52 protein-coding genes and 1 riboswitch (1 of these 53 running past the window's edge) are annotated in these 56,998 nt (G+C 69.6%); of the genes, 30 read left to right on the top strand and 22 right to left on the bottom strand.

Annotation, left to right across the window (positions count from 1 at the left end):
* Both ACFVH5_RS03335 and ACFVH5_RS03330 read right to left on the bottom strand, forming a co-directional pair.
* Positions 1–506 carry the 5' portion of an intradiol ring-cleavage dioxygenase gene (locus ACFVH5_RS03335; RefSeq protein WP_385831668.1) on the bottom strand. Its footprint begins 454 nt before the window's first position, so 506 of the gene's 960 nt are visible here — the first part of the coding sequence; it begins with the start codon at positions 504–506; its stop codon lies beyond the left edge, outside the window.
* A gap of 122 nt (positions 507–628) precedes the next feature.
* Positions 629–1,081: an ATP-binding protein gene (locus ACFVH5_RS03330; protein WP_385831665.1), complete on the bottom strand. Its 453-nt coding sequence runs from the start codon at positions 1,079–1,081 to the stop codon at positions 629–631.
* A gap of 321 nt (positions 1,082–1,402) precedes the next feature.
* Here ACFVH5_RS03330 and ACFVH5_RS03325 point away from each other — a divergent pair, with 321 nt between their 5' ends.
* The 9 genes from ACFVH5_RS03325 to ACFVH5_RS03285 all read left to right on the top strand — a co-directional run bounded on the left by ACFVH5_RS03325 (position 1,403) and on the right by ACFVH5_RS03285 (position 11,616).
* Complete coding sequence (locus ACFVH5_RS03325) at positions 1,403–2,278, top strand: hypothetical protein (RefSeq protein WP_385831663.1); 876 nt, start codon at positions 1,403–1,405, stop codon at positions 2,276–2,278.
* A 143-nt stretch (positions 2,279–2,421) separates the two neighbouring features.
* Positions 2,422–3,159: a YcnI family protein gene (locus tag ACFVH5_RS03320; RefSeq protein ID WP_385831661.1), complete on the top strand. Its 738-nt coding sequence runs from the start codon at positions 2,422–2,424 to the stop codon at positions 3,157–3,159.
* Positions 3,160–3,340: 181 nt separating this feature from the next.
* Positions 3,341–4,012 (top strand): SCO family protein, encoded by a 672-nt coding sequence (locus ACFVH5_RS03315; protein ID WP_385831659.1) that lies wholly within the window; start codon positions 3,341–3,343, stop codon positions 4,010–4,012.
* Positions 4,009–4,584, top strand: a complete 576-nt coding sequence (locus tag ACFVH5_RS03310; RefSeq protein ID WP_385831657.1) for a copper chaperone PCu(A)C — start codon at positions 4,009–4,011, stop codon at positions 4,582–4,584. The genes ACFVH5_RS03315 and ACFVH5_RS03310 overlap by 4 nt, the downstream gene beginning before the upstream one ends.
* 14 nt (positions 4,585–4,598) lie before the next feature.
* Positions 4,599–6,578, top strand: a complete 1,980-nt coding sequence (locus ACFVH5_RS03305; RefSeq protein ID WP_385831655.1) for a copper resistance CopC/CopD family protein — start codon at positions 4,599–4,601, stop codon at positions 6,576–6,578.
* An 8-nt stretch (positions 6,579–6,586) separates the two neighbouring features.
* Complete coding sequence (gene efeB / locus ACFVH5_RS03300) at positions 6,587–7,894, top strand: iron uptake transporter deferrochelatase/peroxidase subunit (RefSeq protein WP_385831653.1); 1,308 nt, start codon at positions 6,587–6,589, stop codon at positions 7,892–7,894.
* Positions 7,895–7,962: 68 nt separating this feature from the next.
* The gene (gene pheA / locus ACFVH5_RS03295; RefSeq protein WP_384807737.1) at positions 7,963–8,895 is read left to right on the top strand and encodes a prephenate dehydratase; all 933 of its coding nucleotides are present in this window, start codon (positions 7,963–7,965) and stop codon (positions 8,893–8,895) included.
* 598 nt (positions 8,896–9,493) lie between these two features.
* On the top strand, positions 9,494–10,771 hold the full coding sequence (serS, locus tag ACFVH5_RS03290; RefSeq protein WP_384807739.1) for a serine--tRNA ligase: 1,278 nt from the start codon (positions 9,494–9,496) through the stop codon (positions 10,769–10,771).
* Complete coding sequence (locus ACFVH5_RS03285) at positions 10,768–11,616, top strand: HAD family hydrolase (protein ID WP_385831651.1); 849 nt, start codon at positions 10,768–10,770, stop codon at positions 11,614–11,616. The genes serS and ACFVH5_RS03285 overlap by 4 nt, the downstream gene beginning before the upstream one ends.
* 303 nt (positions 11,617–11,919) lie before the next feature.
* Here the strand turns inward: ACFVH5_RS03285 and ACFVH5_RS03280 are convergent, their stop codons facing one another.
* The 5 genes from ACFVH5_RS03280 to ACFVH5_RS03260 all read right to left on the bottom strand — a co-directional run bounded on the left by ACFVH5_RS03280 (position 11,920) and on the right by ACFVH5_RS03260 (position 15,988).
* Complete coding sequence (locus ACFVH5_RS03280; RefSeq protein WP_385831649.1) at positions 11,920–12,204, bottom strand: hypothetical protein; 285 nt, start codon at positions 12,202–12,204, stop codon at positions 11,920–11,922.
* 165 nt (positions 12,205–12,369) lie between these two features.
* Entirely contained in the window at positions 12,370–13,089 is a 720-nt protein-coding gene (locus ACFVH5_RS03275; RefSeq protein WP_384807744.1) for an ABC transporter permease, read from the bottom strand.
* 11 nt (positions 13,090–13,100) lie between these two features.
* Positions 13,101–14,012: an ABC transporter ATP-binding protein gene (locus ACFVH5_RS03270; RefSeq protein WP_385831647.1), complete on the bottom strand. Its 912-nt coding sequence runs from the start codon at positions 14,010–14,012 to the stop codon at positions 13,101–13,103.
* 49 nt (positions 14,013–14,061) lie between these two features.
* On the bottom strand, positions 14,062–14,985 hold the full coding sequence (locus ACFVH5_RS03265) for an ABC transporter permease (protein ID WP_384807746.1): 924 nt from the start codon (positions 14,983–14,985) through the stop codon (positions 14,062–14,064).
* On the bottom strand, positions 14,975–15,988 hold the full coding sequence (locus ACFVH5_RS03260; protein ID WP_385831832.1) for an ABC transporter ATP-binding protein: 1,014 nt from the start codon (positions 15,986–15,988) through the stop codon (positions 14,975–14,977). The genes ACFVH5_RS03265 and ACFVH5_RS03260 overlap by 11 nt, the downstream gene beginning before the upstream one ends.
* Before the next feature lie 282 nt (positions 15,989–16,270).
* Between ACFVH5_RS03260 and ACFVH5_RS03255 the strand changes: the two genes are divergently transcribed.
* The 7 genes from ACFVH5_RS03255 (at position 16,271) to ACFVH5_RS03225 (ending at position 23,627) form a co-directional block, all read left to right on the top strand.
* A complete protein-coding gene (locus ACFVH5_RS03255) occupies positions 16,271–17,131 on the top strand; it encodes a M24 family metallopeptidase (protein ID WP_385831645.1) in 861 nt (286 codons plus the stop codon).
* A gap of 35 nt (positions 17,132–17,166) precedes the next feature.
* Positions 17,167–18,924, top strand: a complete 1,758-nt coding sequence (locus ACFVH5_RS03250; protein ID WP_385831830.1) for an SDR family oxidoreductase — start codon at positions 17,167–17,169, stop codon at positions 18,922–18,924.
* On the top strand, positions 18,921–19,820 hold the full coding sequence (locus ACFVH5_RS03245; RefSeq protein ID WP_385831643.1) for a metal-dependent hydrolase: 900 nt from the start codon (positions 18,921–18,923) through the stop codon (positions 19,818–19,820). Before ACFVH5_RS03250 ends, ACFVH5_RS03245 begins: the two co-directional genes overlap by 4 nt.
* 41 nt (positions 19,821–19,861) lie before the next feature.
* Positions 19,862–20,818, top strand: coding sequence for a MerR family transcriptional regulator (locus ACFVH5_RS03240; protein WP_385831641.1), 957 nt, complete (start codon positions 19,862–19,864; stop codon positions 20,816–20,818).
* A gap of 122 nt (positions 20,819–20,940) precedes the next feature.
* Complete coding sequence (locus ACFVH5_RS03235; protein ID WP_385831639.1) at positions 20,941–21,540, top strand: RNA 2'-phosphotransferase; 600 nt, start codon at positions 20,941–20,943, stop codon at positions 21,538–21,540.
* Positions 21,541–21,612: 72 nt separating this feature from the next.
* The gene (locus ACFVH5_RS03230; protein WP_385831637.1) at positions 21,613–22,524 is read left to right on the top strand and encodes an LLM class flavin-dependent oxidoreductase; all 912 of its coding nucleotides are present in this window, start codon (positions 21,613–21,615) and stop codon (positions 22,522–22,524) included.
* A 215-nt stretch (positions 22,525–22,739) separates the two neighbouring features.
* Positions 22,740–23,627 carry a Cof-type HAD-IIB family hydrolase gene (locus tag ACFVH5_RS03225; protein ID WP_385831636.1) on the top strand — a complete coding sequence of 296 codons (888 nt, stop codon included), beginning with the start codon at positions 22,740–22,742 and terminating at the stop codon, positions 23,625–23,627.
* A gap of 96 nt (positions 23,628–23,723) precedes the next feature.
* Here the strand turns inward: ACFVH5_RS03225 and ACFVH5_RS03220 are convergent, their stop codons facing one another.
* The 6 genes from ACFVH5_RS03220 to hisC all read right to left on the bottom strand — a co-directional run bounded on the left by ACFVH5_RS03220 (position 23,724) and on the right by hisC (position 34,219).
* Positions 23,724–24,800 carry a peptidoglycan DD-metalloendopeptidase family protein gene (locus tag ACFVH5_RS03220; RefSeq protein ID WP_385831634.1) on the bottom strand — a complete coding sequence of 359 codons (1,077 nt, stop codon included), beginning with the start codon at positions 24,798–24,800 and terminating at the stop codon, positions 23,724–23,726.
* Positions 24,801–24,941: 141 nt separating this feature from the next.
* Positions 24,942–26,567 carry a GAF domain-containing protein gene (locus ACFVH5_RS03215; RefSeq protein WP_385831632.1) on the bottom strand — a complete coding sequence of 542 codons (1,626 nt, stop codon included), beginning with the start codon at positions 26,565–26,567 and terminating at the stop codon, positions 24,942–24,944.
* 132 nt (positions 26,568–26,699) lie between these two features.
* On the bottom strand, positions 26,700–30,197 hold the full coding sequence (gene cydD, locus ACFVH5_RS03210) for a thiol reductant ABC exporter subunit CydD (RefSeq protein WP_385831630.1): 3,498 nt from the start codon (positions 30,195–30,197) through the stop codon (positions 26,700–26,702).
* A 101-nt stretch (positions 30,198–30,298) separates the two neighbouring features.
* On the bottom strand, positions 30,299–31,303 hold the full coding sequence (gene cydB / locus ACFVH5_RS03205) for a cytochrome d ubiquinol oxidase subunit II (RefSeq protein WP_385831629.1): 1,005 nt from the start codon (positions 31,301–31,303) through the stop codon (positions 30,299–30,301).
* 20 nt (positions 31,304–31,323) lie between these two features.
* Complete coding sequence (locus ACFVH5_RS03200; RefSeq protein WP_384807768.1) at positions 31,324–32,829, bottom strand: cytochrome ubiquinol oxidase subunit I; 1,506 nt, start codon at positions 32,827–32,829, stop codon at positions 31,324–31,326.
* A 310-nt stretch (positions 32,830–33,139) separates the two neighbouring features.
* Positions 33,140–34,219: a histidinol-phosphate transaminase gene (gene hisC, locus ACFVH5_RS03195; RefSeq protein ID WP_385831627.1), complete on the bottom strand. Its 1,080-nt coding sequence runs from the start codon at positions 34,217–34,219 to the stop codon at positions 33,140–33,142.
* Positions 34,220–34,651: 432 nt separating this feature from the next.
* Here hisC and ACFVH5_RS03190 point away from each other — a divergent pair, with 432 nt between their 5' ends.
* The 4 genes from ACFVH5_RS03190 (at position 34,652) to ACFVH5_RS03175 (ending at position 39,585) form a co-directional block, all read left to right on the top strand.
* Positions 34,652–35,764, top strand: coding sequence for a LacI family DNA-binding transcriptional regulator (locus ACFVH5_RS03190; protein WP_107020452.1), 1,113 nt, complete (start codon positions 34,652–34,654; stop codon positions 35,762–35,764).
* A gap of 191 nt (positions 35,765–35,955) precedes the next feature.
* Positions 35,956–37,182 (top strand): metallophosphoesterase, encoded by a 1,227-nt coding sequence (locus tag ACFVH5_RS03185; protein WP_385831625.1) that lies wholly within the window; start codon positions 35,956–35,958, stop codon positions 37,180–37,182.
* 184 nt (positions 37,183–37,366) lie between these two features.
* Entirely contained in the window at positions 37,367–38,239 is an 873-nt protein-coding gene (locus ACFVH5_RS03180) for a hypothetical protein (protein ID WP_385831624.1), read from the top strand.
* A 488-nt stretch (positions 38,240–38,727) separates the two neighbouring features.
* Positions 38,728–39,585, top strand: a complete 858-nt coding sequence (locus tag ACFVH5_RS03175) for a Scr1 family TA system antitoxin-like transcriptional regulator (RefSeq protein ID WP_385831622.1) — start codon at positions 38,728–38,730, stop codon at positions 39,583–39,585.
* 73 nt (positions 39,586–39,658) lie between these two features.
* Here ACFVH5_RS03175 and ACFVH5_RS03170 read toward each other — a convergent pair whose 3' ends face one another.
* Together ACFVH5_RS03170 and thiC are read right to left on the bottom strand one after the other, a co-directional pair.
* Entirely contained in the window at positions 39,659–39,865 is a 207-nt protein-coding gene (locus tag ACFVH5_RS03170) for a DUF397 domain-containing protein (RefSeq protein ID WP_385831620.1), read from the bottom strand.
* 607 nt (positions 39,866–40,472) lie between these two features.
* Positions 40,473–42,368 carry a phosphomethylpyrimidine synthase ThiC gene (gene thiC / locus ACFVH5_RS03165; RefSeq protein ID WP_385831619.1) on the bottom strand — a complete coding sequence of 632 codons (1,896 nt, stop codon included), beginning with the start codon at positions 42,366–42,368 and terminating at the stop codon, positions 40,473–40,475.
* Positions 42,361–42,517, bottom strand: a riboswitch (TPP riboswitch). Its footprint overlaps the gene before it by 8 nt.
* 71 nt (positions 42,518–42,588) lie before the next feature.
* Here thiC and ACFVH5_RS03160 point away from each other — a divergent pair.
* Positions 42,589–44,073 (top strand): YibE/F family protein, encoded by a 1,485-nt coding sequence (locus tag ACFVH5_RS03160; protein ID WP_385831618.1) that lies wholly within the window; start codon positions 42,589–42,591, stop codon positions 44,071–44,073.
* A 12-nt stretch (positions 44,074–44,085) separates the two neighbouring features.
* Here ACFVH5_RS03160 and ACFVH5_RS03155 read toward each other — a convergent pair whose 3' ends face one another.
* From ACFVH5_RS03155 to ACFVH5_RS03140, 4 genes are all read right to left on the bottom strand, one after another.
* A complete protein-coding gene (locus tag ACFVH5_RS03155; RefSeq protein WP_385831617.1) occupies positions 44,086–44,526 on the bottom strand; it encodes an SsgA family sporulation/cell division regulator in 441 nt (146 codons plus the stop codon).
* 99 nt (positions 44,527–44,625) lie between these two features.
* On the bottom strand, positions 44,626–45,429 hold the full coding sequence (locus ACFVH5_RS03150) for an IclR family transcriptional regulator (protein WP_385831615.1): 804 nt from the start codon (positions 45,427–45,429) through the stop codon (positions 44,626–44,628).
* 236 nt (positions 45,430–45,665) lie between these two features.
* Positions 45,666–45,878 carry a DUF5326 family protein gene (locus ACFVH5_RS03145; RefSeq protein ID WP_384807787.1) on the bottom strand — a complete coding sequence of 71 codons (213 nt, stop codon included), beginning with the start codon at positions 45,876–45,878 and terminating at the stop codon, positions 45,666–45,668.
* Between the two features lie 174 nt (positions 45,879–46,052).
* Positions 46,053–46,370, bottom strand: coding sequence for a cupin domain-containing protein (locus tag ACFVH5_RS03140; RefSeq protein WP_384807789.1), 318 nt, complete (start codon positions 46,368–46,370; stop codon positions 46,053–46,055).
* 60 nt (positions 46,371–46,430) lie between these two features.
* Between ACFVH5_RS03140 and ACFVH5_RS03135 the strand changes: the two genes are divergently transcribed.
* From ACFVH5_RS03135 to ACFVH5_RS03115, 5 genes are all read left to right on the top strand, one after another.
* The gene (locus ACFVH5_RS03135; RefSeq protein WP_384807791.1) at positions 46,431–46,808 is read left to right on the top strand and encodes a phage holin family protein; all 378 of its coding nucleotides are present in this window, start codon (positions 46,431–46,433) and stop codon (positions 46,806–46,808) included.
* A gap of 9 nt (positions 46,809–46,817) precedes the next feature.
* Complete coding sequence (locus tag ACFVH5_RS03130; protein ID WP_385831613.1) at positions 46,818–47,309, top strand: low molecular weight protein-tyrosine-phosphatase; 492 nt, start codon at positions 46,818–46,820, stop codon at positions 47,307–47,309.
* On the top strand, positions 47,306–48,460 hold the full coding sequence (locus tag ACFVH5_RS03125) for a cystathionine gamma-lyase (RefSeq protein WP_385831611.1): 1,155 nt from the start codon (positions 47,306–47,308) through the stop codon (positions 48,458–48,460). Before ACFVH5_RS03130 ends, ACFVH5_RS03125 begins: the two co-directional genes overlap by 4 nt.
* Before the next feature lie 215 nt (positions 48,461–48,675).
* Positions 48,676–49,581, top strand: a complete 906-nt coding sequence (locus ACFVH5_RS03120; protein ID WP_385831609.1) for a LysR family transcriptional regulator — start codon at positions 48,676–48,678, stop codon at positions 49,579–49,581.
* 66 nt (positions 49,582–49,647) lie between these two features.
* On the top strand, positions 49,648–50,130 hold the full coding sequence (locus ACFVH5_RS03115) for an NUDIX domain-containing protein (protein WP_189771429.1): 483 nt from the start codon (positions 49,648–49,650) through the stop codon (positions 50,128–50,130).
* A 122-nt stretch (positions 50,131–50,252) separates the two neighbouring features.
* On the opposite strand, the gene ACFVH5_RS03110 is transcribed toward ACFVH5_RS03115, so the two are convergent.
* Positions 50,253–52,040: a globin domain-containing protein gene (locus ACFVH5_RS03110; RefSeq protein WP_385831607.1), complete on the bottom strand. Its 1,788-nt coding sequence runs from the start codon at positions 52,038–52,040 to the stop codon at positions 50,253–50,255.
* 502 nt (positions 52,041–52,542) lie between these two features.
* Between ACFVH5_RS03110 and ACFVH5_RS03105 the strand changes: the two genes are divergently transcribed.
* Both ACFVH5_RS03105 and ACFVH5_RS03100 read left to right on the top strand, forming a co-directional pair.
* Positions 52,543–53,079, top strand: coding sequence for a DUF2269 family protein (locus ACFVH5_RS03105; protein ID WP_385831606.1), 537 nt, complete (start codon positions 52,543–52,545; stop codon positions 53,077–53,079).
* A gap of 5 nt (positions 53,080–53,084) precedes the next feature.
* A complete protein-coding gene (locus tag ACFVH5_RS03100) occupies positions 53,085–53,951 on the top strand; it encodes a GNAT family N-acetyltransferase (protein ID WP_385831604.1) in 867 nt (288 codons plus the stop codon).
* 90 nt (positions 53,952–54,041) lie between these two features.
* Here ACFVH5_RS03100 and ACFVH5_RS03095 read toward each other — a convergent pair whose 3' ends face one another.
* Together ACFVH5_RS03095 and ACFVH5_RS03090 are read right to left on the bottom strand one after the other, a co-directional pair.
* Positions 54,042–54,461, bottom strand: coding sequence for a heme-binding protein (locus ACFVH5_RS03095; protein WP_385831602.1), 420 nt, complete (start codon positions 54,459–54,461; stop codon positions 54,042–54,044).
* 54 nt (positions 54,462–54,515) lie between these two features.
* Positions 54,516–55,745, bottom strand: coding sequence for an MFS transporter (locus tag ACFVH5_RS03090; protein WP_385831600.1), 1,230 nt, complete (start codon positions 55,743–55,745; stop codon positions 54,516–54,518).
* Between the two features lie 139 nt (positions 55,746–55,884).
* Between ACFVH5_RS03090 and ACFVH5_RS03085 the strand changes: the two genes are divergently transcribed.
* Both ACFVH5_RS03085 and ACFVH5_RS03080 read left to right on the top strand, forming a co-directional pair.
* Positions 55,885–56,349, top strand: a complete 465-nt coding sequence (locus ACFVH5_RS03085) for a MarR family winged helix-turn-helix transcriptional regulator (protein ID WP_385831599.1) — start codon at positions 55,885–55,887, stop codon at positions 56,347–56,349.
* Between the two features lie 54 nt (positions 56,350–56,403).
* The gene (locus ACFVH5_RS03080; protein ID WP_385831597.1) at positions 56,404–56,856 is read left to right on the top strand and encodes a GNAT family N-acetyltransferase; all 453 of its coding nucleotides are present in this window, start codon (positions 56,404–56,406) and stop codon (positions 56,854–56,856) included.
* Positions 56,857–56,998: the final 142 nt, after the last annotated feature.

The following is a 56,998-nucleotide window of genomic DNA, read 5'->3' as shown; positions in this document are numbered from 1 at the left end:
ACGGCCCCGTTGGCGTCGGCGACCTGGTAGCCCCGCAGATAGGTCTTGTCGTCGGCGGTCGAGCCGTCCTCGCTCTCGGCGGGCGCGGAACCGCCGGGGTTGGCCGTCGTGTAGCCCGAGTAGTAGCCCCAGGCGTCGCAGTGCCAGATCTCCACGGCCGCGCCGGCGACCGGGGCGCAGGACTCCGTGGTGTCCTGCACGGTGATCCGCAGCGTCAGCGGGACACCGCTCTTGCCCTCGGTGATGTCCTTCCGTACGAGGGCGCCGTCCAGGTAGTACGGGCCTTCGGTGACGCTGGACATGAGGACGCAGGTGCCGCTGCCCGAGGTGGCGGACGCACTCGCGGAGGCCGTCTCCGTGGCGGTTCCCACGGCCGTGGCGGTCGTCCCGTCGGCGAAGGCGGACTGGTATCCGGCGATCGCGAGGCCGCCGGCCGCGGCCGTACCGCCGGTGACCGCGAGGGCCCGGCGCCGCGTGATGCTCGTGCCTTTGTGTGTTCCCGTCATGACGGAAAAGCTAGGGAGGCCACCCGTCAGGGACATGGGTGAAAGCTGTGAGCGCCCTGAGAATGCCGGGAAAGCTGAAATCGGCGGGAAAACAGCCCTCTTCGGAGGCCCTGGACGTGCCGTCAGGTGGCCAGCAGCGGTGTGCCCTCGCGCCACTTGAGGATCTTGTCGAAGCTGACCACGGCCCCGCCCCTGACGGAGCTGCCGATGTGGACGTGGTCGGCGAGCTCCTGGATCAGACCCAGGCCCCGGCCGTGCTCCGCGTCGCTGTGGGCGGGCCGCACGGGCGCACGACTCCGGCCCGACGGGAACCCCGGGCCGGAGTCGGTCACTTCGATACGGCACTTCTCGCCGTCCAGATAGGCGGTGACCCGGTAGGCCTCGGTGGGCTTTCCCCGGTCCGTGTCGCCCCCGTGCTCGACGGCGTTGGCGCAGGCTTCGCTCAGCGCGACGGAGATGTCGTAGGAGATGTCAGGATCCACCCCCGCCGACTCCATCGTGCCGATCAGCAGGCGCCGGGCGAGCGGAACACTCGCCGCCTCACGCCGGAGATGGAGGGACCACCAGATGCTCATGCTCCAGCCTCCTGGCCGCGGCTCGACATACCGTTACGTATTGCCGCGGGAACCCGGAACTAAGCGTGCGGTCGACGTGACAACGCCCATACGGGGGATGTACCGACGCCATCTGCCGGTGTATGGCCGGTATGTATCCGACACAATGTCGAACGATGCCGGCGCGTGTACGGGCACACATGTGGGCGCGTGTACGGACGAACAGTCACAGAAACTCACCTTCCGGCATCTTCCTGCACCCTCCGGTACCTTCCGGTCCGCACGTCATCTTGTGGACCTGCCGTATGGGGCGGGTAAGGCCAGTGCGATGATGAGCCCGCCATGACTGCCTCCCACCAGCGCGCGCGTACCGGAGGTGATCTCCGGGTCCTGAGGGCCGCGGTGTTCACCGCGGTCTGTGTCGTGCTGGCCGCGGCCGGCCACTCCATCGCCTCCTGCGCGACGGTTCCTCTGTGGTCGCTCGGGGTGGGGTTCCTCGCCGTCTTCGCCGTCGCGGCGCCGCTCGCCGGGCGGGAGCGTTCGCTGCCGGGCATCACCGTGCTCCTCGCGACCGGCCAGACGGTGCTGCACACGCTCTTCGGACTCGGACAGCACGGCACGGCCGTCACCGCGTCCGCCTCTTCTTCCACGGCTTCCATGGCTTCCACCGGCCTGGACACCTCGCTCGTGGCCCGGGCCGCACGGCTGGTGTGCGGCGCGTCCGTCGCGACGCTCAGCCCCGCCCAGGCCCAGCGGATCCTCGCCGACGCACAACTCGGCACCGGCACCGGCACCGGTACCGGCGGCACGAGTACAGGTACGGGCACAGGCACCTCGCACGCCCTGCACGAGCAGGCGGGCGCCATGTCGGCCGCCGTCGGATCGCCGGCGTCGGTGCTGCCGTCGCTGCCCATGCTCCTCGGTCACGTTCTCGCCGCGGTCGCCGCCGGGTGGCTGCTGCGCCGCGGGGACATCGCCCTGCGGCGCCTCCTGCGGCTCTCGGCGCACGGAGTGGCGGAAGGGCCGCTGGTCTCCCTGCGCGGAGCCCTGGCGCTCGTACGGGCCCTGCTGTCGGGTCTGCCCGGCGTGCTCCCGGCGGTGCCCGGCCCACCGCGCCTCTGGGCGTACGAGCCGGCGGCCCCGCACACGACCGCTCTTCAGCACTCGGTCAGCCGGCGCGGTCCGCCGGCCGGCGAGGCACTCGCCCTCGCCGCCTGACACGACGGACCACTTCGGACGTACTTCTTCGGACGTACCACTCCGGGGACGCCGTCGTGCGGCACGCGCGCGTGCCCGCTCTTCCACGCGCGCAATCCCCAGTTCTTCACCGAACCAGTGCTGAAAGCGAAGTGTTTCCTGCCATGAAGGCTTCTCGTATCGCCGCGACCGGTGTCGTCGCCGCCTCCGCCGTCCTCGTCCTGTCCGGCCCCGCGTTCGCGCACGTCAGCGTGCAGCCCGAGGGCACGGCCGCCAAGGGCGGTTACGCGACGGTCAACTTCAAGGTGCCGAACGAGCGCGACAAGGCCTCGACCACCAAGCTGGAGATCAACTTCCCGGCCGACCACCCGCTCGCCTCGGTCATGCCGCAGCCCGTCGACGGCTGGAACGTCAAGGTCACCAAGTCCAAGCTCGACAAGCCGCTCGAACTGCACGGCGAGAAGATCAACGAGGCCGTCACCAAGGTCACCTGGACCGCGGACGGCAAGGGCATCCAGCCCGGCTTCTTCCAGAAGTTCCCGCTCTCCATCGGCGCGCTGCCCGAGGACGCCGACGAACTGGTGTTCAAGGCGATCCAGACGTACTCCAACGACGAGGTCGTGCGCTGGATCGAGACCCAGGAGAAGGGCGAGGAGGAGCCCGAGACGCCCGCTCCGGTGCTCGCGCTGTCCGCCGCGACCGACGACCACCACGGGTCCGCCGCCTCCGACGACGACGCCGAGAAGGCCGACGACGCGAAGGCCGCCGCCTCGACCACCGAGGCCGCCGCCACCGACAGCAGCGACACCACCGCCCGTGTGCTGGGCGTCGTGGGCATCGTCGTCGGTGTGGCGGGCGTGGCGTTCGGCGTTCTCGCCGGCCGTCGGCGTAGCAACGCTTAAGTCCAGTACGACCTGCGCGCAGGTCCAGGCCGGCCCCCGCCGGTCCGGTACGGCCTCCGCGCAGGTCCGGTCCGACCGATCCGAGGTCGGACGCTCACCGCGATCCCGGCCGGTCCGTATCCGGCCGGGGCCGGGGCCCGTACACCGGAGACCGAGTGCGGCGTCCCCAGGAGAATGCACTATGCGCAAGAAGACGTACGCCGTGGCCGCTCTGTTCGCCGCGGCCGCTCTGACCCTTTCCGCCTGCGGCAGCGGCGACAGCGGTGACAACGCCGTCGCCGAGGTGTCCACCGAGACCGGCTCGGACAAGGCCGCCACGGTCCTCGACAAGCCGTTCGAGAAGCCGGACCTGGTCCTCACCGACACGCACGGCAAGAAGTACGACCTCCGCGAGGCGACCGCGGGCAAGCCGACGCTCGTCTACTTCGGCTACACCAACTGCCCCGACGTCTGCCCGCTGACGATGAACAACATCGCCGTCGCCAAGAAGCAGCTCGCCCAGGACAAGAAGCTGTCCCAGGCCGAGAAGGACTCGCTGCGCATCGTGTTCGTCACCACCGATCCGGAGCGCGACACCCCCGCCGCGCTCGGCAAGTGGCTCAAGGGCATCGACTCGGACGTCGTCGGCCTGACCGGCTCCTTCGACACGATCCAGGCGGGCGCCCGGACGCTGGGCATCTCCATCGAGGCGCCGACGAAGGGCAAGGACGGCAAGGTCACCTCCATGCACGGCACGCAGGTCATCGCCTTCTCTCCGAAGACCGACGGCGGGTACGTGCTGTACGGCGAGGACGCCACCGTCGACGACTACACCAGGGACCTCCCCGCGCTGATCACGGGCGCGAAGCCGTGACCCGTCGTACGGCGTCCGCGGCGGCCCTCGTGGCTGCCGCCGCACTCGTCCTGACGGGCTGCGGGGACTCGGACTCCGACGGCCCGGGCGGCTCCGGGAGCGGGCTCTCGGTGGGCTCCGCCTATATGCCGCAGCCCGTGTCGGACTCCATGGCGGCCGGATTCCTGGTCATCGCCAACGACGGCGGCACGGGCGACCGGCTGTCCTCCGTCACCAGTGACGTGGCCGGCGAGGTCACCATCCACACGACCGTCGGGCAGTCGATGGAGCAGGTGAAGGATCTCGACATCCCCGCCCACGGCAAGCTCGTCCTCGAAAGCGGTGGCGACCACCTCATGTTCGAGAAGCTGAAGCGCAAGCCGAAGGAGGGCGACACGGTGTCCCTGGAGCTGCGTTTCACCGAGTCCGATCCGATCAAGGTCGAGATGCCGGTGAAATCCGCCACCTACCAGCCGTCGGCGGCGACGAAGTCGTCCGCGCGGTCGTCTTCCGCTCCGACCGCCCCGACCGGCCCGTCCACCGTGTCCGCTCTGCCTGCTCTGTCCGTTCCGTTCACGACATCGCACCACTGAGGGAGGGACCACCGTTGAGCCAGACCACCGCTCCCCGTGTGCGGACGCTGTTGCTGCTGCTCCTCGCCGTCACCGGCGCGCTCCTCGCCGGGGCCGTGCCCGTCTCCGCGCACGCCGCCCTGACCGGGAGCGACCCCCAGCAGGGAGCGGTGGTCGCCGAGGCCCCCGCCCAGGTGTCGCTCACCTTCTCCGAGCAGGTCGCGATGTCCGACAGCTCGGTGCGCGTGCTCGACCCCAAGGGCAAGCGCGTCGACACCGGCAAGACGTCCGGGCAGGGCGGCAACACGTACGCCGTGAAGCTGCACTCCGGCCTGCCCGACGGCACGTTCACCGTGACCTACCAGGTGGTGTCGGCGGACAGCCATCCCGTCTCCGGTGCCTTCACCTTCTCCATCGGTGCGCCCTCCACGACCACCGTCGCCGTGTCCGACCAGGAGGCCGGCGGCGGGCTCGTGGGCGGCCTCTACGGCTTCGCACGCTATGTGTCGTACGCGGGATTCATCCTGCTCGTCGGCGGCTCGGCCTTCGTGCTGGCCTGCTGGCAGCGCGGCACCGGTGTACGGGCGGTGCAGCGGCTCGTGGTCTCCGGGTGGCTCGCCCTGACCGGGGCCACGCTCGCCATGCTGATGCTGCGCGGGTCGTACACCGGCTCGGGGAAGTTCGGGGACATCTTCGACCTGAACCTGCTCAGCGAGGTGCTGCAGACCAAGACGGGCGCCGCGCTGGTGTCGAGGCTGCTGCTGCTCGCCGCCGCCGCGCTGTTCATCGCCGTGCTCTTCGGGGCGTACGAGAAGCGCGAGGACGAGGAGGAGAAGGGCGATCTGACCTTCGGGCTCGCCATCGGCGGGTTCGTCGTGGCGGCCGGTCTCGCCGCGACGTGGGCGATGGCCGAGCACGCCTCGACCGGTCTCCAGGCGGGGATCGCGATGCCCGCCGACGTCCTGCATCTGCTCGCCGTCGCGGTCTGGCTGGGCGGGCTGTCGACGTTGCTGGTGGTGCTCTACCGGGCGCCGTCGATCGAACGGTCCGCCGTTCAGCGCTTCTCCCAGGTCGCGTTCGGCAGCGTGGCCGTGCTGGTCGTGACCGGGATCTACCAGTCGTGGCGGCAGGTCGGCTCGTGGTCCGCGCTCACCGGGACCTGGTACGGGCAGCTGCTGATGATCAAGGTCGGCCTGGTGGTCGTCCTCGTCGGCATCGCGTGGATCTCGCGACGCTGGACCACCCGGCTGGCGCAGACACCGACGCCGGCGGCCAAGGAGTCCGTGAAGGCCTCCGCCGGGGTCACGGCATCCAAGAAGTCGAACGGACCGGCCGGGGGCAAGGGGTCCAAGGGCGCCAAGGCGTCCAAGGCGTCCGGCGGGTCCGAGAAGAGTCCCGCCGACAAGGAGACGGTCCCCGCAGGCGGCAGCGGTGGCGGTGGCAAGCGGGCCGCCCAGCTGGCCCGGCAGCGGGCCGCGGTGGCCACCGCGCGCGACAAGCGCCTGCGCGACGCCGACCCGCTCCGCTCGGGCCTGCGCCGCTCGGTGCTCGCCGAGGCGGGCGTCGCGGTCGTCCTGCTGGCCGTCACCACCGTGCTCACGTCCACCGAACCGGGGCGTACGGAGGAGGAGGCGAAGGCCGCCACCGCCGCCGCGTCCGCGGCGCAGACCGGTGAGGCGCTGTCGCTGGACATCCCGTTCGACACGGGCGGCCAGGACGGCAAGGGGATAGCCCGCGTCGAGCTGGACCCGGCCCGCGTCGGCGGCAACGACATGCACGTCTACGTGGAGCGGCCGAACGGCAAGGCCTTCGACATTCCCGAGGTCAAGGTCGCCTTCACCCTCAAGGCGAAGGACATCGGACCGCTGCCCGTGGTCCCCGACCGCATCGCCACCGGACACTGGACGGCGAGCGGGGTGCAGATCCCCATGGCGGGCAGCTGGCAGATCGAGGTGACCGTGCGGACGTCCGACATCGACCAGGTGACCGTGGACAAGAACGCGCAGATCGGCTGAACGACACCATGGCTGAACAGTCCACTCCCAAGACCTATGTTCCGAAAACCCCTGTTCCGAAAACCGCTGCTCCGAAGACCCCCTCCAGGGGTGTCGTCTCGCGGCGGCGCCTGCTCGGCACCGCCGGTGCCACGGGCCTCGCGCTGGGTGCGGCGGGCGGAGCGGCCGGTTACGCCGCCGCGCCCGCCGCCGACCGGACCGCGCTCCTCAACTCGGTGGGCGCGGACAAGGCGATGTTTCACGGGAAACATCAGCCGGGCATCACGAACGCCCTGCAGGCCAAGGGCCATCTCGTCGCCTTCGACCTGGCGGCGGGCGCGGGCCGCAAAGAGGCGGCGGCCCTGCTGCGGCGCTGGTCGACGACCGCCGAGCGGTTGATGGCGGGCGAGGCGTCCGCGAACGACGACACGGACGTGGCACGCGACGCCGGACCGTCCTCCCTCACGGTCACCTTCGGCTTCGGCCACAGCTTCTTCGCCCGTACGGGGCTGGAGAAGCAGCGCCCGATCGCCCTCGACCCCCTGCCGGACTTCTCGTCGGACCATCTCGACAAGGCCCGCAGCAACGGCGACCTGTGGGTCCAGATCGGCGCGAACGACTCCCTCGTCGCCTTCCACGCCCTGCGCGCGATCCAGCAGGACGCGGGCCGGGCGGCCAAGGTGCGCTGGCAGATGAACGGCTTCAACCGCTCGCCCGGCGCCACCACCCGCCCGTTGACGGCCCGCAATCTGATGGGGCAGATCGACGGCACCCGTAATCCCAAGCCCTCGGAGTCCGACTTCGACCGGCGGATCTTCGTGCCCGACGCGAGCGACCCGGCGTGGATGGCGGGCGGTTCCTACGCCGTCGTACGCCGTATCCGGATGCTCCTCGACGACTGGGAGAAGCTTTCGCTCACGGACCAGGAGGACGTGATCGGGCGCCGGAAGTCCGACGGGGCGCCACTGTCCAGCGGCACCGGCGGCACCGAGACGACCGCGATGGATCTGGAGAGGACCGGCGGCGACGGCAAGCTGCTGGTCCCCATCAACGCGCACGCCCGGATCACCCGGCCCGACGAGAACGGCGGCGCGGCGATGCTCCGCCGGCCCTTCTCCTTCCACGACGGCATCGACGCGGACGGTGTGCCGGACGCGGGGCTGCTCTTCGTCTGCTGGCAGGCCGATCCGTTGCGCGGCTTCGTACCGGTGCAGCGCAAGCTCGATCGCGGCGACGCGCTGTCCACCTTCATCCGGCACGAGTCGAGCGGACTGTTCGCGGTGCCCGGCGGGGCGGCGGAGGGGGAGTACGTGGGACAGAAGTTGCTGGAGGGCTGAGATCCACTTGATGGGGCGTGGTTCCGGAAGCGTGAGCCCAGTTCCGCAAGGCCCATTAGGGTGAGGCCATGCCAGCCAGCTACGCGTATCTCGGCCCCGAGGGCACCTTCACCGAAGTCGCCCTGCGGACTCTTCCGGAGTCGGCCACCCGGCAGCTCGTCCCGATGGTGTCCGTTCCGGCAGCGCTCGACGCCGTCCGGGCCGGTGAGGTCGAGGCCGCGTTCGTGCCGATCGAGAACTCGGTGGAGGGCGGCATCACCACGACGATCGACCAGCTGGCCGTCGGCGAGCCGCTGATGATCTACCGCGAGGTGCTCCTCTCGATCACCTTCGCGCTGCTGGTCCGCCCCGGCACGAAGCTGTCCGACATCAAGACGGTCAGCGCGCACCCGGCCGCCCAGCCGCAGGTGCGCAACTGGATGAGGGACAACCTCCCGGACGTCGTCTGGGAGTCGGCGGCCTCCAACGCGGACGGTGCCCGGCTGGTGCAGGAGGGGCGTTACGACGCGGCCTTCGCGGGCGAGTTCGCGGCGGCGCGGTACGGCCTGGAGGCCCTGGAGACCGAGATCCACGACGCGGAGAACGCGCAGACCCGGTTCGTCCTGGTGGGCCGGCCCGCCCGGCCCGCGGCGCCGACCGGTGCGGACAAGACGTCCGTGGTGATCTGGCAGCGCGACGACCATCCCGGCGCGCTGCTCGAACTGCTCCAGGAGTTCGCGGTCCGTGGCGTCAACCTGATGCTGCTGCAGTCCCGGCCGACGGGCGAGGGCATCGGCAACTACTGCTTCGCCATCGACGCGGAGGGGCACATCGCGGACCGGCGGGTGGCCGAGGCGCTGATGGGGCTCAAGAGGGTCTGCCCGAAGGTGCGGTTCATCGGGTCCTATCCGCAGGCCGACGTCGATCCGAAGGACGTACGCGCACCGCGGGCGGGGACCTCGGACGGCGAGTTCGCGGCGGCCTCGGACTGGCTGGCGCGCTGCCAGGACGGCCGCTTCTGACCGGACCTGCCCGTCCGGCCCGACCGCCCTGCCTGCCTGCCCTGCCTGCTGGTCCTACCTGCAGATCTTCTTCATCCACAGAAGTTATCCACAGGCGCGCTTCTCGACCTGGGGACAAGTCGACAACGAAGTGCGACACAGTCGACAAATCGGCCTACAACCCACAACTGCTTCCACAGCCCCGCAGGTCACCCTTCGTCCACCTGTTTTCCCTGACCAATCCCTTAGAGGGAACCATTTCCACCCGAACGTGGGTGTAGAGAGGGTTTGGCTCGGGAATTCCCCGTCCCGGATGCGGCTTTCGGAACGATCACTTCCGATGTCCACAGATCTTTCGCACAGCCTGTGGATAACTTTTCGAAGGTGTGGATTCCTGTGGACAACCCCTGTGCCAAGTCCCTTGCGCCGCAAGGGAATCGGGTCAACACGCAGCACCCACCCTGCCCCGTTCCAGGGAGCCGGGCCCTTTTCGATTGACGCGGATCCGGCGCGGATCGGCACAATTCGATCGAATCCATAATTCGCGCAAAGCGTGACAGAAGCGACAGATCGGAATACCGGGTCGTGCCCCGGAACCCGGCACCGGTAACCTTGTGGGGTGATTGACCTTCGCCTGCTTCGTGAGGACCCCGACCGTGTTCGCGCCTCCCAGCGCGCCCGTGGAGAGGATGTCGCGCTCGTCGACTCCCTGCTCTCCGCCGACGAGCGGCGCAGGTCGTCCGGCGTCCGCTTCGACGAGCTGCGCTCCGAGCAGAAGGCGCTCGGCAAGCTCATCCCCAAGGCCTCGGGCGACGAGAAGGCCGAGCTGCTCCAGAGGACCGGCCGGCTCGCGGCCGACGTCAAGGCGGCCGACGCCGAGCAGCACGAGGCGGACGACGAGACCAAGCGGCTCCTGCAGCAGCTCGGCAACCTCGTGCACCCCGACGTCCCGGTCGGCGGCGAGGAGGACTTCGTCGTCCTGGAGACGCACGGCACGATCCGCGACTTCGGCGCCGAGGGCTTCGAGCCCAAGGACCACCTGGAGCTCGGTGAGGCGCTGGGCGCCATCGACGTCGAGCGCGGCGCCAAGGTGTCCGGCTCGCGCTTCTACTACCTGACGGGCGTCGGCGCGCTCCTGGAGCTGGCCCTCGTCAACGCGGCGATCGCGCAGGCCACGGAGGCCGGCTTCATCCCGATGCTGACCCCGGCGCTGGTCCGCCCGCGCGCCATGGAGGGCACCGGCTTCCTCGGCCAGGCCGCGGAGAACGTGTACCACCTGGAGAAGGACGACTTCTACCTGGTCGGCACCTCCGAGGTCCCGCTCGCGGCGTACCACATGGACGAGATCCTCGACGCGGACAAGCTGCCGCTGCGCTACGCGGGCTTCTCGCCGTGCTTCCGCCGCGAGGCCGGCACGTACGGCAAGGACACCCGGGGCATCTTCCGCGTGCACCAGTTCGACAAGGTCGAGATGTTCTCGTACGTCGATCCGGCGGACGCGGAGAACGAGCACCAGCGGCTCCTCGACTGGGAGAAGCAGTGGCTGACAGGCCTCGGGCTGCCCTTCCAGGTCATCGACGTGGCCTCGGGCGACCTGGGTTCGTCCGCCTCGCGCAAGTTCGACTGCGAGGCGTGGATCCCGACCCAGGGCAAGTACCGCGAGCTGACCTCGGCCTCGAACTGCGACGGCTTCCAGGCCCGCCGGCTGTCGGTGCGCATGCGGGACGGCAAGAAGGTGCAGCCGCTCTCGACACTGAACGGCACGCTGTGCGCCGTTCCGCGCACGATCGTGGCGATCCTGGAGAACCACCAGCTGGCCGACGGTTCCGTACGGGTGCCCGAGGTGCTGCGTCCGTACCTGGGCGGCCGTGAACTGCTGGAGCCGATCTCCAAGTGACCGGCACCACCGAGTCCACCGGGGCTTCCGAAGTGTCAGAGGCGTCCGGGGCGTTCCCGTACAAGCTCGTCGCGACCGATCTCGACGGAACGTTGCTGCGCTCCGACGACACGGTCTCGGAGCGCACCCGTGAGGCACTCGCCGCGGCCACCGCGGCGGGTGCCGCGCACCTCGTCGTCACCGGCCGGGCCGTGCCCTGGACCCGGCACATCCTCGACGACCTCGGGTACGAGGGCCTCGCGGTGTGCGGCCAGGGCGCCCAGCTGTACGACGCCGGGGCGCACCGGCTGCTCACGTCGGTGACCCTCGACCGGCAGCTGGCGGGGCTCGCGCTCGCCAAGATCGAGGCGGAGGTCGGCCCGCTGGCCCTCGCCGCGAGCCGCGACGGACTCGACGGTGACGTCCTGGTCGGCCCCGGTTACCGGGTGCAGGGCCTGCTGAAGTCCGTCCCGTTCACCGACGTGGCCGAGCTGTGGGCCGCGCCCCTGACCAAGATGTACATCCAGCATCCGCGTCTCACCGACGACGAGCTGACGTCCGCGGCGCGGGCTGCGGCGGGCTCCCTGGTGAACATCGTGATGGCGGGCGAGGGCATCGTGGAGATCCTGCCCCTGGGCCTGTCCAAGGCCACGGGGCTGTCCCTGGCGGCCCGCCGCCTGGGTGTGAAGGCCGCCGACACGATCGCCTTCGGCGACATGCCGAACGACATACCGATGTTCGCGTGGTCGGCGCACGGCGTGGCGATGGCCAACGCCCACACCGAACTCAAGGCCGTGGCCGACGAGATGACCCTGTCGAACGACGAGGACGGCATCGCGGTGGTGCTGGAGAGGCTGCTGGGCTAGCCGCTCCGCGGCGCCCTTGAAGCCCCGCCCGGGGAGGGCGGCCCGCGCGGAGGTACGCGCTCGAAGCGGCCGCCCCGGGCAGCTCCCGTACGGGGCGGACTCGACGGAGCTGACTACTCCGGAGCCCGCACGCTGCCCTCTCGGGAGTCCGACGAACTGCCACTGACGGGCATCGTCGTGCTCCTCACCCGGACTGCGGCGCCGGAGGAACCCGGCGGCCTGGACATGACCACTGTGCCCGTGGGACGAGTCGGACGCCACTGATTAAAAGGGCGTCCGGCGCACGGCGGGCGGGCGGGCGGATCAGCCGCGTCGCCATCTGCGCCGCCGCGCCTTGCTGAAGAACCAGCCCGCGGGCGGCTCGTCGGAGCGCCAGGGCTGTGGATCGGGGCCGCCCTCGCGCCAGCGGGCCGCGAGCATACGGGCGCGCGCGGACGGCTCCTCCGTATCGGCGGACCGTATGAAGTCCTCGTCCAGGACGAGTTCGTCCCAGACCTCCCCGGCGGCCTCCCCCTGGCCCTCGCCGGGGCGCTGTCCGTCACCGCGTCCGTCGCCGTGTCCGTCGCCGCGTGGTGCCTGTGCCGTCATCCCCGTTCCTCCTCGTCGCATCCCCTCGGGCCAGTGTGCCGTCACCGGCGTAAAACCCACTTCAAGATCAAAAATCACCGCAAGATCGAAGACAGATGCGGCTCCACGCGCGCGTGGAGCCGCATCGGCCACCCGAAGACCCCGCTTCACGGGGCCCCGGAAGGCCTACTCCTCGCCGGCCAGCGTCAGCGTCCGCAGTTTCTGTCCCGCGAACCAGGTGGCGGCGACGGTCACCACGACCAGCAGCACCGTGCCGGTGGTGAGACCCACGTCCGAGGTGACGAGATCGCCGCCGGACACCTTGTGGGCCACCGCGAGCGACCACTGCTGGACACTGAGCGTCTTCGCCCCGGAGACCAGCGTCCCGAAGAGTGCCTCCCACACGAGGGCGTAGACGAGCCCGAAGACCACCGCGTGCCGCGTGATGGTGCCGAGCAGCAGGAAGAGCGCGGCGTACGCGATCGAGGCGACCAGCGCGGCCACGGTGTAGGCGACGGCGACCTGCTGGCCGTTGCCGTTGAGGATCAGCCCCGCGAGGAACGTCGGGACCGCCGAGAACACCATGGTGACGGCGACGGCGACGATCAGCTTGGTGAAGATGATCGTGGGGCGCTTGACCGGCTTGGCGAGCAGGTAGACGACCGAGCCGTCGTCGATCTCGGGGCCGATCGCGCCGGTGCCCGCGATGACGCCGATGATGGGCACCATCGTGGCGAGCGCGAAGCCGCCGAGGACGTCCGCGGCCACCTGGTCGTCGGCGCCCGTGAAGCCGCGTACGGCCGCGGAGATGACGATCAGCAGGACGGGCAGGGCGCCCAGGATGAGGGCCCGGCGGCGGCCGAGGAGGCCGCGGTAGGTGAGCCGGGCGACTGTGGGGTCGTACATCTTTCGGCCTCCTACGCCGCGACGAGATACGAGAAGACGGACTCGAGGGACTCGTCGGACGGCGAGACCGTGAGCAGTCGGATGCCGTGGTCGCGGGCCACTCGCGGCAGAAGTGCCGTGAAGCGCGGGAAGTCGACGGCCTGGATGCGCAGGGCGCCCTCCTGGAGGTCCACCTCGATGCCGGACGTCGACGGGTCGGCGATGAGCGCCGCCGCGAGTGCGCGGTCGTCGCTGGAGCGGACCAGATAGCGGTGCGGACGGTCGGTCATCAGGCGGCGGATCCGGCGGAAGTCGCCGCTGGCCGCGTGCCGTCCGGCGACGATCACCTCGATGTGCGAGGCGAGCTGCTCGACCTCCTCCAGGATGTGCGACGAGAAGAGGACCGTGCGGCCCTCGTCGCCCATCCGCCGCAGCAGTTCCATCAGCTGCATGCGCTGGCGCGGGTCCATGCCGTTGAAGGGCTCGTCGAGCAGCAGCAGCGAGGGGTTGTGGACGAGCGCGGAGGCCATCTTCACGCGCTGGCGCATGCCCTTGGAGTACGTCGAGATCTTCCGGTCCTGCGCGTACTCCATCTCGACCGTGGCGAGGGCCCGGTGCGCGGCCTTGTCGCCGAGGCCGTGCAACTCGGCGTTGGCGACGACGAACTCACGGCCCGTGAGGAAGTCGTACATCGCCTCGCGCTCGGGGACGATGCCGATCTGCTGGTAGATCTCCTCGTTGCGCCAGGTCGGCCGGCCGTCGAGGGTGACGGAGCCGGTGGAGGGGGCCAGGAAGCCGCCCATCATGTTGATGAGGGTGGACTTTCCGGCGCCGTTCGGGCCGAGCAGGCCGGTGACTCCGGGACCGATGGTCATGGTGATGTCGTTGACGGCCACCACGTTGCCGAACCAGCGCGAGACGTGGTCGATGGTGAGGGTGCTCATGGGCGCGGCCCGTTCCTTGGAAGGGTGGTGGCGGACGACGGGCGGGCGGTCACAGTCCGACCTTTCGGTAGCGGCGCATCAGCAGGCCGTAGCAGCCCGCGACCAGTCCCAGGACGACGAGCAGGAAGACGACGCCTTCTCCGCTCGACGGGCCCTCGCCGCCGGGGAAGGCGGAGGTGGCGCCCAGGAAGGCGGTCTGCACCCCGTCGATCAGCGTGATGGGCGAGAAGAGCCCGAGCCAGGAGACCGCGTCGGTGCTGGACTGGTTGTAGGCGATGGCCTGGACGGTGGACACCGCTCCGTAGGAGATGGTCAGCACGGCGATGACGGCGGCGATACCGAAGCCGCGGCGCGGGGTGACGGCCGAGATGACCAGGCCGATGCCGGCGAAGAGCAGGGAAAGCAGTGCCACGGAGACGAGCCCTTGTCCGAAACCCTTGGTCTGGTCCCAGAAGTCCAGTTTGGCGAGCAGCGCTCCCACGTACAGCACGAGCAGCGGTGCGGCGGTGAGCATGAAGAGCGCCGAGGCCAGCGCCGCGTACTTGGCACGTACGTAGTCGGCGGTCTCGATGGGACGTGAGAAGTACAGCGGGACGGTCTTGAAGCGCAGGTCGCGGGAGACGGACTGCGGTCCCTGGGAGGCGACGTACAGACCGATGACGGCCTGCATGATGATCGCGTAGCGCGTGTAGTCGACGGGCAGGTCCTTCGCCTTGGTGGCGACGGCGACCGCGACCATGATCAGTGCGGGGACGCACATCACCACGAAGAGCAGCATCGGCAGCACTTTGGACTTCACCGAGCGGCCGAGGCCGTACGAGCCGCGCAGGGACATCGAGTAGAGCGAGCGGCGGGCGTACGCGCGGCCCAGGCGGGGGCCGTCGTAGTTGCGGTAGCCGATGTTGTGGATCCGGGTCTGCTCGCCGCCGCGCGCCGGAGCCGGGACCTGTGCCTGGGGCTGCTCAACCGCCATGGCCGACCGCCTCCTTCCGCTGTTCGTCGCCGTCCTTCAGGGCCGACCGTGCTTCTGCGTCCCTGGCTGCCTGCTCGTCGCTGTCCTTGAAGACCTCCGCGATGTGGTGCCTGCGCTGCTCCATGCGCACCAGACCGAGGCCCAGGTCGGCGACGACGTCCCGGACGAGGTCGTACGTCTCCTCGCCCTGCGCGGTGAGCAGGAGGATGTGGCCCGCGCCGGGCAGTCCGCTGCCGTCGTGGGTCTCCACCCCGCGCGCGTGGAGCACGTCGCGCAGTGCGCCGGTGCCGTCCGGGTGTTCGTCCGTGTCGGTGACCTCGACCGCGAGGATCGCCGTGCGCTGCGTGAAGTCCGTGGTGGAGCTGGACCGCAGGAGCTTGCCGCCGTCGATGACGACGACGTGGTCGCAGGTGCGTTCCAGCTCGCCGAGCAGGTGCGAGGTGACCAGGACGGAGATGCCGAAGTCGGTGTGGATGCGGCGGATGAGGCCGAGCATCTCGTCGCGGCCGACCGGGTCGAGGCCGTCCGTCGGCTCGTCGAGGAAGACCAGCTGCGGGTCGTGGACCAGCGCCTGCGCGAGTTTCACGCGCTGCTTCATGCCCGTCGAGTAGCCGCCGATGGGGCGGTACCGCTCCTCGTAGAGGCCGACGTGGCGCAGCGTGTCCGCGGTGCGCTCGCGGGCCGCCGCCGGGGGCAGGCCGGACATGCGCGCCATGTGGACGACGAACTCGGTGGCCGAGACGTCGGGCGGCAGACAGTCGTGCTCGGGCATGTATCCGACGCGCTCCCGGATGTCGCCGCCGTTGGTGGCGACATCGAGTCCGAGGACCGCGGCGCGGCCCTCGGTGGCGGGGGACAGCCCCAGCAGGATCTTGATCAGTGTGGACTTGCCGGCTCCGTTGGCTCCGACGAGTCCGGTCACACCGGGTCCGACGTCCACGGAGAGCCGGTCAAGAGCGGTCACCCTGGGGAACCGCTTGCTCAGGCTTTCGGTCGCGATCACAGTCACATTTCGAAGGTAGTGGCGCAGGCCACATCAGTCGTCAGACCTGGGAGCTGTATCGCTGTCACTCTCCAGGCGTACGGGCCCGTAAGGGTCCCCCTCAGGTCGAACAACCGACGGCCGCCGCTGTGCCCGGGTCGCCCGGGTCGGCCGGGTTGTCCACAACCACACGGTTTTCCACAGGTCTCGCACCCACCCCTTGACTCAGCCGCCAACAATGGTCACATTCATCAGTGTCAAGTTACGGGCGCGTACGGCAGTCGGCTTGGAACGGACGGTGGCATGACCTCAGCAGTGGCCTCGCCAGGGGCCTCATCAGGCCCGCTCGCCGCGGAGCTCGGCGGGTTCAGGCAGGTGCAGCGGCTCGCGTACGCGTGCGCCGAGGCGGTGGCCGCGCGGCTGAAGCCCGGTGTGACCGAGCGCGAGGCGGCGCGGATGCAGCGCGAGTGGCTGCAGGAACGCGGGGTCCGGGACTGGTTCCATCTGCCCTTCGCCTGGTTCGGGGACCGTACGGCGTTCACGGGCTTCCGGATCCCCCTGCAGTTCTTCCCCACCAACAAGCGCCTGGAGCCGGGGATGCCGTTCATCCTCGACATGGCCCCGATCCTCGGGGGCTGCACCGCGGACATCGGCTACTCCGGCTCGCTGGGCCCGAATCCGGTGCAGGACCGGCTGCTCGCCGACCTGGAGGCGCATCGCGAGCTGCTGCTGCGCGAGGTGCGCGAGCGGCGCCCGCTGCGGGAGATCTACGAGGACGTGGACCGGCTCATGGTCCGCCAGGGCTACGCGAACCGGCATCGGGCGTACCCCTTCGGAGTGATCGCCCACAAGGTGGACCGCGTCCGGGAACGGCGCTGGTCACCACGCCTGTTCGGCTTCGGCACGCAGTCGCTGAAAGGTCTGGCGGGCGACGCGCTCCACGGCCACCGCGACGGCTGGTCGCCCCTGTGGTCGCCGTACCGCTTCTCCGACCACCCGCCGCGTCCCGGCCTGTGGGCGGTCGAACCGCACCTCGGATTCCGGGGCACGGGCGCGAAGTTCGAGGAGATCCTCGTGGTCACCGATTCCCGGGACCCCGAGCAGAGCGCGTTCTGGCTGGACGACGATCTGCCGCACGTGCGGCGCTGGGCGGAGGACAAGTGACCCTAGGCGAAGGACGAGTGCCCCTCGCGGGCGGAGTGCCCCTCGCGGGCGCGCGCGAGCGCTGGGTGCGTACGGGCGGAGTCGAGCTGTGTGTCGCCGAGTGGGGCGATCCCGCGACACAGCCCACGGTGGTGCTCGTGCACGGCTACCCGGACTCCAAGGAGGTGTGGTCCGAGGTCGCCGGGCGCCTGGCCGAGCGCTTCCATGTCGTGCTGTACGACGTGCGCGGCCACGGCAGGTCCACCGCGCCCACGCCCCTGCGCGGCGGGTTCACCCTGGAGAAACTGACGGACGACTTCCTGGCGGTCGTGGACGCGGTCAGCCCGGACCGTCCGGTCCATCTGGTCGGCCACGACTGGGGTTCGGTGCAGGCCTGGGAGTTCACCACGGTCACACGCACGGAAGGACGGATCGCGTCCTTCACGTCGATGTCCGGTCCGTCCCTCGACCACTTCGGGCACTGGATCAAGAAGCGCATGTCCCGCCCGACACCCCGCAAGGTCGGTCAACTGCTCGGCCAGGGCGCCAAGTCCTGGTACGTGTACCTGCTGCACACCCCCGCCCTGCCCGAACTGGCCTGGCGCGGCCCCCTCGGCAAGCAGTGGCCGAAGATCCTGCGCCGCCTGGAGAAGGTCCCCGCCGGCGACTACCCGACCTCGTCGCTGCCCAGGGACGCGGCCAACGGCGCATGGCTGTACCGCGACAACATCCGCCCCCGCCTGGGCAGGCCCCGCAGCGACGCGTACGCCCACGCGCCCGTGCAGCTCATCACGCCTCTGGGAGACGCCTACCTCTCGGAGCGGCTCTACGACGAACTGGAGCAGTGGGCACCGCAACTGGTGCGCCGCACCCTCCCGGCGAAGCACTGGGTCCCGCGCACCCGGCCCGACCAGGTGGCGGCCTGGATCACCGAGTTCGTGACCTCGACCGAGAGCGGACGGCCGGCACTCGCGGTGAGCGGCCCGCACGCCGAGCGCTTCGGCGGTCAGCTAGTCCTGGTCACCGGTGCGGGCAGCGGCATCGGACGGGCCACCGCCTTCGCGTTCGCCGAGGCCGGCGCGCGCGTGGTGGCCGTCGACCGGGACGCGGAGAGCGCGGCGCGCACCGCGGAGCTGTCCCGGCTCGTGGGCGCCCCGGAGGCCTGGGCCGAGACGGTCGACGTCTCGGACGAGCAGGCCATGGAACAGCTCGCCGCGAAGGTCGCCGCCGAGTACGGGGTGGTCGACGTCCTGGTGAACAACGCCGGGATCGGACTGTCCGGCTCCTTCCTCGACACCACCGTGGACGACTGGCGGAAGGTCCTCGACGTCAATCTGTGGGGGGTGATCCACGGCTGCCGGCTCTTCGGGAAACAGATGGCGGAACGCGGACAGGGCGGCCACATCGTCAACACCGCGTCGGCTGCCGCGTATCTGCCGTCGAGGGCACTGCCCGCCTACAGCACCTCCAAGGCGGCGGTGCTGATGCTCAGCGAGTGTCTGCGCGCCGAGCTGGCGGGCCAGGGCATCGGCGTCTCGGCGATCTGCCCCGGATTCGTCAACACCGCCATCACCTCGACCGCGCGCTTCACCGGAGTCGACGCCGACGAGGAGAAGCGGCGCCAAAAAAGGTCCGCGCGGCTGTACGGGCTGCGCAACTACCCGCCGGAGAAGGTCGCCGAGGCCGTTCTTCGGGCCGTCGTCCGCAACCAGGCCGTGGTACCCGTGACGGCGGAGGCCCGCGGCGGCCGTCTCATGTCCCGTTTCGCTCCCAGGGCACTGCGCGCGATCGCACGGATGGAGCCACCGCTGTGACAGAGCACCACGCCATCACACCCCGCCGGGTCTCCTTCGACTGGGAGCGGACCCCGCTCCACTGGATACCGGACGAGCCGACCGCCACCCACGTCATCAATGTGCTGCATCTGCTGCTGCCCGCGGGGGAGCGGTGGTTCGTCAAGGTCTTCAAGGAAGGCCTGCCGCTGGTCACCGATCCCGAACTGCTCAAGGACGTCAAGGGGTTCATGGGACAGGAGGCGACGCACAGCGTGCAGCACTCGTACGTGCTGGACCATCTGGCGGCGCAGCGCCTGGACACGGACGCGTACACGAAGCACGTCGAGTTCCTCTTCCGGAGGATCCTGGGCGAGACTCCGCCGCTGGGCCGCATACCGGCCCGGGAGTGGCTGCTCCTCCGGCTCTCGGTCGTCGCGGCCATAGAGCAGTTCACCGCGGTGCTCGGCGACTGGGTGCTGGCCGCCGAGGGACTGGACGAGGCGGGGTGCGACGAGGTCATGCTCGACCTGCTGCGCTGGCACGGCGCGGAGGAGGTCGAGCACCGCGCGGTCGCCTTCGACATGTACCAGCACTGCGCCGGCGAGGGGCTGCCCCGGTATGCGCGCCGGGTCGCGGGCATGGCGGTCACGGCGCCGGTGATGCTGTACATGTGGGCGTGGGGCGCGGGCTATCTGATACGCCACGATCCCCGACTGGCGGGCCGGCTGCGCTATTCGCTCGGGGCGCACAACCGGGCGGTGCGCAAGGGGCTGCTGCCCACGTGGAAGGAGCTCGGCTCGGCCGTACCGCGTTATCTGCGGCGCTCGTACCATCCTTCGCAGGAGGGCTCGATGCGCCGCGCGGTCGAGTATCTGGCGACGTCGCCCGCGGCGCGGGCGGCGGCGGGGGCGATCGGCAGGGCCGCGATCGCGTAGCGACGGGCGCTCGGGGGCAGGGAACCGAAAGGGCAGGGACTGTGATCGACGAGCCGGCCGGCGCCGCGTACCGCATCGAGGACCTGGCGCACCGCAGTGGCGCCACGGTCCGGACGATCCGTGCCTATCAGGACCGCGGGCTGCTCCCCCGCCCGGAGCGGCGCGGGCGCGCCAACCTCTACGCGGACACCCATCTGGCCCGGCTGCGGCAGATCGCGGACCTGCTGGACCGCGGCTACACCCTGGCCTCCATCAAGGAGCTCCTGGAGGCCTGGGACGCGGGGCGCGGCCTGGGTGGCGTGCTCGGTCTGGTCGCCGAGGTCGACGGGCCGTGGACGGACGAGGAGGCGGTCCGTATCTCGCGGGCCGAGCTCGACGAACGGTTCGGCGGGCACCCGGACGACGCGGCGGTGGCCGAGGCGATCGAGCTGGGCGTGCTCGAACGGATCCCGGGACAGATTCCGGGCCAGGAGGACACATTCCTCGTACCGAGCCCCCAAGAGCTGGCGGTGGCCGTCGAGTTGTACGAGGCGGGCGTTCCGCTGTCCGCGATCTCCGGCCATCTGCGGGAGTTGAGGGGTCAGGTGGAGCACATCGCCTCGCGGTTCCTGGAGTTCACGGCCGAGCACGTCTTCGCCCGCTATCTCGGCGAACACCCGCCGAACGACTCCGACGCCACGGAAGCGGCCGAGCTCGTACGCCGCCTGCGACCGCTCGCACGCCAGACGGTGGACGCCGAACTGGCGCGGGCCATGCAGCTGTTCGCCCATCGGCAGCTGCGCCGGCACCTCGGTGTGGAGAAACCGCGGGCGGAGGCGGAAGAGACGCGTACCGTGGCGGTCCCGGTCGCGACAATGACCGCCGTGGAAGGGCTTGTCGGCGCGGAGCACGCGGCCGAGTTCATCACTCTGGCCGCCGAACGCGAGGTCAGGGCACGGGCCTTGGACACACTCGCCGCACACCGCCCTCAAACGGCTGAAGTTGACGAACCATCATAAAATATCGGGGAGTTGTCCACAGATTCCTCAACTGGGGCTGTGGATAACGCATTTGGCTGTGGATCAAACCTCCGGGCCAAAATCAAATGCGTGATCAGTGTCTCTCCAGGCACTCTGGCGGGATGAACGAGAGACCCATGAAGGAGAGGCGCACCGCGAGCGGGAGACGCACCGCGGAAGAGAAGCGCACCGTGAAGGTGTCGAAGTACCTCTCGAAGCATCTGCGGCACCAGCCCGAGCGGATCGGGCTCACGCTCGACGACGCCGGCTGGGTCGAGATCGGCACACTGATGGCCGCGGCGGCGGCGCACGGCTTCCCGTTCACCCGGGACGAGTTGGACCACGTGGTGGCCGCCAACGACAAGCAGCGCTTCGCGATCGAGGGCACCCGGATCCGCGCCAGCCAGGGCCACTCCGTGGAGGTCGACCTGGGACTGCCGTCGGCGACCCCGCCCGCGTACCTCTACCACGGCACCGTCGCCCGCAGTCTGGACGCGATCCGCGCCGAGGGGCTGCGGCCCATGAACCGCCACGACGTGCACCTCTCGGCCGACCGCGAGACGGCGACCCGTGTCGGAGCCCGCCGAGGCCGCCCCGTCGTGCTCTCCGTGGACGCCGGCGCCATGAGCCGCGACGGGCATGTCTTCACGGTCAGTGCCAACGGCGTCTGGCTCACGGCCGCCGTGCCTCCGCGCTACCTGCGGTTTCCGGCCACCCACTGAGGGACCGCTGAGCGGGGTGGCCCGCGCCGGGCCGCTTCGGTGTGCCGCACGGCTGCGCTTAGGCTCTGCGGCATGAGTCTGCGCCTGAGCACCGTGATCCTGCCGTACCTCCGCTGGCACGAGGGAGGACGTTCCACCTGGCAGCGCGCCGAGCAGCTCGGGTTCCACACCGCCTTCACCTACGACCACCTGGCGTGGCGGACGTTCCGCGAAGGCCCCTGGTACGGCGCCGTGCCGACACTGACCGCCGCTGCGGGCGCCACCGACCGGCTGCGCCTCGGCACGCTCGTGACCTCCCCGAACTTCCGGCACCCGGTGGCCCTCGCCAAGGAACTGATCTCCCTCGACGACATCTCCGGTGGCCGGATCACACTGGGCATCGGCGCGGGCGGCTCCGGGTTCGACGCCACGACGCTGCTGCGCACCGGCGAGGAGCCGTGGACGCCGCGCGAGCGCGCGGACCGCTTCGGTGAGTTCGTACCGCTGCTCGACCGGCTGCTCACCGAGGACACCGTGTCGTACGACGGCACGTTCTACTCGGCCCGTGACGCGTACAACATCCCCGGCTGTGTGCAGCGCCCCCGGCTGCCCTTCGCGGTGGCCGCCACCGGGCCGCGCGGGCTGAAGCTCGCCGCCGCGCACGGACAGGCGTGGGTGACCACCGGGGACCCGAAGATCTTCGAGGCGGGCACGCCCGAGCAGTCGGTGGACGCCCTGCGGGGACAGCTGGAGAAGCTGGCCGCGGCGTGCGGGACGGTCGGGCGCGATGTGCGCGAGCTCGACAAGGTCCTGCTCACCGGCTTCACCCCGGACCGCGGACGCCCGCTGGAGTCCCTCGACGCGTTCGTCGACTTCGCGGGCCGCCATCTGGAGCTGGGCTTCACGGACATCGTGATCCACTGGCCCATCCCGGACTCCGACTTCGCCGCGGACGAGAAGGTCTTCGAGCAGATCGCGCTGGAGGCGGTCGCCCAGTTGGGCTGACGCCCCGTTGAAGGGCGGCGCCCGGCGGGGAGGGACCGACGCCCGGTGCGCGACTGCGGGTCGTCCTGGGTTGCTCGCGCCGTTCCCCGCGCCCCTTCCGGGGCGCCCCCGCCCCGCCGCTCGCGGTCTGCGGCTTACGGCCTGCGGTGTGGAAAAGGGCAGGTGAGGGGTTACGTCACTCACATGTGCGGACCGCCGCACGCCCGTGCACGCATATGCGGGAGAATGGCGGAGTGACCTCAGCGACCCGACGGCCCGGGATTCCGGCCTCCCCCCTCCCGCCCCGCCTGATCGCCACGGACCTCGACGGCACCCTGCTCGGCGACGACAAGTCCGTCTCACCGCGCACGGTGGCCGCCCTGGCAGCCGCCGAGGCGGCCGGCATCGAGGTCTTCTTCGTGACCGGGCGCCCGGCCCGCTGGATGGACGTCGTGAGCGATCACGTCCACGGCCACGGCCTCGCCATCTGCGGAAACGGCGCCGCCGTGGTCGATCTGCACGGCGGCCCCGGCGCCCACCGCTTCGTCAAGGTGCGGGAACTGGCGCGGGAGAACGCCCTCGACGCCGTACGGCTGCTGCGCGACGCCGCGCCCGGCACCCTCTTCGCCATCGAGCAGACCTACGGCTTCTACCAGGAGCCCGCGTACCCGAAGCTGCACCTGGAAGCACCCGACACCGTCGCGCCCGCCGAGAAACTTCTGGCGCCGGACGCCCCGGGTGCCGATGAGCCGGTGCTCAAGATCCTCGCCTACCACCACGAGATCGCCCCGGACGACTTCCTCATGACCGCCCGGCTGGCCATCGGCGAGCGCGCGAACGTGACCCGGTCCAGCCCCAGCGCGCTGCTGGAGATCAGCGGCCCCGGCGTCTCGAAGGCCAGTACCCTCGCGCTGTGCTGCGCCGAGCGCGGCATCTCGCACGAGGAGGTCGTCGCCTTCGGTGACATGCCGAACGACGTGGAGATGCTCACCTGGGCGGGCACGTCGTACGCGATGGGCAACGCGCACCCCGACGTGATCGCCGCGGCGTCCGGACGCACGGCCGCCAACACCGAGGACGGCGTGGCCGTCGTGATCGAGCGGATACTCGCGGAGCGCCGGTAGGAACGGGTCGGCAGTCGGCCCGCTCCCACAGCCGGCCCGCTCCCGCCCTCACCCCCACAGCTACAGCTACAGCTACAGCTACAGCTACAGCTACAGCTACAGCCGAACTCCCCGCTCGGCCAGCCACTCCCTCGGGTCGACTCCCGAGCCCGGCTGCGGGGTCAGACGTACCTCGAAGTGCAGGTGCGGGCCCGTCGAGTTGCCGGTCGTGCCCGACTGGCCGACCCACTGCCCGGTGGACACCCGCTCCCCCTGGTCCACGGTGACGGCCGCCAGATGGGCGTACTGCGTGTAGTAGCCGCCCGCGTGCCGCACCACGACCTCCATGCCGAACGGGCCGCCGCACGACACCTTCACCACCCGCCCCCGGCCCACCGAACGCACCGGCGTGCCGATGTCCACCGCGAAGTCCTGCCCGGTGTGCCGGCTCGCCCAGCGTTCACCGCCGCTGCCGAACCCCGCGGAGAGTCCGTACGTCTCCACCGGCGGGATCCACGGCTGGGTGAAGGCCTCGTCCGGCTGGTCGAGCCGGACCGAGCCCCGGCACGCACCGGCGGCGGCCGAGGCGTCCGCCTGCCCCTGGAGCGTGCCCTGGGCCTCCGCCAGCTTCCGCTCGATGCCGCGCTTGATCCCGGCGAGTTCGTCGTTGCGCCGCTCCAGCACCTGCCGTACGGAGGCCGCCTTCGACTCGTCGGCCGCGAGCCTGCGCTCGGCCCGGCGGCTCTTGGTGACGGCGTTGCCGACCGCCAGATCCGCCCGCCAGACCGCACGCTGACCGCGCATCAGCTCCTCGGGGCTGTCCGCGAGCAGCAGCTGCGCGGTGTGCGGGAGCCCGCCGCCGGTGCGGTACTGGGCACGTGCGATGCGGCCGAGGTCCCCGTGCAGCACGGCGATGTCCCGCCGCTCCCGGTCGAGAAGCCGCTCCAGCCGCTCGGCCCGGCCCCGCTGTTCATCGGCCTCTCGGCGCCCCGCCTCGTACCGCCGCGTCGCCAGCGACGCCTCCTCGTACAGCCGCACGACCTCGGCACCGGCCCCGCCGGAGCTGTCGGCACCGTCGCGGCCGTCGGAACCGTCGGCGTCCCCGGTGGCCGCCGTGGGTCCCGCCGCCAGGACGGCCAGCGCGCACGACAGCGCCGTGACGAGCGGGGGGCGGCGACGTCGGCGTGAGCGCATGACATGGATCGTGTCGCGCGGGGACGGCTCCGGTCCTGTTCAAGTCGTACACCTGGGCGAGCGGCAGGCACGGATGGACCACTGCGCTGGGCCGAACAGGGGTCTCGCCGACGCCACTTCGGCGCGTCGCACCGCCCGGATTCAGGACGGCACCTCCCAGACCACCGACGTGCCGCCGCCGTCCTCCCCGGACCCGGGTCCGTACCAGCTGTCCCCGCCCAGCGACTCCGCGCGCCGTTTCAGGTTCTTCAGCCCGCTGCGCCGGCCCCCTTCGGGGATGCCGACACCGTCGTCCGTCACCGTCAGCCGTACGCCGGTCCGCTCGTCCGGAAGCCGTACGGTCGCATCCACGGTGACGTCGATTTGGGACGCTCCCGCGTGCCGGAAGGCGTTGGACAGGGCTTCGCGGAGGGCCGCGACGAGGTTCTTGGCCGTGAGTTCGCCGACCGCCGTGTCCACGGATCCGACGAAGCGGTGTGACGGCTTGAAGCCGAGCGGTACGGCGGCCATGTTGATCTCCCGCAGTACACGCGTCCGCAGCCGGGTCGGAAACTCGGCGGGTCCCTGCTGGAGCGCGAAGATGGCCGTACGGATCTCCTGGATGGTGACGTCGAGTTCGTCGACCGCCTTGCCGACGCCTTTGCGCACCTCGGGCAGCACGGACCGCCGCTGGGCGCTCTCCAGCAGCATCCCGGTGGCGAACAGCCGCTGGATGACGAGATCGTGCAGGTCACGGGCGATCCGGTCACGGTCCTCGTAGACCGCGAGCTGTTCCCGGTCCCGCTGCGCCTCGGCCATCATCAGCGCGAGCGCGGCCTGGGACGCGAACTGCGTCGCCAGGGTGCGTTCGGCATCCGTGAACGGGCGGGCGTCCGCCGCGCGGGCCATGACGAGGGTCCCCAGGACCCGGCCGCCGCTCCGGAGCGGAAGGAGCATCGTCGGTCCGTAGCCCCGGGAGAGGTCGGAGAGCATCCGCGGGTCCGAGGCCGCGTCCTCGACGAACACGGCGTTCCCCGCGAGGATCTGGCCCGCCACCTCGTTCTCGGGCGGCACGACGAGGCCCAGTGCCCTCGACGGGTGCTCGGAGGCGACGGCGACGATCTCCAGTCCGCCCGCCGCCGCGGGCAGGAGGACGAGCCCGGCCATCGAGTCGGAGAGCCGGCGGGCCTGTTCGGCGACCACCTGGAGGGCTTCGTCGGCGTCTCCGCCGGAGAGCAGCGCGGTGGTGACGGCCACCGATCCGTCGATCCAGCGCTCACGCCGCTTGGCTGCCCCGTACAGACGCGCGTTCCCCACCGCGATGCCCGCCTCGCGCGCCAGTACGCGCACCATGTCGAGGTCGTGCTCACCGAACGGGCCCCCGTCGCGCTTCTCGGCGAGGTAGAAGGTGCCGAGGCTCTCGCCCTGTACGCGGACGGGCACGGCCAGGAAGCCGGCTTCGGGCGAACGACAGGCCCCCCCGGTCGCTCCGGTCGTGTCGGTCGCTCCGGTCGTCCCGGTCTCCCCGTATCCGTCCGGCAGCCGCCCGATCCACCGGACCGACTGTCCGCCGGTGTCCTCGCCCGCGTGCTCGGTGAGGCCGTCCCCGCACTCCGCCGTCAGCCCGACCGCCGCGTACCGCGCGTCCGCCAGTTCCGCCGCGGTCTCGCAGATCCGTTCCAGCGTGGACCGCAGCTGCAGCCCGCTTCCGACCGCCCGCATCGCTTCCAGCAGCCGCGGCACGTCGTCTGGGTTCGGGGCGCCACCGGGGCCCGGCTCGACTGACATGCACCGAGCCTAGTTAGTCCCATTTGTCAGGGAAAGTCGAACCCTGTCACGTGGTCCCGTGCGCTCCGCTCGCCGCGCGAGGCCCGGCATCTCCCTCCTGTTCACCGCGCGAAGGCCGGAACCTCCGTCCCGTCACCGCGCGAAGGCCGGCATCTCCGTCCGGCTCTCCCGCTCGGCCATCTCCCGCAACGGCCCCTCCGCCCGCACCAGCTCGTCGAACGCGCCCCGCTGCACCACGTGCCCCTCGGCCATGACGATCACCTCGTCCACCGCTTCGAGGCCCGCGAGCCGGTGAGTGATCATCAACGTCGTACGTCCCTCGGTCGCGGCCAGCAGATCGGCGGTGAGGGCGTCGGCGGTGGCCAGGTCCAGGTGCTCGGCGGGCTCGTCGAGCACCAGCACGGGGAAGTCCGCGAGCAACGCGCGCGCGAGCGCCAGCCGCTGCCGCTGTCCCCCGGACAACCGGGCCCCGTGCTCCCCGATCATCGTGTCGATCCCGTCGGGCAGGCCGTCGGCCCAGTCGAGCAGCCTCACCCGGCCCAGCACGTCCCGCAGCGCGGAGTCCGTCGCGTCCTTCCGTGCGAGCAGCAGGTTCTCGCGCACCGAGCTGTCGAACAGGTGCGCGTCCTGCGCACAGAGCCCGACCAGTCGCCGCACGTCGTCACCGTCCATGGCGGACGCGTCCACGCCCCCCAGCGTGTACGTCCCGCCACGCGGGTCCAGGAAGCGCAGCAGCACCTGTGCCAGCGTCGTCTTGCCGGATCCGGACGGCCCGACGACGGCGGTGCGGCGGCCTTGTCCGAGCACCACGTCCACCCCGGCGACCGCGTCCCGCCGCTGTCCCTCGTACCGGGCGGCCAAGCCCTTCACCACGACCGGGAACGGCGACTCGGGCGCCTTCACCGGCCGCTCCGGTTCCCGTACGGGCTCGGGCGCGTCCAGGACCTCGTACACGCGCTCCGCGCTCTTGCGCACCCGCTGTCGGTACTGCGCGGCGAGCGGCAGTCCCATGACGGCCTCGAAGGCGGCCAGGGGCGTGAGGACGACGACGGCCGTCGCCACACCGCTGAGGCGTCCGTCGACGACCGCCTGAGCGGCCACGAACGCGGCGGCGGTGACGGTGAGGCCGGAGATCAGCGCGGTCAGTCCGTCGCCGAGCGCGGTGGCGGTGGCGGCGCGCGAGGTGATGCGAGTGAGTTCGGCGTCGGCCCGCCGCGCCTCGGCGGTACGCGCGGGCAGCGCGCCCGCGACGGTCAACTCGGCGGTTCCGGTGAAGAGATCGGCCACCCTGGTCGCCAGTACCCCGCGCGCCGGGGCCAGCCGGCGCTCGGCGCGGCGCGCGACGGCGCCGGTCACCAGCGGAACGCCCACGCCCGCGGCCAGCAGTCCGACGGCGAGCACCGCGCCCGCCTCGGGCAGCAGCCAGGCCGTGAACCCGACCGAACCGGCGGACACGACGGCCGCCGCGGCGGCGGGCAGCAGCCAGCGCAGCCAGTAGTCCTGGAGCGCGTCGACATCGCTGACGAGCCGCGAGAGCAGATCACCGCGCCGGGTGGTCCGCAGTCCCGCGGGGGCCAGCCGTTCGAGGCGCCGGTACACGGCGACCCTGGTGTCGGCGAGCATCCGCAGCACCGCCTCGTGCGACACCAGCCGCTCGGCGTACCGGAAGACGGCCCGCCCGATCCCGAAGGCCCGCGTGGCCGTCACGGCGACCATCAGATACAGCACGGGCGGCTGCTGCGAGGCCCTGGAGATCAGCCAGCCCGAGGTGGCCATGAGGCCGACGGCACTTCCGAGCGCGAGGCTGCCGAGCAGGAGGGCCAGCGCGAGCCGCCCCCGGCGCGGCCCGGCCATGGCACGTACGCGCGCGAGCACGTCACCGCGCCTCTCCGGGGGCGCGTCCGTCTTGTCCTCGCCCGCCGCGGGCGCCGGCGCCACCACGTCGGAGCGGTCCGGCCGCGTACCGCCGGGGTCCGCGGCGGCTCGGTCCGATGAGGCCGCCGGTTCCAGGCGCACCACGCGGTCGGCCACGCCCAGCAGGGCCGGCCGGTGGACGACCAGCAGGACGGTCCGTCCGACGGCGAGGCGCCGGACCGCCTCCACGACCTCGGCCTCGGTCGCCCCGTCCAGCGAGGCCGTCGGCTCGTCGAGCAGCAGCACGGGCCGGTCCGCGAGGAACGCCCGCGCCAGGGCGAGCCGTTGACGCTGCCCGGCGGACAGCCCGGCACCGTCCTCACCCAGGAGCGTGCGCAGTCCGTCGGGGAGCGCGTCCACGAAGTCCAGGGCCCCCGCGTCGGCCAGCGCCTCCCGCACCGCGGAGTCGTCCGCGTCCGGCCGCGCCAGCCGTACGTTCTCGGCGACGGACCCGGCGAACAGATGGGGCCGCTGCGGCACCCAGGCGACATGCGAACGCCACTGCTCCGGGTCGGCGTCCGTCAGATCGACTCCCCCGACCTCGACCCGCCCCTCCGTGGGCCGGACGAACCCCAGCAGCACGTTCAGAAGAGTCGTCTTGCCGACGCCGCTGGGGCCGACGAGCGCCACCGTCTCGCCGGGCCGGACCGCGAAGGACACGTCGGACACCGCGTCGGACGACCGCCCGGGGTAGCGGACCGTGACACCGTCGAAGCGCAGCTCGCCGGAGGCGGGCGCGACTCCGGTCCCGGGCTCCCGCACAGGCGTCTCCAGGACGGAGAAGATCTCCTCGGCGGCCGACAGCCCCTCCGCCGCCGCGTGATACTGCGCCCCGACCTGGCGCAGCGGCAGATAGGCCTCGGGGGCGAGGATCAGCACGACCAGTCCGTCGTACAGCGCCATCTCGCCGTGGACGAGCCGCATGCCGATGGTCACCGCGACCAGGGCGACCGAGATCGTGGCGAGCAACTCCAGCGCGAAGGACGAGATGAAGGCGATCCGCAGGGTCCGCATGGTCGCCTGCCGGTACTCCCCGGTGATCCGCCGGATGGACTCGGCCTGCGCCTTGGCCCGCCCGAAGACCTTGAGCGTGGGCAGACCCGCGACGACGTCCAGGAAGTGCCCCGAGAGCCGGGACAGCAGGTGCCACTGCCGGTCCATCTGGGACTGTGTGACCCAGCCGATGAGCATCATGAAGATCGGGATGAGCGGCAGCGTGCCGACGATGATCGCCGCCGACACCCAGTCCTCGGTGACGATCCGCGCGAGTACGGCGACGGGTACGACCACCGCGAGCCCCAACTGCGGCAGATAGCGCGAGAAGTAGTCGTCGAGGGCGTCCACGCCTCGGGTGGCGAGCGCGATCAGTGAGCCTGTCCGCTGCCCGCTCAACCACTCCGGACCGAGCGCGCCGGCCCGTTCCAGCAACCGCCCGCGCAGCTCCGACTTGACCGCCGCGCTCGCCCGGTGCGCCGCGAGTTCGGTGAGCCAGGAGATGAGCGCGCGACCGACCGCGACGGCCGCCAACAGCAGCAGCGGCGTGCGGAGTTCGGCCGTCGACAGTCCGTGGTGGAACGCGCCGACCACCACTTCGGCGATGAGCATGGCCTGCGCGACGACCAGTCCCGCTCCCACAACTCCCAGTCCCACGACCGCCATCAGGAAGAGACGGGTGGCGCGGGCATATCGAAGAAGTCGTGGGTCGATCGGTTTCACGTGAAACACACCCTTGGGTCAAGCCGGTGTGTTTCACGTGAAACACACCTTCTTCTCATGAGGCATGTTTCACGTGAAACATGCCCCCGGATTCTTGGGCCTCAGTGCACGGCGTCGGCGATGTGCTGGGTACCGATCCGCTTGCGGAACACCCAGTACGTCCAGCCCTGGTAGAGCATGACCACCGGGGTCGCGATCACCGCACACCACGTCATGATCTTCAACGTGTACGGGCTCGACGAGGCGTTGGTGACCGTGAGGCTCCACTCGTCGTTCAGCGAGGACGGCATGACGTTCGGGAAGAGCGTCAGGAACAGCATCGTGACCGCGGCGACGATGGTGAGGCCCGACAGTCCGAAGGCCCAGCCCTCACGCCCCGCCTGGTTCGCCCCGATCGCCGCGACCAGCGCGACCACCGCCACGACCAGCGCGACCAGACTCTTGCCGTCGCCGTTCTCGACCTGGGTCCAGAGCAGGAAGACCAGCGCGAGCACGGCTGTCACCACTCCGAGCCGCAGCGCCAGTTTCCGCGCCCGTTCCCGGATGTCACCGAGGGTCTTGAGCGCCGCGAACACCGCTCCATGGAAGGTGAACAGCGTCAGCGTCACCAGCCCGCCCAGGACGGCGTACGGGTTGAGCAGGTCCCCGAGGCTGCCCACGTACTCGAAGTTCTGGTCGATCTTCACGCCCCGGACGATGTTGCCGAAGGCCACACCCCACAGGAACGCCGGGAGCAGCGAGGTCCAGAAGATCGCGTTCTCCCAGTTGCGCTGCCACTGCTCCTCGGGCCGCTTGGCCCGGTACTCGAAGGCGACTCCGCGCAGGATCAGGCAGACGAGGATGAGCAGCAGGGGCAGATAGAAGCCGGAGAAGAGCGTGGCGTACCACTCGGGGAAGGCGGCGAAGGTCGCGCCTCCCGCCGAGAGCAGCCACACCTCGTTGCCGTCCCAGACCGGGCCGATGGTGTTGATCAGTACCCGCTTCTCGGCCCGGTCGCGGGCGAGCAGCTTGGTGAGGACGCCGATCCCGAAGTCGAAGCCCTCCAGGAAGAAGTAGCCGATCCACAGGACGGCGATGAGGACGAACCAGATGTCGTGAAGTTCCATGACTCAGCAGCTCCCTGGGCCTAGTACGAGAAGGCCATCGGCTTGTCGGCGTCCCGGGGGTCGCCGCCGATCTTCGTGGGCGGGTTGAGGTCGGCCTCGGTGAGCTCGGGCGGTCCGGCCTTGATGTACTTCGCGAGCAGCTTCACCTCGATGACGGCGAGGATCGCGTAGATCGTCGTCAGGACGGCCAGCGAAATGATCATCTCGGTCTGCGACACACCAGGGGAGACCGCGTCCCGGGTCTGCATGACGCCGTAGACGACCCAGGGCTGGCGGCCCATCTCGGTGAAGATCCAGCCCCACGAGTTGGCGATCAGCGGGAAGGCCATCGTCCAGACCGCCAGGAGCCAGTACAGCCGGGTGAGTCTGGACCCGAGCGGCTTCCTCAGCAGCACCAGATGCGGTACCTCGTCCTCGCCCGTCCGCCGGGCGGCCGGCAGCAGGAACCTCTTCCGGGTCAGCCACAGCCCCAGCAGACCCAGGGAGAAGGACGCCATGCCGAAGCCGATCATCCAGCGGAAGCCCCAGTAGGCGACGGGGACGATGGGCTTGTAGTCGCCGGGGCCGAACTTCTCCTGCTCCGCCTTGTTGGTGTCGTTGATGCCGGGCACGTACGAGTCGAAGTCGCTGTGGGCGAGGAAGGACAGGAGCCCGGGGATCTCCAGGGCCACCGAGTTGTGTCCCTTGTCGACGTCCCCGTAGGCGAACACGGAGAAGGGTGCGGGTTCCTCGCCGTCCCACAGGGCCTCGGCGGCGGCCATCTTCATGGGCTGCTGCTCGTACATGACCTTGCCGAGGGTGTCTCCGCTGATCGCGGTGAGGAGGCCGCCGACGGCCATGGTGACCAGGCCGAGCCGGAGCGAGGTCCGCATCACCGGGATGTGCTTCTTGCGCATCAGGTGGAACGCGGCGATGCCCACCATGAAGGCGCCGCCCGTCAGGAAGGCAGCCGAGAAGCTGTGGAACACCTGGTTGAGCGCGGTGTTCTGGGTCAGGACCAGCCAGAAGTCGGTGAGTTCGGCGCGGCCCTTCTTCTCGTTGATGCGGTAGCCGACCGGGTGCTGCATCCAGGAGTTGGCCGCGAGGATGAAGTACGCGGAGAGCAGCGTGCCGATCGAGACCATCCAGATGCACGCCAGGTGGATCTTCTTCGGCAGCTTGTCCCAGCCGAAGATCCAGAGCCCGATGAACGTGGACTCGAAGAAGAAGGCGATCAGGGCCTCGAAGGCGAGCGGTGCGCCGAAGACGTCACCGACGAAGCGTGAGTAGTCGGACCAGTTCATACCGAACTGGAACTCCTGCACGATGCCCGTGACGACACCCATCGCGATGTTGATCAGGAAGAGCTTGCCCCAGAACTTGGTGGCTCTGAGGTACTTCTCCTTCTCCGTGCGCACCCAGGCGGTCTGCAGGCCCGCGGTGAGCGCGGCGAGCGAGATCGTGAGCGGGACGAAGAGGAAGTGGTAGACGGTGGTGATGCCGAACTGCCATCGCGCTATCGTCTCCGGCGCCAAAGCCAATTCCACGTCGTCAACTCCTTACGTCGCCGTGGTAACCGCGGCAGTTTGTCCCGCTTGCCCCAGACATCCAGGGAGCAAATGGGACGCGCTTGTGAACGCGTTCACATTCACAAGCAATTATGACCCATGCTTGTTCGAGCGGTGACAGGTGGGGGTGCCTTGCTGCGGGCCCCGGCGCGTCTGGTACGAAACGCCAGGTCGGAGCCGCGCGAGGGCAAGGAACGAGACGAACGCCACAAGGCCCTGGCACCCCGCGAGCGCGGGGTGCCAGGGCCTTGGTCGACAGCCTCTGCCGGAGCCTCTTCCGGCGGTTCGGCTAGATCTCCTTGCGGAAGCTCTCCGCCGTCTTCAGGAAGATGTCGTTGCCCTCGGTCTCGCCCACCGTCACCCGGACACCCTCGCCCGCGAACGGCCGCACGACGACCCCGGCCTGCTCGCACACGGCGGCGAAGTCGACCGTGCGCTCGCCGAGCCGCAGCCACACGAAGTTCGCCTGGGTGTCCGGCACCGTCCAGCCCTGGCCGCGCAGCGTCTCGACCACCCGCGTGCGCTCGGAGACCAGCGAACCGACCCGCCCGAGCAGCTCGTCCTCGGCACGCAGCGAGGCGACCGCCGCGTCCTGCGCGAGCTGGCTCACGCCGAAGGGCACGGCCGTCTTGCGCAGCGCCGCCGCCACCGGCTCATGAGCGATCGCGAAGCCGACCCGCAGCCCGGCGAGACCGTACGCCTTGGAGAACGTACGCAGCACGCACACGTTCGGCCGCTCCCGGTACAGCTCCCCGCCGTCCGGCACCTCGGCATCGCGCATGAACTCGCGGTACGCCTCGTCGAGAACCACCAGGACGTCGCCCGGCACCCGGTCGAGGAATCGTTCCAGCTCGGCCCGGCGCACCACCGTGCCGGTGGGGTTGTTGGGGTTGCAGACGAAAATCAGCCGGGTCCGGTCGGTGATCGCGTCCGCCATCGCGTCGAGGTCGTGGACGTCCCCCGGCGTCAGCGGCACCTGGACCGGTGTCGCGCCGCTGACACGGGTGACGATCGGGTACGCCTCGAAGGACCGCCAGGCGTAGATCACCTCGTCGCCCGGTCCTGAGGTCGCCTGCACCAGCTGCTGGGCGACGCCGACCGAGCCGGTGCCGGTCGCCAGATGCGTCAGCGGCACCCCGAACCGGTCCGCCAGCTCGTTCATCAGCCCCGTGCACGCCATGTCGGGGTAGCGGTTGAAGGCCCCGGCCGCCGCGGTCACGCTCTCCAGCACGCCCGGCAGCGGCGGATAGGGGTTCTCGTTGGAGGACAGCTTGTACGCCACCGGACCGTCCGCGGCCGCGGGCCTGCCCGGCTTGTACGTGGGGATACCCTCCAGCTCGGCTCGCAGCTTCGGGCTCGTCTCGCTCACCGCAGTCCTCCTTGTGACCGTCTCCGGCTCATCACCACCACCGGCTACCAATACTGCTCACCTTAAGAGGATTCGGAGCCGCTGAGTACGGCCCGGGACCGACCTCCCGGCCGGCACCGAAGATCCGCGTGCGCACTCCCGGGCATCACCGCACGAAGGCGTACGAAAGAGGGGGCGCGCTGCCCGTCACAGCACGCGCCGGTGGCTCGCGCCGTGGCGCGCATCCCCCGTGAAGGTGAGTTGAGACCTCTTCGAGACATGGCCTCTTTGGCAGGCTCATGCGCGTCGACAAGTGACGTACTGCCATTGAATCGGTCAACTCCCTTGCTTTCCAAGGGAGTTAAGTATTAATGACCATGCAGAAACGTGCCTGTCAACGAGTGCATATGCGTCCGCACTACCCCACCGCATGAGCCCTACTATCGGCTCGCCATGACAGCAGCAGGGAAGCACCAGGTGAGCCGGTCGGATACCTCGCGTCGAGGAAACCGGCCGGGCCGGGCGGGCATCAGAGACGTGGCCGCGGCCGCCGGAGTCTCCATCACGACGGTCTCCGACGCCCTCAACGGCAAGGGACGGCTCCCGGACGCCACCAGACGCCATGTCCGCGAGGTCGCCGATCGGCTGGGCTACCGGCCCTCCGCGGCGGCCCGAACCCTCCGTACCGGCAAGTCGGGCCTCATCGGCCTGACCGTGACGACCTACGGGGACGAACCTTTCACCTTCACGGAGTTCGCGTACTTCGCGGAGATGGCCAGAGCCGCCACCTCGGCCGCGCTCGCCCGGGGCTACGCCCTGGTCATCCTCCCGGCGACCTCGCGCCACGACGTGTGGTCGAACGTGGCCCTGGACGGGACGGTCGTCATCGACCCCTCCGACCAGGACCCGGTCGTCAGCGAACTCGTCCGCCAGGGATTACCGGTGGTCTCGGACGGCCGCCCGGCCGGCTCCCTGCCGGTGACCGCCTGGGTGGACAACGACCACGAGGCCGCGGTCCTGGGCATCCTCGACCACCTGGCCGCCGCCGGAGCCCGCAGGATCGGCCTGCTGACCGGGACGACCACGGACACGTACACACACCTGTCGACGACCGCGTACCTGCGCTGGTGCGAGCGCGTGGGCCAGGATCCCGTGTACGAGGCCTATCCCGCGCACGATCCGTGCGCGGGGGCGGTGGCCGCCGACCGGCTGCTCGCCCGGCCCGACCGTCCCGACGCCGTCTACGGGCTGTTCGACCCGAACGGCACCGACCTCCTCGCGGCGGCGCGGCGCTACGGCCTGCGCGTACCGGACGACCTGCTTCTCGTGTGCTGCAGCGAGTCCACCGTCTACGCCAACACCGAACCGCCCGTCACGACACTCTCGCTCAAACCGAGACGAATCGGTACGGCTGTGGTCCAGCTCCTCATCGACGCCATCGAGGGGGTCGAATCGGACCAACCGGTCGAGCAGGTGATACCGACGGAGCTGATCGTGCGCACCTCTTCCGAGCGACGGCCGCCACGGACGACCGTCAGTCCGCCGAGGTCTCCGGAGCAGGGGTGACCTCCGACGCGGAAAGGCCCTCTCAATTCGGGAGAAAACCACGGTGAACTGGGGTTCTGCTCCGATTCACCACCCCTGGGTCATCACATGGCGCGATCCGCATTCCTATGATGGGCGCACGACACCGCGGGCCGCTGCGACCAGGCAGTCCGACGCGGTGCAGATGCGGCGCGATGGTGGTGGAGGGGTCGATGACTCAGGGGGCCGGTCAGGGACCCGAGATGCGGACGCCGACGGTGCGGACGCCCACGGTGCGCGACTTCCGCGTACCGGCGTACGTCCACGAAGCCGGTCCGTACGCGCAGCCGCCCGGACCGCACCCGGCACCGCCCGGGCAGTACGACCGGCCGGCCGAACCGTACGACCGCTCCGCCGAGCCGTACGACCAGGCCGCCGACCCGTACACCGGGCCCCCGGAGCCGTACGTCCGATCCGGTTCCTACCCGGACGGGCCGCCGCACGGTGCGGCCAGCGTCCCCGCCGCCGAGCCTGAGGGCTACACGCCGACGGAGCGCGATCTGCCGGTCATCAACCGCGGTGACACGGTTCAGGTGCCGGTCGACCCCGAGGCCGGGCAGATCCCGCAGCCCGAGGAGGGTCCTGGTCCGCTGTACGTCGTCGGTGACGTGCACGGCTACCTCGACGAACTCGTCTCCGCGCTGCACGAGAAGGGCCTCATCGACCTCGAAGGCCGCTGGGCGGCCGGGACCTCCCGGCTGTGGTTCCTCGGTGACTTCACCGACCGCGGGCCCGACGGGATCGGCGTCATCGACCTCGTCATGCGGCTGTCCGCCGAGGCCGCCGCGGTCGGCGGCTACTGCAAGGCGCTGATGGGCAACCACGAGCTGCTGCTCCTGGGCGCCAGGCGGTTCGGGGACACCCCCGTCAACTCGGGCGCGGGAACCGCCACCTTCCAGGCCGCCTGGCTGCTCAACGGCGGCCAGAAGACCGACATGGAGCGTCTCCAGGACCATCATCTGCAGTGGATGGCCCGCCTGGACGCGATGGAACTGGCGGACGGGCATCTGCTCGTGCACTCCGACACGACCGCCTATCTCGACTACGGCGACTCCATCGAAGCGGTCAACGACACCATTCGCGAAACCCTCACCCGCAATGACGCGGACGAGTGCTGGGACCTGTTCCGCAAGTTCACCAAGCGCTTCGCGTTCCGCGACGACGGCGGTGCGCAGGCGGTCCGCTCCCTGCTGGAGACCTACGGCGGATCACGCATCGTCCATGGTCACAGCCCCATTCCGTACCTACGGGGCGAGGTCGGCTCGGAGGACGGGGACAATTCGCCGCCCCTCGCGGTCGAAGAACCTCATGTGTACGCCGACAAGCTCGCGATCGCGATGGACGGCGGCGTGACCATGGCAGGAAAACTGCTGGTCCAGCAGCTTCCGCTGGACAGCTGAGCGTTCACGGGGCACACGTCCTGTGATGGAGGACGCGTGCGGTCCGGGGGCAAATTCTGGAAACCCCCTGTCACCCTGTGCCGTCATCGCTCTACCATCGGCTTATCCGTAGCAGGCTCCCCTCCGTTTCTGCCCGACGGCTCGTCAGCATGCCGAGCCACCCAGCCCTACGGAGCATCGGGGGATGCACATGAACAGCGTTCCGCAGCACCTGCTGAGCGAGGACCGCCAAGAGTACGAGCGGATCCTCGACGAGGCGCTGCGCTCCGCACCACACCGTCCGGAACTCGCCGCCGTGGGTCAGCGGCTCAACCCCGAGCAACTGCGCACGATGGCACTCAACGCCACCGCACTCATCACGGCGGCCGCGTCGAGCGAGTACCAGCACTATGTGAAGGTCCGCGAGGAACTGCGCCAGCCGGCGCCGTCCACCCCCCACGTCCGCGAAGGATCCGGCAGCACCTCGGATCCGGGCACGAGCGCGGTGGGGCTCGCCACCGCCATGGGGGAAGTCGCCGAGACCGCGGGGGCCGGTGCCGCCGCGGTCGTCGCCGTGCTCGCCCCGGTCCTCGCCGGCACCGCCGCGGCGATCTTCCTGCTCGTCGGCTACATCCTGAAGATGCTCGACCCCGAGCCGGGCATCGCACGGACCCTCCTCACCACCGGCTGGGTCTTCGGCGCCATCACGGCCGTCTCGATCCTGGTCGCCGCGGTCGGCCTGCTGCTCGCCGCCCTGCGCAACGGCGCCAGTTCGCTCCAGGCCGGGGTGCACGGCGAACGGAACGAGGAGGTCGCTCTGGCCAGGGAAGCCTGGCACGAAGCGCTCCTGGAGCGCGGCCTCATGCCGTTCCTCAGGGAGGCTCTCGCCGACCCGGGCACAGCGGCCCTCGGCCGGATGAAGCCGACGGAACCGGTCAGCCGGATGCCGCAGCTCGGCTACAACCGCCCGGGCTTCAGCAGCCCCGACGGGGGTGCCGGTGCGGGCCCCCGCCCCAGCTACTCGAGCCCGGACTTCAGCAGCCCGGACTTCGGGGGCCCGGAACACGCTCCGGAGTAGGGGCCGGACTGCGGACGGCGCGTGCGTCGGCAAGCGCCGGAAAGCTTCGGCAAGAATGATCGACGACGGGAATCCGTCGTCGATCTTTTCTTTTTTACGTTCCCCTCGATTATGTCGCCATATACGGCTCTCACGACCCCTGAGCCATTCATCGTCACACGGGTGAGAAAAGCGCTCCCCCGTAAATCGAGCCCCGTTGAGTGACTCTTCTGCACAGATTCGCAGGTGGGCTTGTTTTATCCGTGCGTGCACAGGATGCTATATGCCATGTGGCAATCAAGCAGTACGCAGTTCGCACCCGGGCAGGCAGGCTGGCAGCGTTGAGCCAGCGCACGCTGAGACATACGGCTGACCGAAGACTGGCGTTCAGGTCGACAGCAGACAGTGTCCTCACCATCCGCCGAGCAGCCGTAAGCGGTATGCCTGGCCGCCGTGAGGCCACTAGCCTACTGACGGACAACGCCATCTGCGTCAGGACGGAGACCTCGGTGCCACAGGAAGAGCCCGGATTCCAGCGTGCACGACTGCGCGACCGCCTCAAGAAGGCGAGGGAGAGCGCGGGGCTGAAGCAGCGTGAGGTGGCCGAGCAGCTGGACTGGTCACCCTCAAAGGTGATTCGCATCGAGGCCGGCACCGTCGGCGTGTCGGTCACGGACGTACGGGTGCTCGCGGAGCACTACGGGATCACCGACCAGGCACAGATCACGGCGCTGACCGGGATGGCACGCGAAGCTCGTCGGCCTCCGTGGTGGTCACCCTTCCGTACCTGGGTGACTCAGGAATTCGAAACGTATCTCGGATACGAAAGTTCCGCGTCAATCCTCAGAAGTTTTCAGCCGGATCTGGTACCAGGACTGCTGCAGACCGAGGAATATGCCCGAGAGATCCTCACACGCCTCAACACTGGCGCCGAGCGGACAGAGCAACTGCTGCAACTACGCCTTGAGCGGCAGGATCGACTCGTCCATTCCGATGGTCCCGAAATGTTTTTCATTATGGACGAATCGGTGATCAGGAGAACTGTGGGCTCACAGGAGACCATGAAGCGACAGTACGAAAAGTTGCTGGCAGTCAACGAAATGCCGAATGTAACAGTTCTTATCGCTCCGTTCAGCGCCGGAATCTACCGACAGTTCCGCACCACCTACATCCTCTTCCAATTCCCTGAGGATGAGGATGAAATGGTCGCTTACCTGGAGAACTCGAACGGCGACGTGATCTTCAGCGAGAAAGCTCTCGGCCGTACGTCCCAGCACCGGCCGACCGACTACCTGGACGACTTCTGGGAAGTTGAGAGGGAGGTTGCCAACGAGGTTTCGCGGGAGTTCCTGTTCGACCAGGGATAACGGCACATTGGGGAGCCCGTTACGAGGAACCTGGCAACAGTTCGAACTCTGCTTCCAGATAGACCCCGGTGTATTACGACCCGCTGTTCAGGATTCCCTGAGCACCGTTCAGCCCAACGAGAAAAGAGACCCAGGCATATGCGGTGACTTCGAGTACGGCCCCATCGGGGTGTCGCGAATCACGTACCGCTACATCTCCGATGAAGGCCACTTCAACGCATTCCGATGAGCCACTGGCCGAACTCTTTCGCCACCGCACCTGAGCACCATCGAGTCCCATGCATCCCCCACGCCTTCGCCTACGAAAGTGGCGACGCCAAGACAATTCGGCATCCAAATCAGTATGGGCGCCGCCATCAGCACTGCCAAGACGCACGTGGGCGCCCAGGTCATGCTGATAAATGGAGGTATATGGCTCGTAAACATAATAAAATGTCAGCCGGGCTGCGCAAACGGCTGGCCGAAAAGAAACCAAGATTATTCTGAATGAACACAGCAAAAGGGAGCCCTGCGACCCGGCCGGCAAGCTTCAGGTCGCGGACTCCCTTGCGCCAAGCACCCCCGTCTACGAAACCGAAAGGAGCTCTGCCATGGAGTCTACAGACTCCATCCCGGAGGGCTACTCACCACACAAGACCAGCTCAACGAACTGGAAGCAATGGGCGCGCTCCGCGGGCGCCAACGCATTCAAGGGAGCTTGCACGGCTCTTGGGGCCGGCGCAGTCTCCCTGCTGATCTGGTGGCTCGAAAAGCAATAGCGCACCTCTTTCACCACCGGCCCCACCCGCGTGTCGGACGGCCCGGATCACCGAGGTCCTGGAAATGATCGTCCAGGACCTCGGCATCGCAGCACCACGACCGTTCGGTCGGCCAAAGGTGAAGGAACCCTATTCGCTTGCAGCCATGGGCAGATAGACCCGGTTGCCCGCGGCGGCGAACTCCTTGGACTTCTGGAGCATCCCGTCGGCGACCTCTTCGGGTGTGGCCCCCGCGTCCGCCGTACCGCCGAACTGCTCGTTGATGCTGTGGCTGATCTTCATCGAGCAGAATTTCGGCCCGCACATGGAGCAGAAGTGCGCCGTCTTGGCCGGTTCGGCCGGCAGCGTCTCGTCGTGGAACTCCCGGGCGGTGTCGGGATCCAGGGCCAGGTTGAACTGGTCCTCCCAGCGGAACTCGAAGCGGGCGTCCGACAACGCGTCGTCCCACCCCTGGGCGCCCGGATGCCCCTTGGCGAGGTCCGCCGCGTGGGCCGCGATCTTGTAGGTGATGACGCCCGTCTTGACGTCGTCACGGTTGGGCAGGCCCAGGTGCTCCTTGGGCGTGACGTAGCAGAGCATCGCCGTGCCCCACCAGGCGATCATCGCGGCACCGATGCCGGAGGTGATGTGGTCGTACGCAGGCGCGATGTCGGTCGTCAGCGGGCCGAGCGTGTAGAACGGCGCCTCCTCGCAGATCTCCTGCTGAAGGTCGATGTTCTCCTTGATCTTGTGCATCGGGACATGTCCCGGGCCCTCGATCATGGTCTGCACGTGGAAACGCTTCGCGACCTTGTTGAGCTCTCCCAGGGTCCGCAACTCCGCGAACTGCGCGGCGTCGTTGGCGTCCGCGATCGACCCAGGCCGCAGCCCGTCGCCGAGCGAGTACGTGACGTCGTACGCGGCGAGGATCTCGCAGAGCTCCTCGAAGTGCTCGTACAGGAACGACTCCTTGTGGTGCGCCAGGCACCACGCCGCCATGATCGAGCCGCCGCGCGAGACGATGCCGGTCTTGCGGTTCGCGGTCAGCGGGACGTACGGCAGCCGCACACCCGCATGGACGGTCATGTAGTCCACGCCCTGTTCGGCCTGCTCGATGACCGTGTCCTTGTAGATCTCCCAGGTGAGTTCCTCGGCGCGTCCGTCGACCTTCTCCAGCGCCTGGTAGAGGGGGACCGTGCCGATGGGGACGGGGGAGTTGCGCAGCACCCACTCGCGGGTGGTGTGGATGTTGCGGCCGGTCGACAGGTCCATCACCGTGTCGGCGCCCCACCGCGTCGCCCAGGTCATCTTGTCGACCTCCTCCTCGATGGAGGAGGTGACCGCGGAGTTGCCGATGTTGGCGTTGACCTTCACCAGGAACCGCTTGCCGATGATCATCGGTTCGATCTCGGGGTGGTTGACGTTGGCCGGCAGCACGGCCCGGCCCGCCGCGATCTCCTCACGGACGACCTCGGGGTCGACGTTCTCCCGGATGGCCACGTACTCCATCTCCGGTGTGATCTCGCCCCGCCGCGCGTAGACGAGTTGGGTCACCGCCTGCCCGTCACGGCTCCGGCGGGGCAGCCGCGGACGCCCCGGGAAGACCGCGTCGAGGTTGCGCAGTCCGCCGCGCGGCGAGGTGTGCTTGATCCCGTCGTCCTCGGGGCTCACGGGACGGCCCGCGTACTCCTCGGTGTCGCCACGGGCGATGATCCAGTTGTCGCGCAGGGGCGTCAGACCCCTGCGCACATCGGTGTCGACGACCGGATCGGTGTACGGGCCGGAGGTGTCGTACAGGGTGACCGACTCGCCGTTGGTGAGATGCACCTGACGGACCGGCACCCGCAGATCGGGGCGCGAGCCCGCGACATACGCCTTGTGCCAGCCGATGGACTTCGCGGTTTCGGACTTCCCGGCTTCGCCGTTCCCGGGCGAAGCGGCTGCGCCGCCGTTCTCGGCCGCTGCGGACACCTCGGTGCCGTCGACCGGGGCGTGCGCCCCGCCCGTCTGGCTGGAGGCAGGCGTGCGTACGTCCTTGTTGGTCATGAGACCTACTCCCTACGCCGGCATTACCCGGTAACAGGTTCGGCGGTCGACGCAGCGTTTCCCGTCCGGCGATGTTCCACGTGAAACATCGCGGATACGGAGGTCAGCGCCCTCTCAGCCCGGTGCTCCGAGCTCCCGCGTGTGCAAAGGTGCTTCCACGCTAGCGTCACAATGGGCGCGGTGAACAGTGGGCCCCTCTCGTTCTTGCGATGATCGGTCGGTGACCACGACGCAACAGCCCCCACTTCCGCCGTCCGAACCGCCCCACGGACACGGCCACGACGGCCACGGTCACGGCGGGCCTGGACAGGGACCCCATGGCCCCGGAGGCGGTGGCGACCGGCCCGGCGGCGACGGTCCTGTCGGTGGCGGGCACGGCCACTCGCACAGTCATGGCCCCGCGGCTCCGGTCTCCATGCATCTGCGCAAGATCATCGCGGCGGTGCTGATTCCTTTCGCCGCGGCGGTCGTTGTCGGTCTCGCGGTGCTCTGGCCCGGCGGTGCCCCCGGTCATGAGCGCACGGGCGTCGGCTTCGACCGGCAGACCCAGCAGGCCAGCGTGACCAAGGTCGACAAGGTCGACTGCAAGTCCGTGAACGCCTCGGGCGGGACTCCGACCGGCGACACCTCGACGGCCGAGGGCTCATCGGCTCAGCAGCAGGACTCGGGCACCTGCAAGAAGGCGACGATCCGGGTCGACTCCGGCAAGGACAAGGGCCGTACCTTCACGGAGATCGTCCAGCCGGACTCCTCACGGCAGTTGGAGCAGGGCCAGGAGGTGATCGTGGCGTACGCGCCCGACGCCCCCAAGGAACTCCAGTACTCGGTCACCGATGTGAACCGAAAACTCCCCATGGCGCTGCTCGCCGGCATCTTCGCCCTCGCCGTGGTCGTGGTGGGCCGGATGCGCGGTGTCATGGCACTGATCGCCCTGGCCGTCAGCTTCCTGATCCTGACGTTCTTCATCCTGCCCGCGATCCTTCAGGGATCGAATCCGCTGGTCGTGGCGGTGGTCGGGGCCAGCGCCATCATGCTGATCGCGCTCTACATGTGCCACGGTCTCTCGGCCCGGACATCGGTCGCCGTACTGGGCACCCTGCTGTCCCTGGTGCTGATCGGACTGCTCGGCTCACTGTTCATCGACTGGGCCGCGCTGACCGGCAACACCGATGACAACACCGGCCTGATCCACGGTCTCTACCCGTCCATCGACATGAGCGGTCTGCTGCTCGCGGGTGTCATCATCGGTTCGCTCGGCGTGCTCGACGACGTCACGGTGACGCAGACGTCGGCGGTCTGGGAGCTGCACGAGGCCAACCCGACGATGGGCTGGCGCGGGCTGTACCGCGCGGGCATCCGCATCGGCCGCGACCACATCGCGTCCGTCGTCAACACGCTCGTCCTCGCCTACGCCGGCGCGGCGCTGCCTCTGCTGCTGCTCTTCTCCATCGCGCAGAGCAGCGTGGGGACCGTGGCCAACAGTGAACTGGTGGCCGCGGAGATCGTCCGCACCCTCGTCGGCTCGATCGGGCTGGTCGCCTCGGTTCCGGTCACCACGGCTCTCGCGGCCCTGGTGGTCTCGGCCGACCGCCCGGGTGACGCCGCCCCGGCCCAGCAGCCGCAGCCACAACAGCCTCAGCCGCAGGCCCAGTCGGGCTCGAAGGCGCCGCTGCGCGGTGGAAGCGGCCGTCGCCGCAAGCACTGAGCCCGCCCCGCGTCACCCCGTGCTCTGCTCCTCCGCCAGGATGCGGTCCAGGGCCTCGTCCAGATGGGTGTCGAAGTCGGCGAGGGAGCGCTCCTGACCCAGCGGGACCAGCCGGTCCGTACGGTCGAGGAACGCCAGCAGCGGCGCCGTACCGCACCGGAACAGGGCCTGGTCGACGCCCACCTGGAGCCGGATCAGCACATCGCCGAAGCCCTCGGAGTCCGAGGGAGTGATGTGCACGTCTCCGTCCCCGCACGGTCGGCCCACCCCGTCGATCAGCAACTCCCGGCCGAAGGCCCAGGTCACCGGAGCGTCGCCGGGCAGGTGGAAGGTCAGACGCACGGCATAGGGATCACAGGTCTCGTAACGCAGCTCCACCGGAATGCGGAAGGAGAGCTCCTCCAAGACGACGAAGCTCATCATGACCTCTGCCTGTACTACCGACTCGCGCATCGCCTACCCCGTCGTTTGCCGTCCATGGCCGGGAATCGTCCACCCAAACACTTCTGGCATCTTGCTTAACGTGTACACCAGATCACAAGGAGTGAGTTTTCAGATGCTGATAGAGACCGCGAGTGTCCCCAGCAGCGTGTCGATCTCACCCTGCAGTCGCCGTGCTGCGGGCAGCAGCCGTTCTGCCTGGTGGGACGGCATGGAGATGGCCACCGTGGCGGCCGTGCTGCCCAGTGTGAGCGGGATCGCGGCGCAGACCGTGCCCAGCGCGTACTCCTGACGTTCGATCACCGGCTGCATGCGTCCGGTCGATTCGAGACGGCGAATCATGGTCTGATCGTCACGCACCGTGTACGGCGTGACGGATCGCACGGGATAGCGGTCGAGGTGGTTCCTGCGCCCTTCCCTGTCGAGCTGGGACAGCAGACACTGGCCGATCGCGTGCGCGTGCCCCGTTTCCCTGAAGTCCGCCCACTCCGCGACCGCGGGATTGCCCGGGGTGTCGGCGACGCACTCGACCTCGATCTCCCCGCCGCGGTAGACCGCGTAGTAGACGGGCGCACCGATCGAATCGCGCCAGCTTCCCAGGGCGTCGGCGATGGTGCTGCGACGTTTCTGCTGGGCTCCGCTGCGGCTCAGCCGCTCGGCCGCCTCGCCGAGGAAGAACAACCCCTTCTCGCGGCGCAGATATCCCTCGTGCACCAGAGTGCGCAGCAGGTGGTACGCCGTGGGGAGAGCGAGTCCGGCCTCGCGGGCCAGCAGCTTCGCGGGCGCTCCGTGCTCATGACGCGCGACGGACTCCAGAAGACGCATCGCCCGCCGCACCGAACCGATGAGGGTCGTGGGATGCGGCTCGGAGGCCGAAACCTTCGGTCCTGCGGGTGCGGTGTCCACCGTGGCCAAAGGTCACTCCCGAAGCGCGAGGGGGCCGCCCGTGCGAGGGTGACACGGGAGGGTTCGAAACGCCGCTCACGAGGATCAACGCCGCGGCGAGTTCCGGACTTTAACCGTCTGCCACCGATCGCCGACGACATGCCTCGAAAACTTCCCCCACCCGAGGGAACCGACGGCTCCCTGCAGCGGTGAGGGCCTGCCCGACGGCGGGGCCCGGCGGATCATCTGTCCCCCGCGCCACCCGACTACCAGTCGCTCCTCGACGAGGAGCCCGACATGAACTTCCGTACGACGTAGACCAGTCCGCCGACCAGTGCCACGAAGAGCAGCAGCTTGAAGAGCAGGCCGATCACGAATCCGACGACACTGGCTATCAGGCCGCCGAACACGACCAGAGCGATGACCGGCACCGCGACCCACTTAACCCACCACGGCATCCCCGCGAAGATCTCTCGCATCGCCCTTGTTCCTTGTCTCTCTGCCCGTTTCCGAGGGCTGTCCCTGATCGTCCCCGCCGTGCCGGCGGGCCACGAATGTCCTGCCTCGATGCTAGGCGCGGCAGGGGTGCCGGCGGGGGCCTCGCACCCCTTGTCTGCCCCTGAGCGTTCCCCTAGGGAACCCTGAGGCGGACGTCAGCTCTCCGGCGGAGAGAAGACCACGACGACCCGCAGATCCTCGCTGATGTGGTGGAACTTGTGCGCCACCCCCGCGGGTACGTACACGACGCTGCCGCGCGCCACCTGGGTCGTCTCCATGCCGACCGTGATCGCGGCACGGCCGCTCACGACGAGGTACACCTCGTCCTGGCTGTGGGGCTGCTGCGGGTCCTGCGCGCCCGCGTCCAGCGCGTACAGGCCGACCGACATGTTCTTCTCGCGCAGGAACTGGAGGTACGCGCCGTCGTTGGCGGCGCGCTCCGCCTCCAGTTCGTCCAGCCGGAATGCCTTCATCGCTCTGGTCCGCCCTTGCCCCGCTGCTCGTATCCGATCTCTTCTGTCACGATCACACACATGAAGAATTTCGTAGTCAAGACGATCGCCAACGCGGGCGCCCTGGCAGTGGCGGTGTGGCTGCTCGACAAGATCACCCTGAGCGGTGACAGCAAGGGCAAGGAGATCGGCACGCTGCTGCTCGTAGCGCTGCTGTTCGGACTGGTGAACTTCCTGGTCAAGCCGGTCGTGAAGGTCCTCACCTTCCCGCTGTTCATCCTCACGCTCGGCCTGATCACGCTGGTGGTCAACGCCCTGATGCTGCTGCTCACCTCGTGGCTGGCGGACAAGCTCGACCTGAGCTTCCACGTCGACGGTTTCTGGACCGCCGTCCTGGGCGGCCTGATCATCTCGGTCGTCTCCTGGGCCCTGAACGTCGTCCTTCCCGACGAGGACTGAGCGACCCCGATGCCCTATCGCGTGTGCTTCGTATGCACCGGCAACATATGCCGCTCCCCGATGGCCGAATCCGTCTTCCGCGCACGGGTGGCCGAGGCGGGCCTCGACGGTCTGGTCGAGGTGGACAGCGCGGGTACCGACGGCTGGCACGAGGGTGACGGCGCCGACCCGCGCACCGTCTCCGTGCTGGAGGTGAACGGCTACGGCAGCGGCCATGCGGCCCGCCGGTTCCGGCCCGACTGGTTCTCCCGGCTCGACCTGGTGATAGCCCTCGACTCCGGCCACCTCAAAGCCCTGCGCCACCTCGCGCCGACCCCGGCCGACGCCGGGAAGGTCCGGCTGCTGCGCTCGTACGACACCGCCGCCGGCGCCGATCTCGACGTACCTGATCCCTATTACGGGGGGATGGACGGTTTCGAGGAGTGTCTTGAGATGGTGGAGGCGGCGAGCACCGGACTGCTCGCCGCTGTACGCGAGCAAGTGGAGGAACAGGCGGCATGACGAATTCTTTCGAGGAAGCGGGTTCCGAGGGAGTGGGTGACGGCACACGTACCGTGCGGGCGGGGCTGCCCGAGCCGGTCAAGCACGAGCCGACCCTCCCCGGCCCGGTCTTCGCCGCCCATTTCCATCTGCCGGGCGAGCCCACCGGCGCCTACACCTACGGACGCGACGAGAACCCGACCTGGACCCACCTGGAGCGCGCCATCGGCGAGCTGGAGGCTCCGGGCCGGGACGGCGTCGAGACGCTGGTCTTCGCCTCCGGCATGGCCGCCATCTCGGCCGTCCTGTTCTCCCAGCTGAGCGCCGGCGACACGGTCGTGCTGCCCGACGACGGCTACCAGGTCCTGCCGCTCGTACGCGGACAGCTGGAGGCGTACGGCATCGAGGTGCGCACGGCGCCGACCGGCGGCGACGCCCAGCTCGACGTCCTCGACGGAGCGAAGCTGCTGTGGATCGAGACCCCGTCGAACCCGGGTCTCGACGTGTGCGACGTGCGACGGCTCGTCGAGGCCGCCCATGCGCGCGGCACGCTCGTCGCCGTCGACAACACCCTGGCGACGCCGCTCGGACAGCGGCCGCTGGAGCTGGGCGCCGACTTCTCCGTGGCCAGTGGCACCAAGCAGCTCACGGGGCACGGAGACGTCCTCCTGGGGTACGTCACGGGCGTCGACGCCGCGGCGATGGCCTCCGTACGGCGCTGGCGCAAGATCGTCGGGGCGATCCCGGGTCCCATGGAGGCATGGCTCGCGCACCGATCGCTCGCCACGCTGCAGATGCGCGTGGACCGGCAGAACGCGAGCGCCCAGGTGATCGCCGAGACACTGCGGGACTGGCCCGAGGAGCTCGGGGTCCGTTATCCCGGACTGCCCGACGACCCTTCGCACACGATCGCCTCGCAGCAGATGCGGCGCTTCGGGTGCGTGGTGTCGTTCACCCTGCCCACGCGCGCGCGTGCCGACCGTTTCCTCGACGCGCTGCGGCTCGTGGACGACGCGACGAGCTTCGGCGGGGTGCGGTCGACCGCCGAGCGGCGCGGGCGCTGGGGCGGCGACGCGGTCCCGGAGGGCTTCATCCGTTTCTCGGTCGGCGCCGAGGACCCGGAGGATCTGGTGGCCGATGTCCGGCGGGCGCTCGACGCGTCCGCGAAGTGAGCCCCTGCTGAGTGACCGGCCAGTAGCGGCACTACGCACAACGGACGGTCCGAGCCTCCCCCCTCGTGGCTCGGACCGCCCCGGTTCTCTGCGCTAAGAACCGCGCGAACAAGGCTAGTTGACTCTGTGTCAGTGTCCAATCACGGTAGCGACAGGGGGCTATCGACTTATTTATAGTTGGGGGCTTCCGGCACGCTGGAGATCGAAGGGAAGCCATGGATCTGGCCCTGCTGCGGACCTTTGTGACCGTGCATCGGGCCGGCTCCTTCACCCGCGCCGCCGCCCTGCTCGGCCTCTCCCAGCCGGCCGTCACCTCACAGATCCGCACGCTGGAACGGCAGCTGGGACGCCCCCTGTTCCTGCGCCAGGCCCGCGGGGTGACCCCCACCACCATCGGGGACGAACTCGCCCACAAGGCCGCCCCGCATCTCGACGCCCTCGTGGAGATCACCGAGACCGGCCTCGACGCGGACTCCTCCGTACGCACCCTCCATCTCGCCGGGCCACCGGAGTTCACCGCCGAGCGCGCGCTGCCCGCACTCACCGAGCTGATCGGCGACGACGGCCACGGCTTCGCGCTGCGGGCCTCCTTCGGCAATGCGGAGGAAACGCTGGAAGGGCTCGCTGCCGGGCATCACGATCTGGCCATCAGCACGGCACGCCCGCGGGGCTCCCTGCTCACCGCGACTCCGCTCTGCGACGAGGAGCACATGCTGGTCGCCGCCCCGCGCTGGATCGCCCGTATCGACTCCGACACGTTACGGCTCCAGGGCGCGCCGGCCCTGGAGAACCTGCCCGTGGTCGAGGTGCACGAGTCGCTGCCGTTCATCGCCCGCTACTGGGCTTCCGTCTTCGACTCCCTGCCCGCCGCGTCGGGCACCGTCATCGTTCCCGACCTTCGGGCCGTGCTCGCCTGCGCCACCACCGGCGCGGGACTCGCGGTCCTGCCGCGCTATCTGTGCGGACCGGCTCTTGAGCGGGGCGACGTGGTGGCGCTGAGCGAACCGACGGTCCCGCCCCTTCGTACATACTTCCTGGTCGTACGGACCGGCACATTGGCCATGCCGCATATCGCGCGGGCTCACGAGTGGCTGATGCGTGCCGCTACCGGCTGGTCGTGACGCAGAAGCGCCGCCTGGTCCGGGCGGCGATGTTTCACGTGGAACCAACCGGGCCACATTCCTCCCATGACCGACCGACCCGTGGTCAAGCGCACCGCCCGGGCCGTCCTGCTGGACGGCGACGACTTGATCTTGATCAAGCGGACCAAACCCGGCGTCGATCCCTACTGGCTGACGCCCGGCGGCGGCGTCGAGCCCGAGGACACGACCGTCGTCGACGCGCTCCACCGTGAAGTGCACGAGGAACTCGGCGCCAAGATCACCGATGTCGTGCCGTGCTTCGTCGACACCGTCGAGCACATCGGCGAGGACAGCAGCTCGACCGGGGTGAAGGTGCAGCACTTCTTCGTCTGCCACCTGGAATCCATGGATCCCTCGCTCCGCCATGGCCCCGAGATCGAAGAGCCCTGCGGCGACTACGAGATCGTGCGCATCCCCTTCACGCGCGTGGGCATCGCCTCCGTCCACCTCGTACCGCTGTCGCTGCGGCACTATCTCGACGGGAACATCGAGGGCGTACGGGCGATGCAGGCACCCGACTTGGGCTGACGCCCAGCGGGCAATCCCGCTGGTTGCCCTCTGGATGCCCCGCTGACGCGAGCCGGGGCCTGGGCCTGGGTCCGGCCCCGTCGGGTTCCGACGGGTCCCGACGGGTCCCGTCCGGACCGGTGTCAGTCGCGTGCGGCTACCAGGTCCTCCACCGCGTCGTGACGGATCCGTGCCGACGGGATACCGATGTCCCGGAGTGCGTCCACGCCGTTGCGGATCATGCCGGGCGGACCCGAGAGATAGGCGTCGTACTCGTTCCACGGGCCGTATTCGCGGACCGCGTCGGGCAGTTGGAGATGTGCCTGCTGGTCGACGATGGGACGCACCGAGAGCCATGAGTGGCTCTGCTGGAGCCGGAGCATGGTGTCGATGTCGTACAGGTCGTGATCGGTGCGGGCCCCGTAGAAGACCTCGACCGGGCGCCTCTGCCCGTGCTCGGCGACGTCCTCGACCAGTGCCTTGATCGGCGCGATGCCGGTGCCGCCGCCCAGGCAGAGCAGTCCGCTGTCGGTGGTGTGGTCGACGGTCATCGAGCCCGCGGGCGGTCCGAGCCTGACGATGTCGCCGGGGCGGGCCCGGTGCACCAGCGCGCTGGAGACCCAGCCCGCCGGAACCGCCTTCACGTGGAACGACAGCAGGCCGTCCGAGCGGGGCGCGGAGGCGAACGAGTAGTGCCGCCAGACGCGGGGCCACCACGGGGTCTCCAGGCTCGCGTACTGGCCGGCGAGGAAGGGGTACGGCTGATCGGGGCGGACCGTGACGACAGCGACGTCCGGGGTCCTCAGATCGTGCGAGATCACCTCGGCGTACCACCAGGCCGGCGCGCGCAGTTCGTCCGCCGCGGCGGCGTCGATCATGACCTGGGAGATCTTCGTGTACGCCCTGACCCAGGCCGCCTCGGTCTCCCCGTCCCAGACCGTCCGGGCGAACCGGCTGAGCGCGCCGAGGAGGCACTCCCCGACGGCGGGGTAGTGCTCGGGGCGTGTGCCGTACTTGCGGTGGCCGCGGCCGAGGTTCTGCAGATACGAGACCAGGACCTCGGTGTTGTCGATGTGTTCGGCCGCTGTCAGCAGGGCCTTGAGCAGCCGGTCCCGCTGGGTGTCCATCGCGGCCGGGAACAGGGGGCGCAGGTCGGGATGGCGGACGAAGAGCAGCGCGTAGAAGTACGAGGTGACCTTGTCGGCGACGGGCGCCACCTCGGCCATGGTGCGGCGGATGAGGACGGCGTCGGGGGAAGCGGGCCTCGCGGGGGCTTGCACGGGCGCGGGCACGGAGTCGGGGGCGGGCGCGGAGGCCGCTGTGGGGGCTGCTGTGGGGGCCTGGACCGGAGTGGGGGCGGCTGGTGTGGGGGCCGCGAAGTGAGGGGGCCGTCGGCCGAGGACGGCGTGCTCGTGGTCAGGATGTTCAAGGCCCGGATGTTCAAGGCCCGGATTCGGCGGAGGGGGAGGGCCGTTGTGCGTCACCGCGAGGGGTGTCGCCTCGCGTGTCGCCTGCGGCGGCACCGACGCGACGGCACGAGCTGGGCCTTCGCTCCCGCCGGGGGCGCCTTCGCGGCCGGAGCCAGGGCCCGGGCCGAGGTCGGGGCCGGGGCCGGTTCGGGCGGCATCGATTCGGCCGGCGTCGGTTCGGGCGGCATCGATTCGGCCGGCGTCGGTTCGATCCGGGCCCGGTCCGGGCTCCGCCTTCGGGGGTATTCGCCGCGGTGTCGCGTCGCCCTCTCCCGTCGCGGACCTGCGGACGGGCCGCAACGCGGCCAGGCGCCGCCCCTCGGTCGCCCCCTGCTCGCCGCCCGCGGGCGGGTCCGGTGGCGTGTGCGGTGTGAACCAGCCGCCTCCGCCGCCACCCCCTGAAGTGCCGTTGTCGGCCGACGTGGTGGTCGGAGCGTCCATGCTGTGCCTCGCCTCGAACATCTTTCGGTCGGTCTGCGCACCTCCTCGATCGGAAGATGCCTGCTTTCCCCCCGCAGACTGCTTACTTCGCCCCGTTCCGTCCTGTCGGCCAATGCGCCCATAGTGGACCGCGTCATCGCACACTGGGGACAAGTGAGCCGAGAATGTGACATTGGCCGCACTACAGCCACGTCAGCATCCCACCCAATACCACCAGCCGGTCGCGTAACCGGAAATGCGGGTCTTCGATCTTTCTGTCCCGTTAGGCTGTATTGCCCTGCGATCGCCCCGACATGATGTGCGGACACCTTGTCGGACACGAACCGGAGTCGACCATACCGGCCGCGGTCCGACGCACAAGTCCCCGCTTCCTTACGTCAGGAATTGCGTGGTGGACGTCTCACCAATTCTTTCAATTCCCGGGCGGCGCAAGCCAATTCACAGGGCGTACGCCGAGGCTAGTACGCGGGGTTACTCCCGCCGTCAGATGTCATAGCCGCTCGCGCCCAGCACGGTGTTTCACGTGAAACTAAGCCGCCCCGCGCGCCGGGCCAACCTCGTCGTCCATGTAGCCGCGTCCGCGTGCTGGCTCGGGCTCACGCTCGGGCTGCTCGCCCTGGGAATCACCGCGACCACCACCGGGTCCGCGATGACCGTGGAAGCCTCTGTCCGCGCCATGAAGACCTTTGCCGACTGGCTTCTGCTCCCCCTCGCGTTTCTCACGTTCCTCACCGGCCTGGTGCTGTCCCTGGGCACGCCGTGGGGGCTGGCGAAGCACCGGTGGGTCTACACGAAGTTCTGGCTGACTCTGGCCACTGCCACGGCCACCGTTCTCGCCCTGCGCCCCGGGGTCGACACCGCGGTCGCCGCGGTGTCGGACGGAGGGCCGCTGCCCGACCCCGGTGACGTCCTGTTCGGACCGATCGTCTCGCTGTGCGCGTATCTCTTCATGACGGTGATCTCGCTCCTCAAGCCCTGGGGGCTGACCCGGCGTGGGCAAAGGATGCGTACGGCCGCCCGCAAACCGGTGGACGCGGAAGCCGCCCGTCGGACAGCCTGACCTGCGTGCCGACTCCTTCCGCCGCCGCTCTGCCCATCCGCCGTCTGACGCCTCGCGATCTCTCCGCCTGCGCCGACCTCTCCGAGAACCGGAACTGGCCCCGCGAGGAACACAAGTGGGGTCTGCTGCTCGCGGCCAGCACGGGCTACGGCATCGACGACCCCGGCGGAGGCCTTGTCGCCGCCTGTGTCGTGACCGCTTACGGGCCCCGGGAACAGCCGGATCTGACAGCCATCGGCATGGTGCTGGTCGCCGAGCGGTACGCCCGCCAGGGCATCGGGCGCCGCTTTATGCGCCATGTCGTGGCCGAGCTGGGGACCACCCCGGTGACCCTGCACGCGACGCCGTACGGGCGCCCTCTGTACGAGGAACTGGGCTTCAAGACCATCGGGCGTGCCGAGATGGTCCGTGGCCGCTTCAATCCTGTGGGACCGGAGCCCGAGGTGGCCACGCGCGCGGCCACGGCCGAGGATCTCGTCACGATCCTCCGCCTCGACGAGGAGGTCTTCGGCACGGACCGGACCCACATGATCACGCGGCTGCCCGCTTTCTCCGACCAACTGCGCGTCGCCGAGGAGGACGGCCGGATCATCGGGTACGCGGCCGCCTGGCCCAACATGGACAGCCATGTCGTGGGCCCGCTGATCGCCCGGGACACCGAGACGGCGAAGGCGCTCATCGCCTCGCTGGCCTCGCGTACCGACCGTCCCCTGCGCACGGACATCGATGTACGCCATGAGGAACTGCTGGCGTGGGTCAAGGAGCGCGGGCTCGCCTCCCTGAGTTTCAACGCGGTCATGACGTACGGCATCGGGGAGTTGCCCGGCGACTGGACGCGGCGGTTCGCTCCGCTCACCGTGGCCGCGGGCTGAACCCGGCGACACGGACTGAACCGCGCGAACCGCCCGCTCTGGGATGAGCGAGCGGTTCGTCGGTACGGGGCGATTCGGGCGCCTGCCCTTCTAGGCGAGGGTCCGCAGCGCCGCGGTGGCGAAGCCGTGGTCCTGCTCCGGGGCGCCGCCACCGACGCCGATGGCGCCGATCAGGCGGCCGTCGCGGTGGACCGGCACACCGCCGGCGATGAACAGGAGCGGGCGGTCGAGCGCGGTCGGCAGGGTGTGGAAGAGCCCTCCGGGCTGGACCGCCTCGACGAGATCCGCGGTGGGAGTGCCGAGCTGCAGCGCCGTGTAGGCCTTGCGGGTGCTGGTCTCGCCCGAGATCAGGACCGCCCGGTCGTCCCGCCGGAAGGCGAGCAGGTGGCCGCCCGCGTCGAGGACCGTGACGCTGACCTTGACGTCCGCGGCTTCGGCGGCACGACGGGCGGCCGTGACGAGCGCCTCGGCGTCCTGGATGGTCAGCGGGGTGACGATGGTGGTGCTCATGAGGGGTTTCTCCTTGCGAGACGGTGCGGTGCGGGGGGGGGGTGCGGCCGACGCTCAGTTGTGGGCGACGGCCTGCTGCTGCACGGAGTGCGCCTGTTCCGCCTTCACGGCGACGACCGGGGCGGCGGAGTCGGCCGGGTCGGCGCGGCGCTCCAGTGCGGCCGAGAGGACCGCAAGCAGCAGGGCGGCGGCGGCCAGGACGGCGCCGACCCAGTTGGGGGCGGTGTAGCCCAGGCCAGCCGCGATCACGACGCCACCGAGCCAGGCCGAGAGGGCGTTGCCGAGGTTGAAGGCACCGATGTTCACGGCGGAGGCGAGGGTCGGGGCGCCGTGCGCCTGGTCGAGCACCCGCTTCTGCAGCGGCGGAACGGTGGCGAACCCGAGGGCTCCGATCAGCGTGATGGTCACGGCCGCAGCGATCTTGTTGTGCGCGGTGAGGGTGAACAGGGCGAGTACGACCGCGAGGGCGCCCAGTGACACGTACAGCATCGGCATCAGGGCGCGGTCGGCGAACCTGCCGCCGACGAGGTTGCCGCCGACCATGCCGAGGCCGAAGAGGACGAGCAGCCAGGTGACGGAGCCGTCGGCGTAACCGGTGACGTTGGTCATCATCGGCGCGATGTAGGTGATCGCCGCGAAGACTCCGCCGAAGCCGAGCACGGTCATCGCCATGGCGAGCAGGACCTGGACGTTCTTGAAGGCGGCCAGTTCGTGCCGCAGGTGCACGCCTTCGGGCTTGGGCATGTCGGGTACCAGCCTGGCGATGCCGGCCAGGCCGAGGACGCCCAGCGCGGCGACGACCGTGAAGGTCACGCGCCAGCCGGCGGACTGCCCGATGAGGGTGCCCAGCGGTACGCCGACGACGTTGGCGACGGTCAGACCGGTGAACATCATCGCGATGGCGCCGGCCTTCTTGTCCGGCGCGACCAGGTCGGCGGCGACGACCGAGCCGATGCCGAAGAAGGCACCGTGCGCGAGCGAGGCGATCACGCGTCCGATCAGCATGACGGTGAAGGTGGGGGCGACCGCGGAGATCAGGTTGCCGACGATGAAGAGCCCCATCAGCAGCATCAGCATCCGCTTGCGGGAGATCTTGGTGCCGAGCACGGTCATGAGGGGCGCGCCGAACATGACTCCGAGCGCGTAGCCGGTCACGAGGAAACCCGCGGTGGGGATGGAGACACCGAAGTCGCCGGCGACCTCGGGCAGCAAGCCCATGATCACGAATTCGGTGGTTCCGATTCCGAAGGCCCCGATCGCGAGGGCCAGAAGCGCGAGAGGCATGGGGGACGACCTTCCCAGAAGATTGCAGGAGCGCCTTACGTGCGTTCACAATAGTTGCAGACGCGGGTTAAGTGCAAGCGCAGGATATTGCGGTCGTGCCCTATCCTGGTGTCAGCCACTCCGGGACGGAGGAAATGCCATGACAGCGACGGACCCCGCGCTCACCGCTCTCGCCCAGGGCTGGTGCGCCCTCTCTCTGCTGCACGGGAGGATCGAGGCGCACATCGAACGAGCCCTGCAGACGCGGCACGGTCTGAGCGTGCGCGAGTACTCGCTCCTCGACGTCCTCAGCCGCCAGCACGACGGCGACGGCGGCCATCTGCAGATGAAGCAGGTCGCCGACGCGGTCGTCCTCAGCCAGAGCGCCACCACCCGGCTGGTGACCCGGCTGGAGGACCGGGGCCTGCTCTCCCGCTACCTGTGCCCCACCGACCGCCGCGGCATCTACACGAACGTCAGCGAGGCGGGGCTCACGCTTCTGGAGGAGGCCCGGCCCACCAACGACGCGGCCCTGCGGGAAGCGCTGGACGAGGCCGCCAGGAGCCCCGAGCTGGCCCCGCTGGTCCGCGTCGTGGAGTCGGCGAGCCTGCCCGCGCCCGCGTAGGCAGGCCCACCACGGACGCGGCTGCGCCGTTCTCGCTCTGCATAGGCTGACGCCATGGGAGATCTTGAGATACGCCCCGCGGTCGCCGACGACATCCCCGCGATCGTCGGGATGCTCGCCGACGACCCGCTGGGCTCGCAGCGTGAGTCACCGGACGACCTGACGCCGTACCTGGCCGCGCTGGAACGTCTCAGCAAAGATCCCAACCAGCACGTGGTCGTCGCTGTGCGGGAGGGCCGGGTCGTCGGCACACTTCAGCTGACGATCGTTCCCGGGCTGTCCCGCAAGGGAGCGACCCGCTCGATCATCGAAGCCGTACGCGTCCATGCCGACGAGCGGGGCAGTGGTCTGGGCACCCGCTTCATCGAATGGGCCGTGGACCGCTCCCGGAGCGAGGGCTGCCAGTTGGTACAGCTGACGTCGGACGCCACCCGGACGGATGCTCACCGGTTCTACGAGCGTCTCGGCTTCACGGCGTCGCACGTCGGGTTCAAGCTGCAGCTCTGAGGCCCGTCCCGGCGAAACCGGGTCATGGATCACGACATTGCACGGCATGCCGGGGGGCGGGGAATTAAAGTCAAGAAGTCGAGAAACCCCACCTTCAAAACAAAGCGCTCCCGACCGATCCCGGAGACAAAATCCACAGCGA

Source organism: Streptomyces sp. NPDC127119 (assembly GCF_042677425.1).
Taxonomy (GTDB): Bacteria; Actinomycetota; Actinomycetes; order Streptomycetales; family Streptomycetaceae; genus Streptomyces.
This window is presented reverse-complemented; position numbering and strand designations above follow the sequence as displayed.

Bases quoted from the DNA above. Each gene is read 5' to 3' on its own strand.
- ACFVH5_RS03330 (WP_385831665.1), bottom strand. From the start codon at position 1,081: ATGAGCATCTGGTGGTCCCTCCATCTCCGGCGTGAGGCGGCGAGTGTT.
- ACFVH5_RS03325 (WP_385831663.1), top strand. From the start codon at position 1,403: ATGACTGCCTCCCACCAGCGCGCGCGTACCGGAGGTGATCTCCGGGTC.
- ACFVH5_RS03320 (WP_385831661.1), top strand. From the start codon at position 2,422: ATGAAGGCTTCTCGTATCGCCGCGACCGGTGTCGTCGCCGCCTCCGCC.
- ACFVH5_RS03315 (WP_385831659.1), top strand. From the start codon at position 3,341: ATGCGCAAGAAGACGTACGCCGTGGCCGCTCTGTTCGCCGCGGCCGCT.
- efeB (WP_385831653.1), top strand. From the start codon at position 6,587: ATGGCTGAACAGTCCACTCCCAAGACCTATGTTCCGAAAACCCCTGTT.
- pheA (WP_384807737.1), top strand. From the start codon at position 7,963: ATGCCAGCCAGCTACGCGTATCTCGGCCCCGAGGGCACCTTCACCGAA.
- ACFVH5_RS03280 (WP_385831649.1), bottom strand. From the start codon at position 12,204: ATGACGGCACAGGCACCACGCGGCGACGGACACGGCGACGGACGCGGT.
- ACFVH5_RS03275 (WP_384807744.1), bottom strand. From the start codon at position 13,089: ATGTACGACCCCACAGTCGCCCGGCTCACCTACCGCGGCCTCCTCGGC.
- ACFVH5_RS03270 (WP_385831647.1), bottom strand. From the start codon at position 14,012: ATGAGCACCCTCACCATCGACCACGTCTCGCGCTGGTTCGGCAACGTG.
- ACFVH5_RS03265 (WP_384807746.1), bottom strand. From the start codon at position 14,985: ATGGCGGTTGAGCAGCCCCAGGCACAGGTCCCGGCTCCGGCGCGCGGC.
- ACFVH5_RS03255 (WP_385831645.1), top strand. From the start codon at position 16,271: ATGACCTCAGCAGTGGCCTCGCCAGGGGCCTCATCAGGCCCGCTCGCC.
- ACFVH5_RS03235 (WP_385831639.1), top strand. From the start codon at position 20,941: ATGAACGAGAGACCCATGAAGGAGAGGCGCACCGCGAGCGGGAGACGC.
- ACFVH5_RS03230 (WP_385831637.1), top strand. From the start codon at position 21,613: ATGAGTCTGCGCCTGAGCACCGTGATCCTGCCGTACCTCCGCTGGCAC.
- ACFVH5_RS03225 (WP_385831636.1), top strand. From the start codon at position 22,740: ATGCGGGAGAATGGCGGAGTGACCTCAGCGACCCGACGGCCCGGGATT.
- ACFVH5_RS03220 (WP_385831634.1), bottom strand. From the start codon at position 24,800: ATGCGCTCACGCCGACGTCGCCGCCCCCCGCTCGTCACGGCGCTGTCG.
- ACFVH5_RS03215 (WP_385831632.1), bottom strand. From the start codon at position 26,567: ATGTCAGTCGAGCCGGGCCCCGGTGGCGCCCCGAACCCAGACGACGTG.
- cydB (WP_385831629.1), bottom strand. From the start codon at position 31,303: ATGGAACTTCACGACATCTGGTTCGTCCTCATCGCCGTCCTGTGGATC.
- ACFVH5_RS03190 (WP_107020452.1), top strand. From the start codon at position 34,652: ATGACAGCAGCAGGGAAGCACCAGGTGAGCCGGTCGGATACCTCGCGT.
- ACFVH5_RS03185 (WP_385831625.1), top strand. From the start codon at position 35,956: ATGACTCAGGGGGCCGGTCAGGGACCCGAGATGCGGACGCCGACGGTG.
- ACFVH5_RS03180 (WP_385831624.1), top strand. From the start codon at position 37,367: ATGCACATGAACAGCGTTCCGCAGCACCTGCTGAGCGAGGACCGCCAA.
- ACFVH5_RS03170 (WP_385831620.1), bottom strand. From the start codon at position 39,865: ATGGGACTCGATGGTGCTCAGGTGCGGTGGCGAAAGAGTTCGGCCAGT.
- thiC (WP_385831619.1), bottom strand. From the start codon at position 42,368: ATGACCAACAAGGACGTACGCACGCCTGCCTCCAGCCAGACGGGCGGG.
- ACFVH5_RS03155 (WP_385831617.1), bottom strand. From the start codon at position 44,526: ATGCGCGAGTCGGTAGTACAGGCAGAGGTCATGATGAGCTTCGTCGTC.
- ACFVH5_RS03145 (WP_384807787.1), bottom strand. From the start codon at position 45,878: ATGCGAGAGATCTTCGCGGGGATGCCGTGGTGGGTTAAGTGGGTCGCG.
- ACFVH5_RS03140 (WP_384807789.1), bottom strand. From the start codon at position 46,370: ATGAAGGCATTCCGGCTGGACGAACTGGAGGCGGAGCGCGCCGCCAAC.
- ACFVH5_RS03135 (WP_384807791.1), top strand. From the start codon at position 46,431: ATGAAGAATTTCGTAGTCAAGACGATCGCCAACGCGGGCGCCCTGGCA.
- ACFVH5_RS03130 (WP_385831613.1), top strand. From the start codon at position 46,818: ATGCCCTATCGCGTGTGCTTCGTATGCACCGGCAACATATGCCGCTCC.
- ACFVH5_RS03125 (WP_385831611.1), top strand. From the start codon at position 47,306: ATGACGAATTCTTTCGAGGAAGCGGGTTCCGAGGGAGTGGGTGACGGC.
- ACFVH5_RS03120 (WP_385831609.1), top strand. From the start codon at position 48,676: ATGGATCTGGCCCTGCTGCGGACCTTTGTGACCGTGCATCGGGCCGGC.
- ACFVH5_RS03115 (WP_189771429.1), top strand. From the start codon at position 49,648: ATGACCGACCGACCCGTGGTCAAGCGCACCGCCCGGGCCGTCCTGCTG.
- ACFVH5_RS03110 (WP_385831607.1), bottom strand. From the start codon at position 52,040: ATGTTCGAGGCGAGGCACAGCATGGACGCTCCGACCACCACGTCGGCC.
- ACFVH5_RS03095 (WP_385831602.1), bottom strand. From the start codon at position 54,461: ATGAGCACCACCATCGTCACCCCGCTGACCATCCAGGACGCCGAGGCG.
- ACFVH5_RS03090 (WP_385831600.1), bottom strand. From the start codon at position 55,745: ATGCCTCTCGCGCTTCTGGCCCTCGCGATCGGGGCCTTCGGAATCGGA.
- ACFVH5_RS03085 (WP_385831599.1), top strand. From the start codon at position 55,885: ATGACAGCGACGGACCCCGCGCTCACCGCTCTCGCCCAGGGCTGGTGC.
- ACFVH5_RS03080 (WP_385831597.1), top strand. From the start codon at position 56,404: ATGGGAGATCTTGAGATACGCCCCGCGGTCGCCGACGACATCCCCGCG.